Origin of the sequence: Tenacibaculum sp. SZ-18, from assembly GCF_002813915.1 — a bacterium.
Classification (GTDB): domain Bacteria; phylum Bacteroidota; class Bacteroidia; order Flavobacteriales; family Flavobacteriaceae; genus Polaribacter.
Genome location: NZ_CP019335.1, coordinates 1,623,150 through 1,680,820, shown reverse-complemented (window position 1 = coordinate 1,680,820; position 57,671 = coordinate 1,623,150). Strand labels below are relative to the sequence as shown.

The window sequence follows — 57,671 nt, the reverse complement described above, 5'->3', positions numbered from 1 at the left end:
ATCTTTATTGGAAATGGAAGTGATGAAGTTATTGATATAGCATTTCGTATTTTTTGTGAACCTGGAGTTGATAAAGCTTTAACGTTTTCTCCAACTTATGGAATGTACGATGTTTCGGCAGACATTAATAATATTGAGTTAATAAAGCAGCCATTAATTAATGATTTTCAGATTAATTTAAATCAATTACAGCCTTATTTAGACGATCCGTTGGTGAAGATGATATTTATATGTTCTCCAAATAATCCAACAGGAAATACGATTAATGAGGAAGATATTGAATATATATTATCTAATTTCGATGGTATTGTAATTATAGATGAAGCGTATATTGATTTCAGTTCTAAGAAATCATTTACAGAAAAAATTAACGATTATCCTAATTTAATAGTGAGTCAAACCTTCAGTAAAGCTTGGGGATTAGCTGGTGTTAGAGTAGGAGCAGCATATACAAACGAAGCGATTTTAGATTTGTACAACAGGGTTAAACCTCCTTATAATGTAAGTGTTTTAAATCAAGATGCTGTTTTAGAATCATTAAATAATGCATCAGACGTAAAGAAAAATATTGATATTATTTTAGAAGAAAGATGTAGGTTGAAGCAACGTTTGGCAAGCATTAAAAAAGTAAATAAGATATATCCTTCTGATGCTAACTTTTTATTGGTAAATGTAGACGATGCGAATAAAACCTATAATTATTTAATTAATGAAAAAGTTATTATTAGAAATCGAAATAAAGTAATTAATAATTGTATTAGAATTACTGTTGGAACTCCAGAAGAAAACGAACAACTAATCAACGCGCTAAAGGCATTATAATGAAGAAAAAAGTATTATTTATAGATAGAGATGGAACTTTAGTAATAGAACCACCTATAGATTATCAGTTAGATAGTTTAGAAAAGTTAGAATTTTATCCGAAAGTATTTCAATACATGGCTAAAATTGCTGAAGAATTAGATTTTGAATTGGTTATGGTTACCAATCAAGACGGTTTAGGAACCGATTCTTTTCCAGAAGATACATTTTGGCCTGCTCAAAATAAAGTTATTGATGCTTTTGCTAAAGAAGGGGTTATTTTTTCTGAGGTGCTTATAGATAGAACGTTTGCTGCGGAAAATGCACCAACTCGTAAGCCAAGAACAGGTTTGTTAACACAATATTTTTCTGAAGATTATGATCTTGAGAATTCTTTCGTTCTAGGGGATCGTATTACAGATATGGAATTAGCTAAGAATTTAGGAGCAAAAGGAATTTACTTGTCAGAAAATCCTGAATTAGGAGCTGATGAAATAGAATCATCTAAACAAGAAATAATCGATTGTATCGCTTTAACAAGCACAGATTGGAAAAAGATTTATGAGTTTTTAAAGTTAGAAGATCGTGTTGCTGAAATTACTAGAAACACTAATGAAACTAAGATTTATATCAAATTAAATTTAGATGGTTCAGGTAAAAACGATATTAGTACTGGATTAAAATTCTTTGATCACATGTTAGACCAAATTGGTCGTCATGGAGCAATGGATTTAACAATTAAAGTTGATGGTGATTTAGAAGTTGATGAACACCACACTATTGAAGATACAATGATTGCTTTAGGTGAAGTCTTTTATCAAGCAGTTGGAAATAAATTAGGTATCGAACGATATGGATTCTGTTTACCGATGGATGATTGTTTAGCACAAGTTGCCGTTGATTTTGGTGGTAGAAACTGGTTAGAATGGGATGCCGAATTTAAGAGAGAGAAAATTGGAGATATGCCTACAGAAATGTTTTTTCACTTATTCAAATCATTTACAGATGGAGCAAAATGTAACTTAAATGTTAAAGCAGAAGGTGTGAACGAACACCACAAAATAGAAGGAATATTTAAAGCATTCGCTAAAGCTATAAAAATGGCTGTAAAACGTGATGCTAATAAAATGTTTTTACCATCAACTAAAGGAGTACTTTAGTAAAACGAAAAGAAATGAAATTAGTCATTATAGATTACGGAGCTGGGAACATAAAAAGTATTCAATTTGCCTTTAAAAGATTAGGTGTTGATGCTGTTTTAACCAATAACGTAGAAGAAATTCAAAATGCTGATAAGGTGATTTTTCCCGGTGTGGGAGAAGCAAGTTCAGCAATGAATAAATTAAGAGAAAGTGGTCTGGATAAAGTTATTCCAACATTAAAGCAGCCTGTTTTAGGTATTTGTTTGGGTATGCAATTAATGTGTACTTCATCAGAAGAGGGAAATACCGAAGGATTAGGAATTTTTGATGTAGAAATTAAACGTTTCTCTAATGAGTTGAAAGTTCCTCAAATGGGTTGGAATACAATTTCAAATTTAAAGTCAGATTTATTCAAAGGAATAAAAGACGAGGAATACATGTATTTAGTTCACAGTTATTATGCTGAAGATTGTAAATATGCAATAGCAGCTACCGATTATGGAATAAAATATGCTACAGCTTTACATAAAGATAATTTTTATGGAACTCAGTTTCATCCAGAAAAAAGTGGTGTTGAAGGGGAAAAAATTCTGAAGAATTTTTTAGAACTTTAGATTAAAGTATTAAGAAAATAGCTGTGAATAATTATGAAAATTTAAAAATTTGGGAAAAAGCAATGAATTTGGTTGAAGAAGTCTATTCCGTAATCAAATTAATGCCTGAAGAAGAGAAATACGGATTAGTATCACAAATTAAAAGATGTAGTATTTCTATTCCTTCTAATATAGCTGAAGGAGCAGGAAGAAATTCAAAAAAGGAGTTCAAGCATTTTTTGAGTATCGCAAATGGTTCTACATGTGAACTTGAAACGCAGATATTATTATCTGCAAGACTAAAATTTATTAAAAATGAACAAGTAAAAAATATTTTGAACTTATGTAATGAAGTCAAAAAAATGAACTTTTCACTTCAAAGAAGCTTATAACTTAATACTTTTTACTATATACTTAAAACAAACAAAATGAGAATAATACCTGCTATTGACATTATTGAAGGAAAATGTGTTCGTTTAACTAAAGGGGATTACAACACAAAGAAAATTTACAACGAAAACCCGTTAGAGGTTGCTAAACAATTTGAAGATGCTGGTATTGAGTATTTACATGTAGTTGATTTAGATGGAGCTAAGTCTAAACATATTGTAAATCATAAGGTGTTGGAGCAAATTGCTTCGAAAACCAATTTAAAAATAGATTTTGGTGGTGGTTTAAAATCTGATGAAGACGCTAAAATCGCATTTGAAAGTGGAGCAAATCAAATTACTGGCGGAAGTATAGCTGTGAAAAATCCAGATATTTTTATTAATTGGTTGAAAAATTATGGTTCTGAGAGAATCATTTTAGGAGCGGATTCTAAAAACAGGAAAGTTGCCACGCACGGTTGGATGCAAACTTCGGTAGTTGACGTTGTTGAATTTATTATTGATTATGAGGAGATCGGTGTAGAGTATGTAATTTGTACAGATGTTGCAAAAGACGGAATGCTGGAAGGAACTTCAAATGATTTGTACAAGGAAATTTTGGAATCAACAAAAGTAAAGTTAATAGCAAGTGGTGGAGTCTCTAATTTAGACGATTTATTTAAAGTTCAAGAATTAGGGTGTGAGGGTGTTATTGTTGGTAAAGCTATTTATGAGAATAAAATTAGTTTAAAAGAATTAGAGCAATTTATTATTAAACAATAATAATGAATATTGAAGTATTAGAAGAATTTAAGAATCAAATCATTTACAGATTGGATGAAAGTACTCGAATGAATACTAAATCATTGAGTCTAATTACAGAAGATGATGTTTGGAAAAGAATCAATAATTCTTCGAATAGTATAGGAAACTTAATACTTCATTTATGTGGTAATATAACTCAGTACGCAATTGCTTCATTAGGAAACACTGATGATTTAAGAAATAGAGATCTAGAGTTTTCTATGGATAAGGGTTTTTTAAAATCTGAACTATTAGAAAAACTGAACACGACTCTTGAACAATCAAAAAAGATTATTAACAAAACTACTCTTGAAGAATATCTTAGAAAACGAGAAGTTCAAGGGTTTACCTTTTCAGGTATTGGAATTGTAATTCACGTAACTGAACATTATTCGTATCACACAGGACAAATTGCTTTTTGGGTAAAGCAATTAAAGAATAAAGATTTAGGTTTTTTCGATGGAGTAGATTTAACAACAAAAAATAAAGATTAAAATGTTAACAAAACGAATAGTTCCTTGTTTGGATATTAAAAATGGAAGAACAGTAAAAGGAGTCAATTTTGTAAACTTAATAGATGCTGGTGATCCTGTTGTTCTTGCGAAACAATATGCTGAGCTTGGAGCGGACGAACTGGTGTTTTTAGATATAGCAGCTACTCTTGAAAATAGAGGAACTACTTTAGATATGGTAGAAAAGGTTGCTGCTCAAGTAAATATTCCATTCACTGTTGGAGGGGGAATTTCTTCTATCGAACATGTAGATGCTTTATTGAAATGTGGAGCGGATAAAGTTTCGATTAATTCATCAGCTGTTAAAAGACCAGAGTTAATTAACGAATTATCTCAAAAATTTGGAAGTCAATGTGTAGTTGTAGCTATTGATGCTAAACAAGTTGACGGAGAATGGAAAGTTCATTTGGCTGGTGGAACAATTCCGACAGAATTGAATTTATTTGATTGGGCTAATGAAGTTCAACAAAGAGGAGCAGGAGAGATCTTATTTACATCAATGGATAATGATGGAACCAAAGCGGGATTTGCAAATAAAGCCTTGGCAAGGTTGTCAGATGAATTGAATATTCCAATTATTGCTTCTGGGGGAGCTGGATCTGTGCAACATTTCATTGATACATTTATAGAAGGAAAATCTGATGCTGCTTTAGCAGCAAGTGTTTTCCACTTTGGCGAAATTCCAATTCAAGAATTAAAACAAGCTTTAAAAGAACAAAATATTCCTGTTAGGATTTAAATAATCCAACGTCATTACGAAAATGGTGATTGAGCGAAGTCGAAATTAACATTTGAAGTAATCTAACTATCAATTAACAGATTATTTCTCCTGAAGCCTCAGGATCGTATTGACAAATAATAAACAAAAATGAAAAAGAAATTGTTTTTAGATGACTTAAGAACTATAGATATGGTTTATGACGCATCGCAAGAAAAAGAATTTGATATTGTAAGAACGTATGAAGCATTTGTTTCATATGTTCAAAAAAATGGTTTGCCAGATTTTATCAGTTTTGATAATGATTTAGGATTAGATAAAAATGGAGAAGTTGCTCTTGATGGTTATGCTGCTGCAAAATGGTTAGTGTATGAATCAGATTTAGATTTAAGAAGTTTACAATTCAAAGTACACTCTGCAAATCCAGTAGCTGCCGAACAAATAAAAGGATTATTAACGAATTATATTGATTTTTTAAATAAGTCATGAAAGTAGATTTTAAAAAAAGTAACGACGGTTTAGTGCCAGTTATTATTCAGAATAGCAAAACATTACAAGTATTAATGTTAGGTTATATGAACGAAGAAGCGTTTGAAAAAACACAAAAAGAACAAGTAGTAACGTTTTTTAGTAGAAGTAAAAATAGATTATGGACAAAAGGTGAATCGAGTGGAAATTTCTTATATGTAAAAGACATTAAAGTGGATTGTGATAATGACACCATTTTAATCAAAGCGGATCCTAAAGGACCAACATGTCACAAAGGAGATGTTTCATGTTTCGCAGAAGAAACACCAAAAGGTTTTGTGTATGAATTAGAGAACATTATTCACGATAGAATCGATAATAACGTAGAATCTTCATATACCAACAAATTATTTAAAAGAGGAATTAATAAAGTAGCACAAAAAGTTGGTGAAGAAGCCGTAGAAGTTGTAATAGAAGCTAAAGACAATAACGATGACTTATTCACCAATGAAGCAGCAGATTTATTATATCACTACTTAATTTTGTTAAAAGCAAAAGGATTTACGTTGAAAGATATTGAAGCTGTTTTAAAAAGTAGACACTAAAATTATATATCAATTACTTCTTCATCAACTTAAACTTGAATATTAAAAAGAGGTAATTAAAAAATACTGACCAAGCGCTTAGTTTTAATTTAGGTAATTTCCCTAAACCTAGGCGCTTTATTTGTGCCTCATACCAAATAATATTCATCATACCATCAATTCCTTTTACTCCAGTTTTATTAATATTAACTGGAAATGTCGATTGAGATTCATTTAAAATGTCATTTCCAATATTTGGGAATAAACAATATGGACGTGCAAGACCAACAACATCTAATTTCTCAGAGGCAATGGCATTTTGCATTACAGAAACAGTTCTAAATCCACCAGTTAACATTAAAGGAGTTTTGGTTATTTTTCTTGCTTTTTCGATATAATCAATAAAATAAGCTTCTCGTTCCTTTGTACTTTGTTTACGGTTACCCATCATCATTGCCGGAGCTTCGTATGTTCCTCCAGAAATTTCAATTAAATCAATTCCAGCTTTAGAAAGTAAATCAATAACCTTCATTGAATCTTCTTCACTGAATCCTCCTTTTTGAAAGTCTGCCGAGTTTAACTTAATACCAACAGGGAAATCTGGTCCAACTTGAGAACGAATTTCCTTATAAACTTCTAAAACAAACTTCGCTCTCTTTTCAAAAGTTCCTCCCCATTCATCTTCTCTAACATTAGCATAAGGTGATAAAAATTGACTTACTAAATATCCGTGAGCTCCATGAATTTGAACTCCTGTAAAACCAGCTTCTTTTAAAATTCTCGCAGTAGTTCCGAAACGTTTAATAATATCCAAAATTTCATCGTGAGTCAAGGCTTTCGGAATTTTAGTTGTAGCTTTTTTTCTACTTTTCGATTTTAAAGGAATCGCAGAAGGAGCTTTCAAAACATTATTAATCTGGTCCATAGCTTGTCTCCCAGGATGATTAATTTGTACCCAAAGATGAGTGTCTGTTCCTTTTACAGTTGCCGCCCATTCCTTTAATTGTTGAGCGTGACGATCATCTTCAATTACAACATTCATAGGTTCACCAAGAGCTTTACTATCTATCATTACATTTCCTGTAATCAATAATCCTGAACCTCCTTTTGCCCATTCTTTGTATGCATTGATCAAAATGGATGTTGGTTCATGTGTTTTATTAGATAAGTTCTCACTCATTGCTGATTTAGCAATTCTATTCGCTAATACCGTTCCGTTGGGTAAGGTAATTGGGTCTTTTAGTTTTGTCATTTTTAATATGAAAGGGTTAGATTCTTATTAAGATTCTAAAAATACTCATATCGTTGGAGTTTCTTAAGTTTAAAATGAAAAAGTTTTGCGCATAGTTCTTAATGAATACCTATTTTTGTACATCATTTTTTAGCAAATGCTGTATGGATTTTAGTGAACGAATTGTTTCAAATTACCAACCAAAGAATCTCGCTGTAAAGCTTACTACCAAAGGAGAACAGCATGTGATGAAGAATCATCCATGGGTTTTTTCCAATAGCATAGAGAAAATTAGTAAAGATCCTAAAACAGGAGATTTAGCTATTATTTTTGGTAGAAAGAATAACAAAGTAGTTGGTATAGGTTTATACGATTCAGATTCACCTATTCGTATAAAAATGATTCATACGTCTTCCGAAAAAGCGGTTGTAAATGAAATGTTTTTTCATAAAAAAATAGAAAAAGCCTATCAGAAAAGAACGAAACTTCTACAAACAAATACTAATAGTTATCGCTTAATATTCGGAGAAAATGATGGTTTTCCTTCTTACATAGCAGATGTTTACGATGCAGTTTTAGTAGTAAAGCTATATTCTGAAATTTGGTTACCTTTTTTAGAAACCATTTTAAAGAGCCTACAAGAAGTTTCTAAAGCGGAAACCATTGTAATTCGTTTAAGTAGAAATGTTCAAAAATCTACAAATCATAATTTAAAAGATGGAGATGTAGTTTATGGAGTTTTGGAAAATGAAGTAGTAGAGTTCGTAGAGCATAATGTGAAGTTTTCAGCAAATGTGATTAAAGGACATAAAACAGGATATTTCTTAGATCATAGAGCGAATAGAAAACGGGTAGGAGAGTTCAGTAAAAATAAAACTGTTTTAGATGTTTTCTCTTATGCAGGTGGATTTTCTGTTCATGCATTATATAATGAAGCTAAAGAGGTAACAAGCTTGGATATTAGTAAACAAGCACTTGAAATTGCAGTTGAAAACGGAAAGCTAAATGAGTATTCTGGTGTTCATAAAACAATTGCAGGAGATGCTTTTGAGGAACTTCGCAAATTGATTCAAAATAAAGTAACATTTGATGTCGTTGTAATTGATCCTCCAAGTTTTGCAAAACAAGCTGCAGAAATTGAGCTGGCTAAAAAGAAATATGCTCAATTAGCTAGGTTAGGAGCGAAGCTAACTTCTAGAAAAGGCTTATTAGTATTAGCCTCTTGCTCATCACGAGTTGTTGCAGATGATTTTTTCGATATCAATGAAAATGTTTTGGAAAATGGTAAACGTCGTTTCAAAACTGAATTGAAAACCTATCACGATTCTGATCACCCAATTGGTTTTCCTGAAGGCGCTTATTTAAAGTGTGGGTATTATAGGTTTTTTGAATAGAAGAAATCAATTTATAAGTTCTCATTACGATCCAAGTAAAGTAATCTTATCTAGCTAATATATTCCATTTTTTTCTTGGAAATGAAGTTCTTAGCTAAATTATATTTACCAATTAAACTGCTTAAATAAAGCCTTCCAGTTATCAGGAAAATTAGAAACTAAATGTAGTTGCTCTTTCTTAAACGGATGCACAAATTCAAGCGATTTAGCATGTAAAAATAAATTCGTCCAACCAAATTCTGCTTCATACATGGCATTATGATTTTTGTCTCCGTATTTACCATCACCAATTAAAGGGTGACTAATTTTATTCATATGAATTCGAAGTTGATGTAATCGACCAGTTTTTGGTGATAATCGAACCAAACTATACCGAGAAGTATCATATGGCTTAACAGGAATATTTTGAGTTGTAGTTTCCACGCATTCAATAAGTGTTTCTGCATCTTTATAAACATTGCTATCCTTTCCTTTGACAGGAGAATCAATAATACGAGATTCAGGTGCATGACCCCGAACAACTCCGTAATAAGTTTTCTGAATTTCATTTTCCGTAAATAGCTTTTGAAACTCTGAAACATATTTTGTTTCTTTTGTCAAAAGAATAATTCCTGAGGTTCTTCTATCCAAACGATGAACAGGATAAAATTTCTTCTTAAAGTTTTCGTCTAATAATTGTAAAAGTGATTTTTCATGAATTACATTTCGAGAATGATAGGCATGATGTACAACTACATCATTAGGTTTAGTTACACAAATACAAAACTCATCTTCGTAAATTAGATCAATATTCATCAGTACCATATTAAGACCTCAAAAGTAGAGATATGTTATAAATAAGAAAAAACTTTATTCAACTAAGTTTTTCAACTAACTTCGTATAATGAATAAATCGAAACTACTTATTATAGCCTCATTTTTTTCTATTTATGTAATTTGGGGTTCCACATATTTACTTAATAAAATTGCTGTTGAAGAAATTCCACCACTATTAATAGCTGCTGTTCGCTTTGGTTTTGCTGGAATTCTAATTTTGATAATTGCACTACTTCTGAAAAAATCTTTGAAAGTAACTAAGCGTCAGTTTTTGAATTTAATTATTGCTGCCTTTTTATTTTTAGTTTACGGAAATGGAGTTTTTGTGTGGGCCTTAAAATATGTAGATAGTGGTTTTGCTGCATTATTAGCCTCAACACAACCATTATTTGTGTTGTTTTTACTTCGTTTAATTGATGGAAAAAAAATGCAAAGAAAATCTATTATTGGGGTTTGCTTAGGAATATTTGGAATGTATTTATTAGTCAGTCAGAAAGAAATAGTTACTTCCGACGGAATGGTTATAGGGATATTTATGATTCTGTCTTGCGTTTTAAGTTGGAGTTATGGAAGTGTTTTTGTATCGAAAGCCGATTTACCAAAAAATTTCTTTGTGAGTACGGGATATCAAATGACCATAGCAAGTATATTACAGATTTTATTTAGTCAGATTTTTAACGAGAATATCCCTGTATTTAATGAGATTAGCTATAAAGTACAGGTTTCAATGATTCTTTTAATTATTTTCGGTAGTATTGTTGCTTTTACAGCTTTTAATTATTTATTGAAGGTAATTTCTCCTGAAAAGGTGTCCACTTCAGCTTATGTAAATCCAGTAATTGCACTTTTGTTAGGTTGGTATTTTTTAGATGAAAAATTAACAAATCAATCCATTATCGCTTCAATTATATTACTAACAGGAGTATATTTTATTACTTCCAGAAAAAGAGTAACGAAAAATAAAATTAGACCATCTCAAAAAACATAAAATTAATTTTTTTGCGTTACATAATTCAGATAGACGGTAGGGAATTTTTGTTCTCAATTGTTTTAATTATGTAAACCCTAAAAGTTTTATGAAGTATGAAAAATGCTAAATTGTTAGTCTACACCAAATATGTTGTTTTAACATCAGTAGTAGTAAGCGGATTATTGTATTTAATGATAAATCATTTTAAAAATATTCCTTTAATCTAATTAATTACCACCACACAAGAAAAAACTTTGAAATGACTCCGTTAGGCTTTTTTATCCAGCATAATGGAGCATTTTTTTGCTCTAATATTTCGAAAACTTTTGATGAAAATTTCTCATAGTTATACCAATTCACGTTTGCATGAGGTTTAACTAACCAATTATGTTTGGTTGGTATGTAAAACTTATAATTTTTAAATTTATCTAATTCATTTTTATAAATGTAAAAACCCTCAATACAATCATTATTTATTACATCGAATTTATTGTTCAATTCCGATACATGAGGAAATAGTTGGGCTCTAAAATAAACTTGTTGTTGTACATCTTCTAAATTTATTTGATGCTTTTTTAAAACATCAACTGTTTTTGGGTGATATAAAAGCGGTAGTTGTTTGTCTATTAGTTTGCGATATTTTTGAATAAAACTATCTTTTCTGTTTGGTCCAATCCAATGTTCAATTTCTGTTTCACCAACTGACTTATCATACAGATAAAATTTGTAAACGATCTCTAAATGAATAGGCTTTTTATCTTTACGTAAAATACAATCTAATTCACCAACAGTAATTTTTTGATCTTGAATTTGAATGTTTTCAAGAATTATATCTATTGAATTGTCAAATGAAAATTCATTAAAAACAAATTGCTCTACCAACTTTCCTAAACGTAATTTTGTGTTAACATTTACTTTAAGTGAGTTGTTGTAAATATTTTGAAAATCAAACTGTTGTAGTTTGTTATTTAAACTATTAGTCCATAGTGGTTTTGATTGACAAAATCCTTGATATTGAAGTAACAATTCCTTTTCGTTAAAATGCATGAAGTATTAAAATATTGCTAAAATAAAGATATTCTTAATTTTTGAATTAGTTTAAAATTCGAAATAGCCGTATTTTTATAGTATGATAAATGAATTCAAAAAAGGACTACGATTTGAAAAGTACACTCCTGAAGATGTTTCGCCATTTGAAAAGTTATTTGACATTTTTAAGGAGATCATAACGTACACTTCTGGTGATTTTGATGAAGCCTTTGATTGGTTGAAACAACTCGATAGAGAATATGGATTAACTACTCCAGAATATACATTAGATGATTTTTTAGAGGATTTAAAAAAGAAAGGATATATCCGAGAGGAAATAGATCCTGCTGATGCTAACGGAAGTGGAGATGGTAATATTAAAATTACAGCCAAAACTGAACAAGCTATTCGTCAAAATGCGTTAGATCAAATATTTGGAAAACTTAAAAAAAGTAGGCTAGGAAATCACAAAACTAAAGTTATTGGTCAAGGAGATGAGCACACTGGTGAATATAGAAATTTCCATTTTGGTGATGCCTTAGATCGGATTTCCATGACGGAAAGTATTAAAAATGCTCAAATTAATAATGGCTTGCAAGATTTCTCATTAACTGAACATGATTTAGTTGTTGAAGAAACCAATTTTAAAGCTCAAATGAGTACCGTTTTGATGATTGATATTAGTCATAGCATGATATTGTATGGTGAGGATAGAATAACACCAGCAAAGAAAGTGGCAATGGCATTAATAGAGCTAATTAAAACAAGATATCCAAAAGATACAATTGATATCATTGTTTTTGGAAACGATGCTTGGCCTATTTCAGTAAAAGAACTTCCGTATTTGAAAGTTGGACCTTACCATACTAATACAGTTGCTGGCTTGCAATTGGCTATGGATATTTTGAGGAGAAAAAGAAATACGAATAAGCAAATTTTTATGATCACTGATGGTAAACCAAGTTGCTTGCGTTTAGCGGATGGAACTTATTATAAAAATAGTAATGGTTTGGATAGCTACATAGTTGAAAAATGCTATAATATGGCCTCACAAGCTAGAAAATTGCATATTCCTATAACTACTTTTATGATAGCACAAGATCCATATTTAATGCAGTTTATTAGACAGTTCACACAGGCGAACCAAGGAAAGGCATTTTACACGGGTTTAAAGGGGTTAGGAGAAATGATTTTTGAAGACTATGAGCAAAATAGAAAAAAACGAATTAGAGGAAAATAGATTATGAATTATACCGATATAAAGACACTAGGAGATTTAAAAAAATCTGAATACAAATCAATTTCAATTAAAGACGAATTAAGAAAGAACTTAATTCAAAAACTTAAAAATCAAGAAACTGTTTTTGAAGGCGTTTGGGGCTATGAAAACTCTGTTATTCCTGAATTAGAAACAGCAATCTTATCAAAGCATAATATTAATTTATTAGGTTTAAGAGGTCAGGCAAAAACGCGATTAGCACGTTTAATGGTAACTTTATTAGACGAATATATTCCTATTGTGGAAGGTTCTGAAATAAATGATGATCCATTACAACCACTATCTCGCTATTCAAAAGAATTAATCAAAGAAAAAGGTGACGATACTCCAATAACATGGCTACATCGTGATGAACGTTTCTACGAAAAGTTAGCAACGCCAGATGTTACTGTTGCCGATTTAATTGGTGATGTGGATCCAATTAAGGCAATGAATTTAAAATTGAATTATGCAGATGATCGTGTCATTCATTTTGGAATGATTCCTAGAGCGAATCGATGTATTTTTGTTATCAATGAAATTCCTGATTTACAGGCAAGAATTCAGGTTTCTCTTTTCAATATTTTACAAGAAGGAGATATTCAAATTCGAGGATTTAAATTACGTTTACCGCTAGATATTCAGTTTATATTTACAGCAAATCCGGAAGATTATACGAATAGAGGTAGTATTGTAACTCCTTTAAAAGATAGAATTGGATCTCAAATTTTAACACATTATCCAAAGTCTATTGAAATTGCAGAAAAAATTACCGAACAAGAAGCGAATGCCTTACAAAGTCAAAAAGAAACTGTTTATGTTCCAAAATTAGCGAAAAGGTTGGTTGAACAAATTAGCTTTGAGGCTCGAGATAGTGAATATGTAGATGTGAAAAGTGGGGTTAGTGCTCGAATGAGTATTTCTGTTTTAGAGAATTTAATTAGTACTGCCGAGAGAAGAAGTTTCTTGACTGAAGATGATAAAACTACGGTTCGTTTACTTGATTTCTTTGGATCAATTCCTGCAATTACTGGTAAAATTGAATTAGTATACGAAGGTGAACAAGAGGGAGCGGATTTTGTAGCACAAAATTTAGTAACTAATGCCGTAAAGACAATATTTTTAGAATTATTTCCAGAGATTAAGAAACTCACGAAAGAAGACGAAGAAACACCGTATGATGAGATTACACAATGGTTTTATGCAAGTGATTCCATTGAATTGTTAGATGATATGAATGATGGGTATTTTAAGGAACAACTAGATGTTATAACACCTCTCCAAAAACTAATAGATAAGTATCACCCTAATTATTCAAAAGAGGATCTTTATTTTCTTAAAGAACTAATTCTTTGGGCTTTATCTGAATTTAAAATTTTAAGTAAGGAACGATTCACAAAAGGATTTCAATTTAATGATACCTTAACTAATTATATTCGAGGTATTTAATGAGAAGCTACTTTTGTTAAAATAACATGAATATAAGGCTCAGAGAAAACTCTGGGCTTTTTTTATTAGATTCGTTTTTTTGAAGAAATATGCATAATAAAAAATAAATTTGTTGAAGAAAATATTAGTAACTGGAGGAGCAGGATTTATAGGATCTCATTTATGTGAGCGTTTATTAAAAGAGGGAAATGAAGTGATTTGTTTAGATAATTATTTCACTGGAAGTAAAAAAAATATCGTCCATCTTTTGGATAATCCGTATTTTGAAGCTGTTCGTCATGATGTAATTGAGCCATATTTTGCAGAAGTTGATCAAATTTACAATTTGGCATGCCCAGCTTCACCTATTCACTATCAACACGATCCTATAAAAACAATAAAAACTACAGTTGTTGGAGCAATAAATATGCTAGGTTTAGCTAAAAAAGTAAATGCAAAGATTCTTCAAGCCTCTACAAGTGAAGTATATGGTGATCCAAAAATTCATCCACAACCTGAAAGTTATTGGGGAAATGTGAACCCAATTGGTTTAAGATCGTGTTACGATGAAGGAAAGCGTTGTGCTGAATCATTATTCATTAATTATCACAAACAAAATAAAGTTAGAGTAAAGATCATTAGAATCTTTAATACCTATGGAACAGGAATGAACATGAATGACGGACGTGTAATTTCTAATTTTATCGTCCAGGCTTTGAAAGGTGAAGATCTAACTGTTCATGGATCAGGGAAGCAAACAAGAAGCTTTCAATATGTTGACGATTTAATTGAAGGAATGATTCGAATGATGGAGACAAATGATAATGTTATAGGACCTGTAAATATTGGAAATCCTTCAGAAATTTCAATTTTAGATTTGGCTAATAAAATAATAACATTGACCAACTCAAACTCTAAGCTTCTTTTTGAAGAGTTACCACAAGATGATCCAATGCAAAGAAAACCTGCTATTTCATTAGCAAAAGATTTATTAAATTATTGGCAACCTCAGGTTAGTTTAGATGAAGGATTGCCGGAAGTTATACGATATTTTAAATCAATAATGTAAAAAGCCACCTTAAACCTCATAGCAAGATTTTTGGTGGCTTTTGCTCAAGTCCCTAAGCAAACTTACTCTTTCTTTTTCGCTTGTTTTTTCAATACATCAACAACTTTTTCGCTGAATGAACTTTGTTTTGATGAATTCAATTCTTTCTTTTTCGTTTTAATAAACTCTTTTCTTTTTTCTGACAATTCTTTTAATTTTCTTTCTTTTTCGGAGCGTTCCTTTTTTAATTTTTCAAGAATAACTTTTATTTCATCTTTACTTTTTCCTTTTAATTCCTTCGGTAATTCATCATCTTTAATCTGATCTATCGTTATTTTTCCATTTGCATAGTCGTTTATGATTTCTTTGTTTCCTAACCACGATTTTCTTCCTGATTTACTCATTTTATAACTAGCTCGAGCACTATTAGATGTTTTAGAGCTTTTCTCATAGACAGCCATTGATTTTTCTTTCTTACTATAGTTTACAGATTGTTCAACTTGATTTCCGTAATACATTCTTGATTGATCTATAGATTGTGAAGCTTCGTAAATGTCATTATCATAAGGTGTAGCAATAACAAAATCTGAAGCTTGTTGATCTAATTGCATAAATTCTCCATTAGTACAACTAGCCATTTCTTTAAAATGATAAATTGCACTTTTACAACTTGTTCCTAACTTAATAGTATTAATTATAATTCCATTTTTAGCTGCTATTTTACAACTTTGATTATATTTTACATCATCTTGGTAGTCCATGTGTGGAGGACAGTCACCAACAACAAAAATTGTTTTGTAGGTACTTGATTTATTTGACCATTTCATATCTGAAATAGCTTCATGTAATGCTTGATTAACACTCTCAGGAGTGTCTCCTCCACCTGCTGCATTAATCTCTAATAAATCGGAGTAAACTTCGTCTAAATCATTTGTTAATTCAATTTGTTTAGTTACAAATCCATCTCCACGGTCGCGATAGAAAACCATTCCGAGTTTCAAAGATTCAACATCGTTACTTTGTGCTAACTCAGAAACGATATCCCAAATTTTTTCTTTAGCAGTTCCTATTAACCCACTCATACTTCCTGTTGCGTCTAAACAGAAAACAATTTCAATATCTTTTGGTTTCTTTTTTTCTTTTTTAATTGAATTGCTTTTAGCAAATGTTGTGATAACAATTTCCCCGTTATTCTTTTTTATATCATTTTTACAACTTAAAGTTCCAAATGAAAACAATGCTAAGTAGATAATTTTATTCATCTTTTTTTCTTCAAAACTATGCGGATAGTTTTTTTGAAACAACTTGAAGTGAGTAAATGCTACTTTACATTGAGTTAAGTGTATAGAATACTAAGTATCGAAATATTACCTTTCTAGATAAATATCTAAGTCGGTAGATTTTAGATTTACGGAGTAATATGGTGTTTTTTGCCAAATAGTCCATCCTATATTTTTCCATACGGTTGGTAGATTAGGAGATTTTGTGTTATCGTAATCGGCAATCCAAAGAGGATATTTAGAAAATTTTTTACTAAGTAAATGAATATTTGCAAACTTATGACTGCTGTAAATCATAGGGACTCTTCCAGATAAAGTTTCTAGTTTATATAGGAAACGAAGTAATTTCGTTTGTAAATTTTTGATTTCTGATATTGATAATTTTTCATTCAAAGAACTGCCAGATTCAACATCAATAATAGGCGGGAAATCATATAAAGTCATATCTTTTATTTGTTCCCAAAAGAATTTTGCTTGTTTTATAGGGTTATCCTTAATTACATAAAAATGATAGGCACCTCGTTTAAGATTCAAATTAGAAATTTGTTTCCAATTGTCCTTAAACATTGGGTCTAAATAATTTTTGCCTTCTGTCGCTTTACAGATTACAAAATGTAAACTATCAGGTAGTTTATTTTTTAAAATAGTTCCATTCCATTTTGAAATATCTATTCCATATTTTTTAACCGGTGATTTCGTAGTCGTTGTTTTGAATGGATTGGATGTTCTTTTGACAGGTGTATTTAATTTTTTATGGAGTTTATGAATAGAGTTTTTAATTTCATTAGTATTCCTTCGGTTTGAGTTATGAATTCCAAATAAAAGAAGTACCGCAATTGAAAACAAACTAAAGGACATGAAGCTTTTTTTTTTGTAAAATGGAACCTTGATTTTTTTCGGGTTAATTTCATTGATTATTTTATTAATCTTATCAGAAATTACAATACTTCCCATTAGGTTTTTGATGACAAAGTGACTGTCATTAAACTGAATTCCTTTGTAAATTACGTCTCCCTTCGCATTTTTTAATTCTTCTGGTTTATCTGTATAAACTCCATTATCATTTAAAATAATCTTATTGTTCTCAATTTTTGGTTCATGGAAAAGATTACTCAAGAAATACATAGGTTCTTTAATGGAATGCTGTTTTCTAAATATGGAAATAATCCCACTTGAATTAAGAAAATCAAGTAACGTAAGGAGTTCACTAAATTCAAGTATCGCTTTTCTTTTTGTAATTGGATTATTATAAATTTTATTTTCAATAAAATAGATAGTATACTGTTCTCTTAGTTGTATAATTAAAGCTTTCCCTCTATCGGTGTTAAAGAATATTTTTTGCAGAAAATCTTTTAAACTAATAATTCCTTCTTTACGAAAAGAACTGATTTCTTTTAAGATGGCAATTTCAAAGTCATTATAACTTCTCATAATAGGAACCAATAATTATTAAGTTAATTAAATTTAAATATAGTAGTAAACAGTACTTAAGAGGATTTTCCTAAGTACTGTTTAAGTTGTAGTAAGTTTTAGTTAAAATTTTACTTACGAGTTAGAACCACTTGCATCCTTAGTTCCCGAATCCGAGCCCTTTGATGGAGTTGTATCATCAGCGCTTCCTGCTTGATTATATCTATTAGGGTAATATTTAGCTAACCAAGCTCTCGCAATTTCAGATTGAGTTATAGGCTTTAAATAATAATTAATTGGAACGCCTAAATTGTTACCACCTGCAATACATTTATCAACATAATCTTCCATTGCAGTCATCATTGAATTTGTGTCGATAACTTTATTCTGACCATCATCAATGTCAGAAACGCCATTTAATGTAGCTTTTATAGTTGCGTTTTTCAATGTAATCATTTGCTGTCCAGTTCTTGCGGCCGCAGCGCCTTCGGCAATAGTATTGTTTGCACTAGCAGTTGCTCCTTGTAAAGTAGCTAATTCTTCCATTGTTTTTGCTGGATCAAAATCAGAGAAACTCTGTACAGCCATTTTTACTTGATTCGACTTTATTGAAGGAATTATTCCCATAGTAATTAAAGTCGCGTGAGATGTAACATTTTGTGTACTTAATAAGTTTTTAGCACTGTCGGAGAAAGTAGAACTTACACCAAAAGAACCAGTTCCAGAAGCAAACCATCCGCCAATATCAAAGGTTTCTTGCATTGATGCGGCAATTGAATCCATTCGTTGACTAGATGATGATTCCGTAGTATTTAAAATATGGACCATTCCAACGAAAGATGAACCGTATGTTGCACCAGATAATATTGAAAATGATTTATCTTCTTTGGTGTTTGCTTTTGCTTCAATAGCAGCAATGGAGCTCACATCATTTGTTTTAATCATATTGTCTTCATTCATAGCGTTCCATGAGCGAACAGCTTTATCGACGTCTAAAACGTATGGTGCAAAAACTTGAGCGTTTTTGTGTGTACAAGATATAGTTATTACTAAAGTACCGGCAATGCTATGTCTTGAATGTTGACTATTCATTTGTTGTTGCGCAGTTGCACTTGCTTGATAAGATTGTCCTTCTCCAAAAAAACTTAATGATTCTGCAACGAAAGAAGCTACTGTTGCAGCATGACTCGCAGAAGATTGAGAGTTTTGATCGAAAGAGAAATACTGACTATTCATTTGTAAAGAGTCACTAGAAATAGGCATTTCTTTTAGTTGACTTTTATTATAATCAATCGGACTTTCTACAGATTGATTAACTGCATTCATTTTAGATTTTAAAGGTTGAATTGCCTTTTCTGAAGCAATTTTTGCTTTTCCATAAGAAACGGCTGCTTTGGTAATTTGTTTGTCTATTTGTTCTGATTCTGAGATTAATTCATCAGGACTAATTCCCATACCCATTGTTTCTTGAATGGTCATGTCTACACTTCTTTTAAGTGAGATTAAGGAGTTTAATTCACTTTCTGCAGCATCAGCTGGAGCTTGAAGTTCAGAAATTTTTACAATGTTAGCTAGTTTGTCTTTAGAAACGATATTTCCTAATACCAAGGAAGGATCGTACGGAATGGTCGATGGCATAATTTTTAATTTTATTGGTTAATTAGTCCCAAATTACACTCAATAAAATTGAAAACGAATTAAAATTACTTAAAAGCGGACTTTTTAATCATAAGCGTTAATAATGAAGATATTAGTGTTAAAACTACTTTATGAGCTTTGAAATTGTAGAAATTATTGTTGAAAGATCCTCTTTATAGTTGAACCATATAGTGTTATCGTCTCTTTTAAACCAAGTAAGTTGTCGTTTCGCAAAACGACGAGTATTTTTCTTTATTTCAGAAACTGCAAATTCTAATTCCCAATTTCCGTCAAAATATTGGAATAACTCTCTGTATCCGACTGTCTGTAGTGCGTTTAAGTCTTTATTTGGATATAATGCTTTTGCTTCTTTCAAAAGCCCGTTTTTCATCATAATATCTACACGACGATTAATCCTATCGTAGATAATTTCTCTTTCTGCTCTTAGTCCAACTTTTATTGTATTAAAATTACGTTTTCTCTTTTCTTTATTAACAAAAGAGGAATATGGAGAACCTGTACCAATACAAATTTCTAAAGCTCTAATAACTCGATGCGGATTGTCAATAGCTATTGTTTGATATGTAATAGAATCCAATTCTTTTAATTCCTTTTGTAAAAAAGGAAGTCCTTTGGAGCTTAATTCTTCAGTTAAGTTTGCTCGAATTTTAGGATCTACATCCGGGAAATAATCAAACCCTTTGACTACAGCATCAACATAAAGTCCACTTCCACCAACCATAATTTGAATAGGATTTACTTTGAACAACTCATCTAACTTTTGAAGAGCATCTTTTTCAAAGCTACCAACATTGTAATCTTCAAACATACTTCTGTTTTGAATAAAGTGATGTGTAGCAGTGGCTAATTCTTTTTTATCAGGAACAGCAGTTCCTATGTTCATTTCTTTATAAAACTGCCTCGAATCACAGGAAATAATATCCGATTTAAAATGTTGGGCTAACTGAATAGCAAGAGAAGTTTTTCCGATGGCTGTAGGTCCAACAACAGTAATTAATGTATTCATCTATTCATTTAATTTACCTCCACAGTGATGGCAATAAATAGCTCGATCAACGTGACCAGTTGTTGCACAATTAGGGCAAGATTGTGTGTTTAAACTTAGTTTATGGTTTCGAGCAATTTCAGTAGAAACAATTCCAGTAGGAATTGCAATTATGGCATAACCCAAAATCATAATAACACTAGCAATAAACTGTCCCAAAGGAGTCATAGGAGCAATGTCTCCAAAACCAACTGTAGTCAGCGTTACGATCGCCCAATAAACACTACGTGGAATACTTGTGAACCCATTATCTGCTCCTTCCACTAAATACATAATAGAGCCTAAGATAACACAAATTATCAGTACAAAAAATAAGAATACCATAATTCTAGCTCTACTAGCTTTTAAAGCTTTTGCTAAATGTTGTGATTCTTGTACAAACCTTGTTAGTTTTAGAATTCTAAAAACTCGCAGAAGACGTAGAGCGCGAAGTGCGACTAAACTATGTGTTCCTGTAAATATTATGGATAAGTATTTTGGTATGGTAGATAAAAAATCAATAAGACCGTAAAAACTAAAAATATACTTTGTTGGTTTACTGATAGAAATAATTCTAAGAATATATTCGACACTAAAAAGCACAGTTATTATCCATTCTGCGATATTAAGTTCTGTTTTGTATTTTTCACCAATGGGATTCACACTTTCTAACATAACTAAAGCAATACTAACTATAATTGCCATTAATAGTATAACATCGAAAAGTTTTCCTTCAGGAGTATCGGCTTCATAAATTACTTCATGAAGTCGTTTTCTCCAATTTAAATTTGATTGTTTGTCTTCCAAAACCTTATGTTATATAACAATATTACAAATTATTTTCTAGTTCGTAGCGTACAATTTTATCTACAGAGTTATTTAATAAAAAGTTTTTGATAATAGTTTTGGCTAGTGGTTTGTTTTCAATTTTGGTAACTAATCTTTTAAGTATCTCTAATTGATTTCTTTGATAGGAAAGATTGGTAAATGCGTATCCTATAACTTCATTTCTCTCAATAAGGATTATAAAGCTTTCTTCGGGAACTCTACCTTTTTCTATAATTAAAAAATGATCGTGATTGAAGTTTAAATGTGTTATTTTTCGTTTTCGTATAAGATTATATTTAGGTTTGATATTGTCAAGTTCTAAATAATATTTTAATCTTGTGAAAAGTTGATTCCCTGTTTCCTGATAAGTTACGATGTCGACTTTATTTTTTACTTTTTCAGCTCTTTTATTGTCTTTTAAGAATAGCTTAGTAACTTCTAATCGAATATTTTTACCTCGTCCGATGAAAATAATATTTCCATTTTCATTGTGAACATAGAAAACACCTTCTTTTTCAGGGAGATTTTCAATAATACCGTTTATTTTCAATTTATGATTTCGGTTATCTGTAAATTGAATAGTTCTTTTGAGTATTTTCTTATTATGATCCTTGTCTAATAATAACCTAAACAACTGGACAGTAGCCATGGCATCTCCAGATGCACGATGACGATCTGTAACGGGAATTCCTAAAGATCTACATAATTTCCCTAAACTATAAGACGCCTCGTCGGGAATTAGTTTCTTACTTAACTGAACAGTACATAAATTATCTCTGGTGAATTCATAACCTAATCTATTGTATTCCGTTCTAAGGATTCGATAATCAAATGAAGCATTATGAGCAATTAAAACACAGCCTTCTGTGATTTCAATTATTCTTTTAGCAACTTCATGAAATTTTGGTGCATTACGTAACATTTTGTTGTTAATACCAGTTAGTTTAACAACAAATTCCTGAATTTCTTTTTCTGGATTTACAAGTGAAATAAATTGGTCAACAACGTTATGACCATCAAACTTATAGATGGCTATTTCCGTAATTCCCTCTTCGTTAAATTTCCCCCCAGTAGTTTCAATATCAACTATAGCATACATTCAACCCCTCCTTATTTTAATTAGTAGCTACACTGTGGCAAATATAAGAAAATCAATGAGCTAATAAACAAAACCTAAGAAAAGTAGTTTCTCACTCCAAAAATAGAACTACCAATTCTTACCATGTTACTGCCACAATTAATGGCTAGTTGGTAGTCTCCACTCATTCCCATTGACAGAGTCTTTAAATCAAAATTCTCACTCTGGTATGATTTTTTTGAGTTAAAATAGTTTAATAAGGAGGTAAATTCCTCTCTAATTTGATCTTCATTATCTGTAAAAGTAGCCATTCCCATTAAACCAACTATTTTAATGTTATGTAAATCTTTTAATTCATCTGATTCAATAATTTCATTCATTTCGTTAAAACTAAATCCGAATTTGGTGTTTTCTTGTGCAATATGAGCTTGTAACAAACAATTAATAACTCGTTTATGTTTTTTTGCTTGTTTATCAATTTCTTTTAAGGTTTTAAAACTATCTACTCCATGAATTAAATCAACAAAATGAGCCATGTACTTTACTTTGTTTCGTTGTAAATGGCCAATCATATGCCACTGAATATCTTTCGGCAACTCATTGTATTTAGTTACCATTTCTTGCACCTTATTTTCACCAAAAATACGTTGACCAGCATTATAAGCTGCTTGTATATCAGCTATCGGTTTTGTCTTTGAAACAGCCACTAGTGTAACATGTTCAGGAAGTGTATCATTTATTTCAGTTAAATTTTCTTTTATCATTATCGTATTTCGTAAATAGTTAAAGCACTGCGTAATTTTGGTTCTATGTATGTTGTTTTTGGAGGCATAACCAAGCCTTTATCAACCATTGTTTCAATTTCGTTAATGGTTGCAGGTAACATCCCGAATGAGACTTTAAAATCACCTTTATCTACTTTGGTTTTTAACTCTAATCCGTCTGATTTATCCTGTGAATAGATAATTTTAGAGTCGTCTCGTATATCGTCAATTCCCAAAATAGGTTTCAACACTGTTCTAAATAAAATTTCTGCATCCAATCTACTTAGTTCATCTGTAAATTCATACGCCGATTTTCTTAAGTACAATGCATAGAATTCATCTTTTAGATACATACTGAAATGATGTTTTTCTTTCGGGCGATATAATTCTTGACCTCTATTTTCAATTCTAAAATAAGTGTCAAGTTCAATTAAAAATTCATCAGGAGTTAATCCGTTTAAATCTTTAATAAATCTATTGAATTCATAAATACTTAATTGATTATCAGAAAGCAAGTAGCTCATAAAGAAATTGTAATCTTCTTCGCCTGTATGATTCGGATTTTCATCAGCCAAATTTTTAGCGAGAATACAAGATGAAGTTGTTCTATGATGACCGTCAGCAATGTAAAGTGTATCTATCTTACTAAAAGCATCAATTAATACATCAATATCTTCTTGATTATCAATTATCCAAAGTAAATGCAAATCCTTATCCATACTGGTAAATTCATATTCAGCACGTTGAGATTTGTATTTTTTTATGATGTCATTTACCACATTGTTTTCCCGATAGGTGAGTAGTACAGGTTCAGCATTGAAACCAGTGTTCTTTAAATAATTTTCAAAAAGTAATTCTCGTTTTTTTAAAGTTCTTTCGTGAATTTTAATAACATCATTATGATAATCTTCAGTTGAAGTTGCAGCTATAACCCCAGAGAATGAATGCGTAGCAGAAACTTTTTGATAAACATATAATGAAGGTGTTCTTTCTTCGGTAAATATCTCATTTTCTTTAAATTCTAAATATCTGTTATGAACCAGTTTAAAACGTTTTTCTCCAGTTACATCTTGTTTATGATATTTATAACCAGGGTTTACAACATGTAAAAAAGTAAAGGGATTAAATGCTAATTTTGCATTTAATTCACCTTCAGGATATGTTTCATATGATTTTGATGAAACTAGTGCAACTTTATCTCTCGTGGGTCGAACTGCTTTAAATGGTTTTATTTTTGCCATATATTATGAAAGTAATGCTGTAATTTGATTTGCTAATTCGATGCTAACTTTTTGTTGAGCTTCATTTGTAGCACTACCAATTTTAGGTGATAAAGAAAGATTAGGATTCATTAATAATTGAATCTCAGGATTAGGTTCGTTTTCAAAACTATCTAATGCTGCATATTTTACTGGTCCTTTTTCCATTGCTTTTACTAAAGCTAATTCATCAATAAGTCCACCTTTTACACAATTTATAATCCCAACTCCATCTTTCATTTTATTGAATTCTGATTCTCCTAATTTGAAATCATGATTATGTAAATGCACTGAGATAAAATCAGATTCTATAATTACTTCCTCAAAAGGAATAGAATTTAAATCAAATTGAACGGTTTGTCCGTCGAAAAATTCTAATTCTATTGAAGCTTCAGTCTCTTCAGGATCAGTCATTAAAACTTTCATTCCTAATCCAATTGCAATCTTTGCTGTTGCAATACTTGTTGCATTGATACCTATTAACCCTAGCGTTTTACCTTTTAATTCTGTACCTCCATATAATTTTTGAAGACCTTTAAAGTTCATGTCCCCTTCAAGAGGCATTTCACGATTTGCTTGATGTAAATTGCGGACCATTCCTAAAAGGTGGGCAAATATTAACTCCGCAATTGCGTTAGCACTTCCTTCTTCGCTGTGTACAATTTGTAATCCTTGATCAATGGCATATTGAACATCAACATTATCCATTGATGTACTTCCAGATGCGATTAATTTTAAACTTGGACACGCATCAATTAATTCTTGTTGAATTTGTGTTTTATTCTTAATTAAGATAGCATCAATATTATTATCATTAATAAAGTTTTCTAATTGTTCTTGTGCAACTTTTGTAATTACTACTTCAAACCCTTTTTCTTCTAATATTACTACACCTTCTTGAGTAATTCCTTCGTTTATTAATATTTTCATTTTATAATTTAATATGTCATTGCTGAACAAATCAAGCAATCTATCTTGTATTAAACCAAATTTAAGATTCAGTTATAAGATTCCTTAACTCTGTTCGTGATGACGATTTATGCAATTCTTTCTAATTCTTTCATTACATCAACTAATGCTTGAACACTGTATAGTGGTAAGGCATTATACATACTAGCTCTATAACCTCCAACAGAACGATGTCCACCTAAACCATTTATACGAGCTTCTTTCCACATTGCATCAAATTTTGCTGTTAATTGTTCATTTTCTAGAACAAATGTAGCATTCATATTACTTCGATCTTCATTTTCAACTAATCCTCGAAATAATGGATTACGATCAATTTCAGCATATAGTAAATCAGCCTTTTGTTGATTTACACCTTCAATAAAATCAATTCCTCCTAAATCTTTTAACCACTCTAATGTTAACATAGAAACATATACAGAAAACACAGGAGGAGTATTAAACATACTGTCTTTTTCTGAATGGGTTTTATAATTTAACATTGAAGGAACTTCACGACAGATTTTATTTAAAAACTCATCTTTAATTACAACCAAAGTTGCACCCGCTGGTCCCATGTTTTTTTGAGCTCCAGCATAGATTAAATCGAATTCTGAAAAATCAAGTTGACGAGAGAAGATATCTGAACTCATATCACAAATTACAGGTACAGAAGTATCAGGGAAACTCATCATTTGAGTTCCAAAGATTGTATTGTTACTTGTACAGTGAAAATAATCAACATCATTTGGGATGGTGTATTCCTTAGGAATGTAGTTAAAGTTTTTATCTTTTGAAGATGCTACTTCAATTAAATCACCAAATAATTTAGCCTCCTTAATTGCTTTAGTGCTCCATGTTCCTGTATTTAAATAAGCAGCCTTTTTATTTAAAAAATTATACGCTGTCATTAAAAACTGAGAACTCGCTCCACCTTGTAAAAAAAGAGCTGTATATCCTTTATCTTGAAGATTTAAATGTTCAAGAGCTAAACTTCTAGCTTTTTCTATAACCTCAACGAAAGGTTCGCTTCTATGTGAAATTTCAATTAGAGATAAATCGTCATTATTAAAATTTACTACAGCTTTTGAAGCTTTTTGAAGTACACTTTCTGGCAAAATGCATGGACCTGCACTAAAATTATGTTTTTTCATTATGACCTTATTAAAGGGTTGATAAGAATTTTAAAGTATTAACTCCGTCTGCATAATCCCATAAATTTGGATGTTGAGTTTGTCCAAACTTAATTTCATTTTTAATAAAATCTTTTGCTACAATACATTGTATTTTTTCACGATCTTCATGTAATTTGATTTTTAAATCGTCGGAGTTATCGTAATACTCATAAAAAACAGAAGCAATAGGAGAGGCGTAACTTTCATCCTCTTTAATCATTAAGAATCCATTTTCTAAAATATCAAACTCGCTCATTAAATATACAGCCTTATTGTAATCGTAGTTATTTGCGTATTTGGTGTTATTAATAATATCTTGTTTTTGAAACATTCCTTTGAAAAATGCATCAAAATTAAACTCTCTCGGAACGAACAATTTAGAAACAGAACGACAGCCTAAACCGAAATATCTGAAAACATCTTCACTTAAGGCATTGAAGTCTGATTCATTTTCATTACCAGTGATTACGGCTACAGAATTTCTGTTTTTTCTAATAATGTTTGGTTTGTCTTTAAAGTAATATTCAAAATATCTAGATGTGTTATCGCTTCCAGTAGCAATAACTGCATCAAAATTCTCAAGCTTTTCACTTGTAAATTCAATCTTACCTTTAAAATCTTCATTCGTAAATTCTAGATACTTTGCTAAAAAAGGAAGGAGATGTTTATCGTTACTTGATAATTTTGCCAAAACCGAATGTCCGGAAAGTAGTACAGAAAGGAAATCATGAAATCCAACTAATGGAATATTTCCAGCCATTATAATAGCTACTTTCTTACTGGAAGTATTATTTATATTTTCCTCGGAAATCCATTTTTGAATATTTGATAAGCTTAATGCTTCAGACCAATTTTCGCATGAAAAAAGTAAGTTTTCTTTAGTAAACCAAGAATTTGATTCTTCTGCAAGTTTTAATTGATGTTTAAAACCATCAAAAAACATTTCATTTAAAGAAACAGTATCATTCTTATCAATTCCTTGTCTAGAAAACTGACTTAAAAATTGTCCTAATTTAACAAACGAATCTATTCGCTTTTCGATTTTATCCATTTAAATTGTTTCTAAATTAAATTGGCTTTATTTTTGTGATTGCAAAGTTACAAAACAGAAATAGATTAGCTATGGCGATTATTATAACAGATGAATGTATAAATTGTGGTGCTTGTGAACCTGAGTGCCCAAACACAGCGATATACGAAGGAGCAGAGGAGTGGAAATATGCAGATGGTACAGATTTAGAAGGAAATATAGTTTTACCTAACGGAAATAATGCAAATGCAGATGAGGATATGGAACCAATTTCTGATGAAATCTATTATATTGTTGCCGATAAATGTACGGAATGTAAAGGTTTCCATGAAGAACCTCAATGCGCAGCAGTCTGTCCTGTCGATTGTTGTGTTCCTGATGAGGATAATGTAGAAACTGATGATGAGTTATTAGCAAAACAACGTTTTATGCATAACGATTAATGTATTTTTAAAATTTTATAAATAAAAAATCCTGAGTATTTACTCAGGATTTTTGTTTTTGGGGATTTTCGAGTGATTAAAACTTATAATTAATTGATAAATTAAACAATGTACCTAATTGGCTAAAGTGATAACCATCATACGTCATTTGGGAATAACGTTGATTAAATGTAATTAAGTTTGATTGTTGCTTTACCTGAGCAGGATCTGCTAAAATAGCATCTCCGGCCGCATTTTGAGAAACAAAATTCCACTCTGGTAACACATTAAAAATATTATTAATGTTAGCTGCAATAGTAATATTTTTAGTCGCATTATAATTGATTCCTAAATCTGTAACTACATTAGGAGTAAATTCAGTTCCGATATTGAAATTTCCGTTTGCATCGGTACTTAATCCTTGTTGGAAGAATTCAGTTTTTCCGAAATAAGTGTTGTTTAAAGAGAAACTAAACTTATCAATATCGTAGGTAGTTCCTAAAATCCACTTTGTTCTTGGTCTTGAAGTAAAGAATAAAGCTTCTTGTGTTTGGTTAACTACTGATTGTCCGGCATTTGCAACGATAGCAGGATTTTTAACAGCACCGTCTCTCTCATTTTGAATAGTGTAGTTTCCAGAAAGGTTAAATCCTAATTTACCAGTTCCTAAACCTAGATTTTTATACCCTAAAACTACATCAATACCAGAAGTTCTTGTGTCAATTGCATTTACAAAGAAACTTAAATCACTTAAGTTATTGGCATCTAAAACTTGATCTAAAGTAGTATTACCAGCAGCTGTTCTCCCTATTTCTGTACTTAACACAATTCTATCTTCAACTTTGATATTATAGTAATCTACAGTGAATGAAAAATTATCAAATGGTTTCCCACCTATTCCTACTGTAAAGTTCGTAGATTCTTCAGCTTTTAGTTTTGGAATACCTAGAAAACTAGCTTGTGGAGATACATTGTTGACCAAACCACCAACTTGAATACCTTGACCAGGAATAAAACTGTATTGTGCTTTTTGGGTATAAATTTGATGTAAAGTAGGAGCTCTAAAACCAGTTGATACAGATGCTCTTAATGTGTACTTGTCTTCCATGAATTTATAACGAGAACTGGCTTTCCATACAAAAGTACTTCCAAAGTCTGAGAAATTTTCAGCTCTTACAGTTCCATTTAAAAGAAAATCTTCTGTAACATCCCAAGCAATATCGAAATATCCTCCTAAATTATATCTGTTGAAACTTCCACTGTTTTCAGGTCTGTTACCTGCAAATGAATCTGCACCACCACCATCGTAAGATGCTAATCCACCTTCGATTACTTCAAAATTTTCAGTTCTAAACTCTGCACCAATACCAATAGCAACTTGATCTGACAGAACTTTAGAAATATCAATATTTCCTACAATATGATTAAAAGAAGTTCCTCCTGGATCAAAAGTTAATGGACTATTTTCACGATATAATTGAGAACTTTCTGTCATTTCTCCTGGATCAATTATTCCATTATTATTAGCATCTACCCAAGTAGCAGGAGACAAAACCACATTTCTGTTATGAGAATTATTAACCGTATATGTTTGTTTATTTCCCCCGAAAGTAGCACTCGCATCCACATTCCATCCGTTAATCTTTGATTTAAAACCAAGTGTCGCGTTAAAATCATTTAAATCACCTTCAAAAGTAGGAACATATCCATCATATCCTCCTGGATTTGTTGGGTTATTTCCAGGGAAGAAATTTTCTAGATATGGAAAATCTTGAATATCTCTCCAATACGGAGTTCTATAATTCGCAAAACTGTTAACTTTTTTGTAAACATAAGCTGCATTGAAGTACATATCACTATTTTCGCTGACATCGTAGCTACCATTAATTAAGAATTTTGCTGCAGTAGTTTCAGGGGAACCATTAATATTTCCTGCGTCTGGTCTCCTTGATAAAAATTCTTGAATATCTGCTAAAGTTTCACCAGGTCTAGGTCCTCCAAAGTCAGCAAATTCGCCTTCAGCATCAACAGTTCCTGGTCGGTTCGCTAAAGCTGTTTTTGAAAAATCTATTGTGTAGTTTATAAAACCTTTTTCACCAAATCTGCTGCCATTATTTACACTCACTCCGATCATTTCACCGTCACCTTCACCTGTCATACCAGCTCTAAAAGTTGCAGATCCATCCTTGTAGCTATCTTTTAATATAATGTTCATTACACCTGCAATAGCATCAGAACCATATTGTGCAGAAGCTCCGTCTCTTAAAATTTGAATTGTTTTAATTGCATCTGTTGGGATTCCTGAAATATCAGCTCCTGTTTCACCACGTCCAGGTGAAGTTTGAGTATATAGTAACGCACTTAAATTCTTTCTTTTTCCATTAATTAGAATTAATGTTCTACTTGGCCCCATATTCCTAATTTCATAAGGATCTAATAAAGAAGTTGCGTCATTTACAGGTGTGTTTACCGTGTTAAAAGAAGGAATTTTATACTGTAAGGCTTTATCAAAAGTAGTTTGTCCAGTCGCTTGTAATTCCTTTACACCTACAATATCAACAGGTAATGGACTTGATGTATTACTTCTAGCAGGAGTCCTTGATCCCGTGACAATTACTTCCTCCAGTTGTTGTCCTTCACTTAAAACAATAGTTAAGTTAGTTTGACTATTTACCTTGATTTCTTTAGTTTCGTAACCAGTGAAAGTTACAACTAATATGGCTCCATCGGATACGTTAATTTCGAACAATCCGTCAAAATTTGTAGATGTTCCATTTGTTGTTCCTTTTTCCACAATATTAGCTCCTGGTAGTGGCTCGTTGTTAATATCAACAACTTTACCAGAAATTTTTGTTTGTGCAAACATGATCCCACATACAAAGGTGAGTAAAATGCATAATTTCGTTTTTAGCATAGTTAAAATGAATTAGGTTATTTTAAGGTTTATATTGCTAATTATTCATCTAATTAACAAACGTGTTATACTATACTTAAGAAAGAAGTTGTATTTAAATACTCTTTATTTTAAGAAAATTTTAAAACTTTATTGAAAATTTACTGTAGTAGAAGCATCCATTACTTCCCATTTGAACGGCATCCCATAAACCTCCACTATCAGTATTTTCGCCTTGAACAGTGGGATAGGAGTTAAATAAATTGTTAGCTCCAATTTGGAATGAATAATTTTTATTGATTTTGTAGGAAATATGTGTATCTAAAGTAATTCTGGGTTGATAATAATCTAAGGCAGCATTAAATTTTTCAATCTCTGAGTTGTTGAATTCACCTATTGGATTATTAATTTGCCAATCGATTAATTCCAAGCTACTAAATCGAGTTAAAGTGTTTGATATTGTTAGTTTTTTTGTTGATATTATCGAGTTCAAAATTACTTTATGATTTGGTGCAGATGCTTTTAAAAAATACTGTTCACGCACACCAAAAAAAGTATCTAAATCTAAATTTCTATTATTTATTCTGTCAATATCCATTTTATTAATATTGCCAGTTAAATTAATAGCTAGAGAAGAATTATTCCATTTTTTTAACCACATAAATTTAAAATCAACACCAAACGTACTAGTGTCAACTCCATTTGTGAAAAATTGTACATTCTTAGCATCAGTGTTTATTAAGGTTGCATCAAAATTGCCACTCAGAATGATTCGATCTCGTATAAAAATATGATAGGAATCAATTGAAAATGAGAAGTTATTTGAAATTCTATTGGTATAACCTAAACTGTAATTTACAGCGTTTTCCTCTTTTAATTTTTTTATTCCAAATAGTCGAGTAATGGGGTCATTGTTTGCTATTAAGAAAGATTCCATTGGAACATTATCAATATAATTTGTGAATTTCAAATTGTAATAAATTTGAGCTAATGACGGCGCTCTAAATCCCGTACTAAAAGAGAATCTTATATTTGATTTTGGGTTAATCTTAAAATTTGATGCCAGTTTTGTGTTGAAGGAATTACCAAAATCGCTGTAGTTTTCATATCTCACTGCCGCTGCAAAAATTAGTCTTTCTGTAATATCTAGTTCTGAGTCCAAATAAAAACTGAAACTAGTTCTAGTTCTGTCAATTTCATTTAACGGAGCATAACCTGGGAAGCCCTGTGAACCGCCAGGTCTAATAACCCCATTATATGTTGGGATTTGATCAGATGGGGTAGAATCATTTACTGGATTACCATTTATGTCGTAAGATAGATAGGATGCTTCTTCTCCAGAAAAAATCTTATAATTTTCTATTTTATTTTCAAGTCCTAAAGCTAAATTTAGTCCGTGAAAAACCTCTTTAAATTGTTTCGTTAAATCAACATTGGTTGTATTCAAGCTTAAATTATGTCCTCCAGCATCAAATTCAGTTGGAGAGTTTTCTAATAATGTTGCGTTTAAAGTTTCTTTAATGTAGTAATGGAAATAATTTGATCCGAAAGTATTACTAAAATCAATATTCCACCCATTTGATTTTCCTTTGAGACCAAGAGTAAAAGACTTGTCTGAAATGTTAGATGTTATTAAAGGATTAAAACCATTAGGATATATAGATTGAACATTTCGTTCGCTATTAAATGGTCGAGTAAAGGCAAAGGCATTGGTGTTTTTGAAATTATATCCACCGTTGGCATATATTTTTAATCGGTTTGAAATAGGAATTTCTGAGTTGAGGAAAAAGCTACTACTTGTAACAGCGGCATCACCATAATTTTCTCTGATCTTGGTTCCTTGTCTAAATGTGTAATCCTTCGATAAAAATTCTGCAGTTACATTAATAAACCCTTTCTCATTAATACGAGCTCCGTAGTTAATATCTGTCTTGAATGTTAAACCATCAATACCTTTTCTTGATGTATCTTGATTGTTATTAGCATTATAAAAACCTACAGTAGAATTGACGTTGGTAATATTTGGTTCATCTTTTAATACGATATTTATAACTCCAGCAATTGCATCAGAACCATATTGTGCTGAAGCTCCATCTTTTAACACATCAATTCTTTTAATTGCAGAAGTTGGAATTGTGTTTAAGTCAGTTCCAGAGTTTCCTCGACCTCTAGTTCCGTAAAGATTAATTAAAGAGCTCTGATGTCTTCTTTTACCGTTTATTAAAACTAAAGTTTGATCGGGACCCAAACCTCTGTATGTTGCCGGTATAATGTGATCAGCACCGTCGGAACCAGACTGCTTAGTAGCATTGAAAGAAGGAATTTCTGTTTGAATTAATTGATTAACTTGAAGGACATCACTTTTATTAGTTACCGATTGAACATCGATGCTTTCAGTTGAAACAGGTGAATCTATTTTTTTTCTGTTCACATTTCTTGAACCCACTATAAATACTTCATCTAATTGTAAGCCAGATTTTAAAATAACTTTTATATAATCTGAACTAGGAGAGAGATTTTTGGCAGAATAACCGACATGAGAAATTACTATTTCATTATTGTTTTCTAATTCTAATTCAAAACTACCATCATGTCTAGTAATAGTGCCATTATTTGTGTTTTTTTCTACAACATTCGCTTTGGAAATTGGTTGATAGTAAGAATTTAAAACAACACCTCTAATAACTGTTCTAACATTTTTATTGGAAACGTTTAAACTATCAGATCTAGGAAAATTCGAATTTTTTATACGATCCTTTTTTTGTTTTGTCTTTTTATTCTTTTTGGGGATAAAAACTACATAGTAATTATTACCTAAATATTCTATTTCATATTTAGGTAACTTTTTAATAATTGATATTGATTTTTCTAGAGAAATACCTTGAAAAGGAATAATGTCAATCTCTTCATTATTTAGTAATATGGGATTATAAGTAAAATGTACATTGTGATGTAAGCTGATATAGTCTAAAGCTTCTGCAAAAGGAACATTTTTTTTTGTTTGACCGTAAAAATCAATAGATAAGATGAGTAGAAACACGATTACGAAAGAACACTGACGATGGATGTTTCTATTATTCATTAGTAGTTTTGGGGGTTAATTCTTATAAACTACTAGTATACCATTTTCTTTTTGAATAGTAACATTTGTAGACTTTTTTATTGCATTTAAGCAAATTTCTAAATCTGTTGTAGGTACTTTTCCAGTAATTAAAATATCTTTAGTTTCAGAGTTGTTGTATGAAAAGTTAACTCCGTAAGTTTCCGATACTCTATTGAGCGCTTCATTTAAACTTGTATTGCTAAAAATAAGATTTCCTGATTTCCATGAAGCATAGTTGTTGTTAAATGAATCTTCTTTATTTACGATGATCTTTCTTTTCTTCGAAGAATACTCAATGTAATTACCCGGACTCATTTGTTGATTTTTTCCGTTGTTCAAATTCAATAAAATATTTCCTTCTTCAAGATACACGTCCGTTTTATCAGATGATGTTTTTATATTGAATTGAGTTCCATAAACTTCAACTGTTAAATTCTCAGTCCTAACACTGAATTTAGAATTTTCAGATACATCTTTTTTAACATTAAAGAATGCCTCTCCCGTTAATTCGATTTCTCTAGGGTAATAATTTGAGTAAGAAATTGATGAGTTTACATTTAACGTTACTATAGAACCATCTTCAAGAATGACATTGAGCATTTCTCCATAATTGGTCTTGTGTGTTACTTTAGAGAATAAAGAATAAGTGAAAATACCTAAGGAAATTAGTAATAACAATGATGCAGCAATAGAAATAAATTTTATTCTAATAAAACTACTTTGATTCTGTAAATCCTTCTCTAGTTTTTCTACTTCTAAAGATTGAATTCTACTTGATAATTTATCCCATTCCAATGAAATTTTATCGTCATTAACAGTTTCTTTCTTAAAATTAATTCCAATAATTATATCTCTAGCTTCATCAGCCAATAATTTATTTTTCGGATTTTCTTGTAGCCAATTATCCCATTCGCGTGAGTCCTCATTACTTTTATTTAGAATCCAACTGTTAAAAGAGGCGTCTTCTAAAAAATCTTGAATCGTATTATAATTTTTATTTTTTTTCACAACGGTTGTAGGGTACTTTTAAGTATTCATTTATATAAAGAGTATATTTTATAAATTATACTCTTTAACTAATGCAAATTTATGAATTTAATAATTTAAGGATTTCTTCCTCATTTCTGAGGTTTTTAATAGCCTTATGCAAAGTATTAATTACGCTTTGATAATTAATGTCCATAGTTTCTGCAATTTCATTTGCTTTGAAGTTACAATTGAACTTTAAATAAATAACTTCTTTTTGTCTTTTAGGCAGTTGGTTTATTAGGTTGGCGAGGTTCTTATTTCGAAAAGTTAATGATTCTTGCTTAGTAATAAATTCTTCGGGGGTAAAGCTGATATCAACAATGTTAGCATCTACAGAATGTACGAAAGTAATTTTTTTAGCATTATTAATTCTTTTAATTATAAATCTTCTAAAAGAAGCGAAAAGATAGGGAGCAATTGAGTTCAAATCACTTAAATTTTCTTTATGCTCATAGATATAAATGAAAAAATCCTGGAGTGCATCCTCTGTTAATATTTCATTTTTAGAGATTTTTAATCCATAACTATGAAGTGATGGGTAAAACTTTTTAAAAAGGATCGAGAACGATTTTAAGTCTCCCTTTTTAATTGATTTCCATAAAATCTCATCTGATAAATTACTCATTAATTAGATTTTCTAACAGCTCTAAAATAACAAAAAGACTTAATTAAAGAAAAATAGCACTAGCTTTTTCTGTTGAAAGATATGTAAACTGAAGTAATGTGCTATATTTGCAAACGCAAAAAAATATCAATTTATATTAAATGAAAGCTGGAATTGTAGGATTACCAAATGTTGGAAAATCAACTTTATTCAATTGTTTATCGAATGCAAAAGCACAAAGTGCAAACTTTCCGTTTTGTACTATTGAACCAAATTTAGGTGTTGTAAATGTACCAGATCCTAGATTAGAAAAACTAGAAGAATTGGTAAATCCTGAAAAAGTAATTCCTGCAACTGTAGAAATTGTTGATATTGCTGGATTAGTAAGAGGAGCAAGTAAAGGAGAAGGATTAGGAAATCAGTTTTTAGCTAATATTAGGGAGACAGATGCAATTTTACATGTGTTACGTTGTTTTGATAATGATAATATTGTTCATGTTGATGGTTCAGTTGATCCAATTAGAGATAAAGAAACAATTGATATTGAATTACAGTTAAAAGATTTAGAAGCTGTAGAAAAGCGATTAGAAAAAGTAAAAAGAGCAGCAAAAACTGGAAACAAAGAAGCTCAAGCTGAACTAGCACTTTTAGAGAAAATTCAGGAAGTTTTAATGGAAGGTAAATCAGTTAGAATTATTGATTTTACTGAGAAAGAAGAGGATCTAGTTAAGTCTATGCAATTTATTACAGCTAAGCCAGTAATGTATGTTTGTAATGTTGATGAATCTTCAGCAAAAGATGGAAATACTTATGTTGATAGGGTTAAGGAAGCTGTTAAAGATGAAGATGCTGAAATTATTGTTTTAGCGGTTGCCACAGAAGCAGATATTGCAGAATTAGATGATTACGAAGAGCGTCAGATGTTTTTAAGTGATATAGGCCTAGAGGAACCAGGAGTATCAAGATTAATCCGATCAGCTTATAAATTATTAGATCTTCAAACTTACTTCACAGCAGGTGAAAAGGAAGTTAGAGCTTGGACTATTCCTGTTGGAGTTACTGCACCTCAAGCAGCTGGAGTTATTCATACAGATTTTGAAAAAGGTTTCATTAGAGCGGAAACGATAAGTTATAACGACTATGAGACGTATGGAAGTGAGGCGAAAGTGAAAGAAGCTGGTAAAGTTAGAGTGGAAGGGAAGGAATATGTTGTTGCTGATGGTGATGTAATGCACTTTAGATTTAACGTTTAAGAAAATAAATTTCTTTCAAATATTAACAAGCTCAAAATCGTAATATTTTGAGCTTTTTTGTATTTTGTATTCCGTAAATATAGAACCATGCAAATAGAAAAATCAACCTTTGATTTCTTACATAGACTTTCGGAAAATAATAATAGAGATTGGTTTGCTGAAAACAAAAAAGACTTTGATGCTGTTCAAAATGAAGTAAAACAATTTTATAAAACCATACAGGAAAATTTAGAAGTACACGATGAAATTGAAAAGCATAAATTTTTCAGGATTTATCGTGACGTTCGTTTTTCTAAAGATAAAACACCATACAAAACTCATTTCGCAGGATCTTTTTCGAGAAGTGGAGCACATTTACGAGGTGGATATTATTTAAGAATAAAACCAGGCGAGAGTTTTCTAGCTGGAGGGTTTTGGGAACCGAACAAAGAAGATTTGTATAGAATCAGAAAAGAAATTGAAATCGATGCTTCTGAGTTCAGGGAAATTTTAGCTGATAAAACGTTTAATAAATATTTCGGTGATAAATTTGAAGGAGACGAATTAAAGACTGCTCCAAAAGGTTTTGATAAGACTCATCCAGATATTGATTTACTTCGTAAAAAAGGATATTTGGCAGTTCGTAATTTTACTGATGAAGAAGTATTATCGAAGAAATTTTTAAATGAAATTGATAATTCATATTTGGTAATGAGACCATTTTTTGATTTAATGAGTTCTGTGCTTACCACCAATCTTAATGGAGAATCAATACTTTAGAATGAATCCCAAAGTTTTGATATTTAAATATTTATATAAACTTTACTTAAAAATGCATTTACTTCAATATTAAAGTTACTTATGTAATTAGTGCGTTAATAAGGTAAAATAAAGTAGTGAAACTTCCTCAAATTATCCGTATCATCCTAATGGAACACATCTTATAAAATTAGTACTAATTTCCTACACAACTTCACAGAATATTTTTTGTAGAAAAAAGGAGTTTTAATTACATATGTTCTGAATGAGTTTACTTAAATTCTACTTTTTTTAATCCAGATTCTGATAATCTTGACTAGTTCATAAAGTCCCTTTATTATCAGAATTAATACTAAATCTTTCAAGTCGTTTTTGATGAAAAATATAATTTGTAAACAAGATTGTACTAATATCATTCAAATTCGTTTGTGTTTTTTAACTAATGTTAATTCTTTCCAATTCTAGTACAATACTTTGATATGATGGACATCTGTATTTTCATTATTAAAAAAATAGGATCTCATTAAGGATTTATGAATGACTTTCAACAATTAAAGTAACTACTGCTATTCAATAAATTAATAACTATTAATTTTTTAATAATGAAACTTCCTTACGCACATAAAAGAAAGTAACAACAGTAGCTAAAAGATCAGAAATTGGAAAAGAGAACCATATCCCATTAAGTCCGAAAAACATCGGTAATACAATTATAAAAGGAATTAAGAAAATTGATTGTCTCAATAAAGTTAGAATTAAGGCTGGCTTAGCTTTACCAACTGCTTGAAAATAAGAGGCTCCAACCAATTGAAATGCAATAAACGGAGTTGCCAAAAGAGTAGTTAAAATTGCATTAGGTGTTTGTTCTAATAATTCAGCATCGTTGGTGAAAATTGCTGTCATCTCATAGTTAAATAAATAAACCGAAATAAATATAAAGATGCAAATAAGGGTTCCGTATTTATTTGCTGTATTTAATACATCTTTAACACGCTCATATAATTTTGCACCATAGTTATAACCAGCAATTGGTAAAAAACCCTGTACAATTCCGAAAACAGGAAAGAATATAAACATCATTAGTCTATTTATGATCCCAAAAACCGCAACAGATGTCTCATTACCATATTTATACAATGAATAGTTTAAAATAATTGTAAGAATACTTACAGTTCCTTGTCTTACTAGAGTGATACTTCCTAAAGAACTAATTTCAGAAATAATGCTTTTTTCAAGTTTTAAATAGTTAAAACCTATTTTTAAATTACTCTTTTTTGAAAGTAAAAACCCTACAATAAAAAGTCCACAAACTGCATAAGAAATTGAAGTTGCTAAACCTGCACCGAACATTCCCCAATCTAAAACTTTAATAAATATAATATCTAAAATGATGTTAGCTATGGCGGGTAAAATTAATGCAATCATTGCATAGGTTGGTTTTCCTAAGGCTCTAATAATCGGATTTCCCATCATAGCATAGGCTAAAAAAGGTACACCAATAATTATTATTCTAAAATAAGGCAATGCCGGATCCAAAATATTACCATTTGCACCAAATAATTTTAGCACAGATTCTTCAAAGAGTAAACAAGTAGTAACAAGAATAATAGATGAAAGTGTGGTTAAGCTAATTTGATTTCCAAATACTTTTTTAGCTTTTTCTACTTTATCAGCTCCTAATGCCAATGAAATAACTGAACTTCCTCCAATACCAATGGCCATTCCAATAGAAGAAATTAAAAATCCAATAGGTAGAACAACTGTAATTGCCGCAATTGCAAGCACACCAATCCATTGTCCTACAAAAATTGTGTCAACAATCATATTTATTGACATTACTAATATTCCAATTGATGCAGGAACGGACTGCTTTAACAATAAAGTACTTACTTTCTCTGTAGAAAGTTCATTGGCAATTTGGTTCATGACGGCAAAGTATGGTAGAAAATTAGTAAACAAAGTAACGAAATTATACGCTTAGTTATGTAATTTTGTTGATATGAATTCAAACAAAATTTATAGTACTTCAAGAACTGTTGTTTCAAAAGAAATAGATGAATTAAATCATGTTAATAATGTTGTCTATGTCCAATGGGTGCAAGATGTCGCAAAAATGCATTGGGAAGAATTAACAAAATACGTTTCTGGTAATAATTATATCTGGGTGGTTTTAAAACATGAAATTGATTATAAAAATCAGGCAGCTTTAGGTGATGTCGTTACTTTAAAGACTTGGGTTGGTGAGACTGCAGGTGTTAAATCTGTTCGACATGTTGATATATATAAAGATGATATTTTATTGGTTACAGCAAAAACAACTTGGTGTTTATTAAATAGCAAAACTTTTAAACCAACAAGAATTACTGAAAACATAACGAATTTGCTGTTACAGCAGTAAATAAAGCTATCTTTGCGGTTTAAATAAAAACAGATGTCAACATTTTTAGATTTAGGTATTCGTAAGGATTTTATAAAAGGTTTAAAAGAATTGGGCATTAAAACGCCGACAGAAATTCAAGAGAAAGCAATTCCTACTTTATTAGCTGAAAGAGCTGACTATATAGGTTTAGCTCAAACAGGAACCGGAAAAACGGCAGCTTTCGGATTACCTATTCTACATCAAATTGACCATGAATCAGAGGTAATTCAAGCATTAATATTATCACCTACGAGAGAATTAGTTCAACAAATAAAAAAACAACTTTTTAAGTTTACTAAGTATGTTGATTATAAGATTTTCGTTGAAGGTGTATATGGAGGAGAGAAGATTGAAAGACAAATAAAAAACTTACAAAGAACTACTCATGTAGTTGTAGCGACTCCAGGTAGATTAATAGATTTAATTGAAAGAGGAGAAATAGATCTTAAGAATGTTAAAACACTTGTTTTAGATGAAGCTGATGAAATGTTGAGTATGGGCTTCAAACAAGAGCTAAATAGAATTTTAAAATATACTTCTGGAAAAAGAAATACTTGGTTGTTTTCAGCAACGATGCCTGATGAAATTCGTCGTATTGTAAAAAGTTATATGAATATTAATGCGAAACGAGTAGAAATAAATCCAGCTTCTGTAGTCAATGAGAATATTACACATTATTATAAAGTAGTAACCTTAGCTGAAAAAACTGCAGAAATTATTTCTTTTTTAGAAGGTAGACAAGATGAAAGAGGAATTATATTCGTCAGAACAAAAGCAGGAGCTCGAAAATTAACGGAGGAATTAACTAAGGATGGTTTTACCATTGGTGTTTTGGAAGGAGACATGAAACAAATTGAAAGAGATAAGGTAATGCGAGCTTTTAAAAATCAAAGTTTACAATACTTGGTTTCAACTGATGTTGCAGCACGTGGTATAGATGTACAAAACTTAAATTTTGTTGTACATCATCAGCTACCAGAACAGCTAGAGTATTATACACACAGAAGTGGACGAACTGCTAGAGGTGGAAATAGAGGAATATCTCAGGCTTTTGTTTTATCTAATGAAATTGAGAATATTCATCAAATCCAAAAAAGATTAAATATCAAGTTTATTAACAAATAAAACTTTATCCCCTATGGATATAATATATGTTATTGATATTCTAGGAACCTTCTCTTTCGCTATTAGTGGTGCTTTAGTTGCTTCTAAAAAGGAATTTGATTTATTTGGAGTAATAATTCTCGCATTTGTTACCGCTGTAGGAGGAGGAATGCTGAGGGATATTTTAATTAATTCTCATCCGATTAATTGGATCGGCGATCTTAATTATATCTATACCATTTTTATAGCTGTAGTTTGTACATTTTTATTTAAAAGTAAAATCGCTCCATTGAGAAAAACTTTCTTTTTATTTGATACTATAGGAATTAGCGTATTTACCTTGTTAGGCTTACAAAAAGGTTTAAGTTTAAACTTACCAGCTATTGTAGCGATTATTATGGGAATGGTTTCCGCTGTTTTCGGTGGTGTTATTCGTGATGTATTGTCCAGAGAGATACCACTAATTTTTAAAAAGGAAATTTATGCATCAGCTTGTTTATCAGGTGGATTGATGTATTTGTTTTTGAGAAACCTCCAAATTTCAGATGATGTAAATTTTATATTTTCTGCTGTTATAATAATTATCATTCGAACAGTTTCTGTAGTTTATCATTTAGAGCTTCCTAAAATTAAGGATGATATTTTTGGTAAGAAAAATTAACTTAGGTTAAGAATTTTTGCAAGAACATGTGTAGTTTACTGATTTATCAAAAAAAGAGCTAAAAAATAATATATCCTTGTTATTGCGGTTGTTTTTTTATGGATTTGTTAAAAGTAAAAATTCCATTCATCGAAGAATATAAACCGTTCACCGTAACTTCTATGCTGAAATAGTATTACATTCGATTGATCTTGTATTAGTTACTTAATTTTAGAACATTAATACAAAGACCCTTAGAATTTATGTTTAAACAATTAATACTTACAATAGCACTTGTGTGTGCATTACAAGTATGTGCACAAACGACGAAGACTTGTGATAAACAAGAGGAAACTGTTCTAGATCTTAATAGTATTACTAAATGTTCAATAGAGAAGACTGATAAAAATTTGAAAAATTCTAAGGTCGCAGTTCAAGTAACCTCAAGAAGAAGAGTTGTAAGAAAAAGGGACGAAGCTACTGGTGTTATGACTAATAGCTATTCTCATAAACTTGCAAAAATTAAAAAGAAGACTGAAATAGTAAATAGTATAACCGTGGATAAAAACACAGGTATGAAAGTCATTCCTTTTAACTATGTAGATGAAATTCCATTATTTAAGAATTGTGAAAGTGTTGCTGTTTATAAACAAGAAAAATGTTTCAAATCAGAATTAGCGACCCATATTAAAAAATATCTTAGGTATCCAGAAAATTCATACGACAAAGGTATACAAGGAAGAGTTTTTGTACACTTCATTATTGATCGTGAAGGAAATGTGGATAAAATGAAAATAGTTCCTCCGTATAAAGGAGAGGAGTTGGGAAAAGAAGCTGAAAGAATTATGAAAAAGCTTCCGAAGTTTAAGCCAGGAAAACAATCAGGAACTCCAGTTACTGTTAAATATGGCTTGCCAATTACATTTAGAATACCTGGTGTAAAGCCATCAAATATTAGAAAAGCAACTAGAAAGGAAGTTGTAGCAACAGTATATGATTTTAGTGATGTAGATAAAATACCACAATTTAACGTTTGCGATTCAGCTCAAGACAGATCATTAGATTGTTTTAACAAAAGTTTGGTAAATCATATCCAAGACAATTTTGCTTATCCTACAGAAGCCATTAATAAAAATGTAGAAGGAAAAGTGTTCGTAAAATTTGTTGTGAATACCAACGGTGAAGTAGTAAACATTGAAGCTAAAGGTCCAGCCAACGGGTTAGATTTAGAAAAAGCGGCGAAAGAATTAGTCGAAAAATTACCACCGTTTAAAGCAGCTGAAAAAGCAGGTAAAAAAGTGAACATAAGATATTCTTTTCCCGTAGTGTTTAAATTAAATTAAAAAAGCAATACATATTACATCTTATAACATAACTGTCCTGAAACTTTCAAATTTTAGGACAGTTGTTTTTATTAGTTCACAAATTGATTATTCACCATTTGGTATAATGAAGCTTTAGCCCCAAAATACTTATTAAAATTATCGATAGCTTTTAGCTGAGTTTCAATTAGTTTTACTTCTCGGTAATTAATTCTAAATAAAGATCCTTCACCAAGTAAAAACATGCGTTCTTCCGCTTTAACTAAAATCTTGTATTCATTGACTAAATCATCTAAAACTTTATTTTGTTCTAAATATGATAAGATTTCATTTTGAATGGCATTAATTTTATTTGAAAGATTAGCTTTGTTTGATGAAATTACGAAATCAATATCCTGTAATTTTAAACGTGCTAATTTTAGGTCAGAGCGTTCTTTTCTTAAAAATAAAGGAATACTAACGTTTAAACCAGTTTTATAATTATCAATATCAAAATTTGATAGATCGCCAAATTTTGAACTAATAAAATTATATTCGATGTCTACTTTTGGTAATAAATCATTCAATCGTAATCTTTTGTCGATAAGTAAATTTGCTTTCTTATACTCTAAAGATCTAATTTTAACATGATTGTTTACAATATTTTGGTTATTATTGAATGTGTTAGTGTTTAAAGTGGAATCGATGTTTTCCAACATGTCGGTATCAGGTACAATTCCAACCTCTAATTCCAAAGGCAAGTTTTTATCTAGCCATAAAAAGTTTGCCAGTTTTAATTTTGATTTAATGTATTTAAGCTTAGCTTTTTCCAAATCCAGAACTCTATTTTTTAAATTTATGGAAGCTTCTAAAGTATCCACAGCTGGTTTATCACCTTCTTCAAAACTTCGCTTAACATTATAAAAACGATTTTTAGCATTGTTTAAAAAAATGACATATGTATTACGTTTTTCATATTCTTTTAACCAGTCTAAATAAGTTAATATGGATTTGTATAATATTTCGTTTACTAACATTTGCTGATCTGCTTTTGCTTGAGATCTATATATCTTGGCTTTTTTTAATGTTGCCATTCTTTCGTTTGTTAATAATCCTTTTGCTAATGAAGCAGAAACACCTGCACTGAATAATCCATCATCGGGCACTCTTAATTCAGGATTTAAGAAATTTCCGGAATTCTTTTCGTAATTTCCTTTGAATTCAATTCCGTACCATGTGGGAATTTTAAAAGTAGTATTTAGTTTATCAAAATAGTTGGTGTTTTTGAATTTCTTTTTATCATAATCTACTTCTAATTTAGGATCAAAAGCACCACGTGCTTTCATTAGTTTAATTTCTCCTTCTGAGGTTTTAAGTTCTGCTTGTTTCACTATAGGGTGAAACTTTTTCACGTATCCAATGTACTCACTTAACGTAAGAATCGAGTCTATTTTGTTTTGAGAGAACACAAAACAAGTTGATATAAGTAGAAAAAAACTTAAAATTTTCTTCATTATTTTTCCTTTTTAGTGCTGTTATCCTTTTTTCCTTTTGGTTGATAAAAGTTAGGAGGGAAGCTGTTAATTTGTCTCCATAACTCAAACCAAATTGGAACATTTTCTAAAAGAGCAATTGTTTTTGCTCCAGAACCTACACGTATTGCTGTAGGCCATGGATGATCATCGGGATTAGGAGCAATTAAAACTCGATACATACCGTTTTCACTAATGAAATTTTCAATCGCGACAACTTTAGCTCCATAAGTACCGTAGGATACATTTGGCCATCCACTAAATACAATTGCAGGCCAACCATCGAATTGTACTCGAACGTCTTCATCAATATGAACCAATGGTAAATCAATCGGTCTAACGAACATTTCAACAGCTAATTCATAATTTGCTGGCATGATACCTACTAACTGATCTCCTTCTTTAAATGTTTCTCCAATTCCAGATTTAATAGCTTTATTAATAAAACCGTCTTGTGGAGCTGTTATGTAAAGCAAACTATTTCTTCTTGCATAATTAGCAACGTTAATTTCTAATTTTGAAACTTGAGCTTTTGTATCTAAAGCAGCTGATTTTGCCGTGAATAAATCACTATTTGCTTTAGCAATTTTGTCATCGTAATTTGCTGTGATTGTCGACAATTCAATTTTTGCATTAATGACTTTATTTTGAGATGCTAAGTATTTATTTTCTTGTGAAATCAATTTAGCTGCGGCTTCTTGAAGTTTAGCACGTTTCTCTTCAACATCTTTAACTGCTTTTAGACCTTCTTTTTGAAGATTGATAACACGATCAAACTGTGTTTGTGCAATTGTATTCTTAATTTTAGCTGCTTTAAAGTCAATACTATCACTCTTAACTTGTAAACGAGATTGTAGTAACTTGTTGTTTGCTTGTTTTAGTTTTAAAGTTTTCTCTCGTTTTAATGCATTAACTTGCCTATTAAGAGCATTTACTTTGTTGTTGTAAGCATCAACTGATTGCGATTTTACATTTAATTGTTCTTGTGTTCTTTCAGTTAAGCGAGTATCGAAGTAATCACTTTTTATCTCAGAGATTCTTAAAATAGTATCACCTTTCTTTACAAAATCACCTTCACGAACAAACCACTCCTCAATTCTTCCAGGAATTTGAGATTGTAAAGTTTGTGGTCTTTGATTTGGTTGTAAGGTTGTTACATTTCCTTTACTTGAAATGTTTTGCGTCCATGGTAAAAAGAGTATGATTAACATAATTATGGATGCTGCGAGTAAAAATTTTCTAAAGGTTTTATAGTATTCTTTTGTGAATATATTTTTACCTGATTTGAAACTAGTCAAATCAATATTTTTTGATATAGAATTGTTAGAGATATTTAGCATCTTTTTTATTTTTTAATTTGACCTTTTTCCAAAACTATGTGCTTGTTACATTGTTTCTTCCAATTATTATTGCTACTCACTACAATTAAACTCCAAGGTTGATCTGGGTTAGCCAAGTAATTAATAATTTTCTTAGTCTCTTCCTGTTGGAACTGATCTAAAGGATCCTCAAGAATCAAAAGTTCAGGTTTAATTACAATAGCTCTTGCAAGAATAATTTTCTTAGCGATGGTGTAAGCCATTTGTTTCCCTTCTGGTTTCATGATTGAATTTAGCCCGTTAGGTTGAATTTTCAAGAATTCTGTTAATCCAACCACGTCTAATACATGATAAATTTCATCATCTTTGATCTCTGTATTACCGAATGTTATATTTTCCCTTAATGTCCCTTCAAACGGTGTTTCCTCAGATAATGATAAACCTAATTTTGAGCGATATGAGTTAATGTGTAAACTTTGAATGGAAAGATTATTAACATTAATAAATCCTGCGGTAGGCTCATTTACAGCAGCAACAAGTTGAAGTAAACTAGATTTACCTGATCCACTTTCACCTTGCACTAATATTCGATCTCCTCTTTCAATTTTAAGATTTATATTACTTAGAATAGGTAATATTCTATTTGATACCTTATAAGAAACATCCTCTAAATGAATAGGTAAAACTTTTGTTAATGATTCTCCGAACTGTGTTTCGATGGGTTTGTCAGCTACCTGCCCAAGTTTTTCAATAGAAGTTAACACATCATAAAAAGATTCTAATCCTAAAATTAATTTTTCAACTGAATTTATTACTAACAATACAATGATTTCAGCAGCTACAAACTGTCCGATATTCATTTTTTGATCCAAGACTAAAAATCCTCCAATTAAGAGTAATCCTGCCGTTACAAGTACTTTAAAACTTATCATTTGAATAAACTGAATTACCAAGATTTTAAAGTGGCTTTCTCTTGAATGAAGATAATTATGTACAAGATTATCATTTTTTTGAAGTGCTAAACTTGTTTTACCAGAAAGTTTAAAACTAACCACGGAGCGAGCAACTTCTTGTAACCAGTGAGCAACTTTATATTTGTTTTTAGACTCATCTAGACTAGTTTCGATTCCTCGTTGTGCTGTTAATTTAAATACGCCGTAGATTAGTAAAACCAATAATAATCCGAATAGGATAAAAAATGGATGATAGAATGAAAGTAATAATAAAGCAAAAATAATCTGTAAAAATGCAGAAGGAACGTCTATTAAGATTTTTGATAATCCTTTCTGGATTGTCAGAGTATCAAAAAACCTGTTGGCTAGTTCAGGAAGATAATAATTTCTTAATTCTTTCATTTTAATTTTAGGAAATCGATAACTTAATTCAAACGATGCTCTCGTAAAAATTCTTTGCTGAATGGTTTCAATAATTCTTAACTGCATTAATTTTAAAACACCAGAAAATATCACTCCAATCGTTACTAGAACTACAAGTACAATCCAAGAAGCAGAAACTTGAGCTCCTTGGATAAGGTTTATAATTGCTTGAATTCCTAGTGGAAGCGATAATGAAACTAATCCCTCAAAAATTGCATAGTAAGCAATTTGAAAGATATCTTTACGCTCTATCTTTAATAAACCTAAAAATCTCTTCCAAGGTGTTAAGGTGTTGTTAGTCATTAGATAATATTTTTAGAATTAAGTCTGTATAAAATTTAGTGGGTGAAATGTTGTTATTGCAATTGGTAATTGTTTTAAAATGTAATTTCAAAAACTGTTGATGTAAAGCTCCTTCTGTAATAGAACTGGCTAATGATGTAGGAAATTCATAGGTTTTATTATGATCCGAAACAATAGAGGCTAATCTCTTAACTACTCGTTTATACGATGAAAAGTAGCCTTCTTTGTTCTCAGAATCTACTCGTTTCGTTAAATATGATTTTGAGTTTTCATTAATGATAATTTTATTTAATATGACTTCATTAATGTGTGAGAAATTTTTGTCTTCTTCTGTAGTTCTTGTCACTACTTCTATGGCTTGAATTAATTTTTCTGTGCTATCCTTTATGCTAAAGGTTTCAATGACTAATTGGTATTCAATCCAACGCCAATACCATGAGCTTAAATAAATAAGCAACATGTGCTTACTTTCAAAATACCTGTAAATTGAACTTTCATTAGACCCTATAAGTTGGCCTAACTTTTTGAAAGTAAAATCTTCAAAACCAATTTCATCAATAAGTATGATGCTATGTTCTACAATTTTTTTTCCTAATTCAGAAGATTCAGGATTTTTAATATAGATTCCCTCAGGGACTTCTATTTTAATATTTGAAAGTAATTCATCCATTACTGATTGCTTTTTCTGCAAATATAATAGTATTACTATTAAAACAAAGTTAAAATTTCTCTTTGTTTACTTTATTAGTTTATTTCTTAAACAAAATTTGTATATTTGATTAAGCAAAATGTACTTCAATGGCGAAAAAAAAGAACATCACAAAAGACGAAATAATTAGTAAGTATATGGATTATGTATTGACACATAACGAAGAACCGAAGTCTGTCTACTTATTTAGTAAAGAGCACAATTTTGATGAACAATTATTTTACACTCATTTTTCATCATTTAAAACAATTGAAGGAGCAGTGTTTGAGGCTTTTCATTCTAGTACTTTAAATCTTCTTACTAAAAGTGAAGATTATAATTCTTATGATGCTAAAAGTAAATTATTAAGCTATTACTACACGCTTTTTGAAAACTTCAATGCGAATAGAAGTTATGTTGTCTACGTCTTGCAACATAAGAAGGATATGTTGAAGAAGGTTAAAAGTTTAAATCACTTAAAAAATCATTTCAAAATATTTATTGAAAGTTTAGAGATTGAAAAATTGGATTTAAAGCAAGAACGTTTGGAAAAAATACAGGATCGTGCCATAACAGATAGTGCATGGCTCCAACTAATTATTACTTTAAAGTTTTGGTTAGAAGATACATCACCATCGTTTGAAAAGACAGATATATTTATTGAAAAGTCTGTAAATACAAGTTTTGAATTAATAAATATTGCACCAGTTAAAAGTGTTATCGATTTAGGTAAATTTATATATAAAGAAGTAGTGAGAAAATGAAGACGATAGATAATATCCCCACTTCCAAAATTCAACGAGCGTCAAAATTAGTTCAAACAGGAGCTAAGGTTGGAGTTAATTTCATAAAGTACTATGGAAATAAGCTTGTAAATGGAGAAGAAGAAGCAAAAGAACAATTAAATAAAGATAATGCTGAAGATATTTATAATGGACTAAAGCAATTGAAAGGAAGTGCTTTAAAGGTGGCGCAAATGTTAAGTATGGAAAAAGGGATTCTCCCACAAGCTTATGTAGAGCAATTTTCACTTTCACAATTTTCTGTACCTCCCTTGTCTGCTCCACTTGTAAAAAAAACTTTTAAAAAATATTTCGGTAAATACCCGAATGAGTTGTTCGATAAGTTTGATTTAGAAGCGGTAAGTGGTGCTAGTATTGGACAAGTCCATTTAGCTGAAAAGGATGGAAAGAAGTACGCTGTTAAAATTCAATATCCTGGTGTGGCAGAAAGTATTTCAACTGATTTGGCGCTAGTGAAACCCATTGCTATCAAAATGTTTAATATTCGTGGAAAGGATAGTGATAAATATTTTAAAGAAGTTGAAGATAAGTTAATAGAAGAAACCAATTATATACTTGAAGTTTCTCAAAGTCAGTCGATTGTTGAGTCATGTAAGCATGTAAAGAATTTAAAATTCCCAAACTATTATACCGAATTTTCTTCTGACCGAATTATTACAATGGATTGGATGGAAGGTGTTCATCTTTCTGAGTTTACTTCAAGGAACAACGACACAAAAGTTTCTACCAAATTGGGGCAAGCATTATGGGATTTTTACATGTATCAAATGCATAAGCTAAGAAAGGTACATGCTGATCCTCATCCAGGGAATTTCTTAATTTCTAAGAATAATGAATTAGTTGTTCTAGATTTTGGTTGTATGAAGGAAGTTCCAGAAGAGTTTTACGTTCCTTATTTCGAATTGGCAAAACAAGAAAATATTTCTAATCCAGAATTTTTTGTTAAAAAGTTATACGAGTTAGAAATTTTAAGAGAAGATGATACGAAAGAAGAATTAGCTTTTTTTCAAGATATGTTTCATGAAATGTTGAGCCTTTTTACACAACCATTTCATCAAGATATTTTTGATTTTTCTAATGCTGAGTTTTTTGGTAAGATTACAGAATTAGGAACCAAGTATGCCAAGAGTACTGAATTAAGAAATATGAATGGAAACAGAGGCTCAAAGCATTTCATTTATATCAATAGAACTTTCTTTGGTTTATATAATTTAATGCATGATTTGAAAGCAACAAATGTTAAAATCAACAATTTTACCAAATATTAATGAAGTATTTCGACAAAAATAGCATCGCTAATTTTGATAAAATTCATCGAATCAATTTGATGAATAGTTTATCGGGTTACAAGTCTGCAAATTTATTAGGAACCGTTTCAAATGAAGGCTTTGAAAACGTCGCAGTTTTTAGTTCAATTGTTCACTTAGGATCAAATCCTCCCGTTTTAGGTTTTATTTTAAGGCCAACAACAGTACCTAGAAATACTTATGAGAACATTATAAATACGGGATACTATACTGTAAATCATATAACTGAAAAATTCACACACCAAGCGCATCATACGTCAGCTAAATATAATAAACTAATATCTGAATTTGATATGACTGGTTTAACACCAGAGTATAAAAAGGATTTTCATGCTCCTTTTGTTAAGGAGTCTCCAGTTCAAATTGGTTTGAAATTTCTTGAAGAATATCACATTAAAGCGAACGATACCTTGTTAGTTGTTGGAGAAATTCAGTGTTTCTATGTGAACGAAGTAATGTATGATGATAGAGACGGATTTTTAGATTTATCCAAAGGAAATGTTGCAACTATTAATGGACTTGATGCTTATGCAATTCCAAAAAATAATACGAGATATGAATATCAAAGACCAAAAAAAATAGAAGAAAAAGCATGAAAATATTAATCACAGGTACAACAGGCTATATAGCCAAAAGATTAGTTCTAAAGTTGTTGGAAGACAACCATGAACTAGTTTGTTGTGTCCGTGATTTAAACAGAATACCAGATGAAATCGAATACAAAGAGAATATAGAATTTCTAAAAATTGATTTTTTGGAAGATGATACTCCAGATTTTCCTGAAGATATTGATGCAGCGTATTATCTAATTCATTCAATGTCTACTAGTTCAGCAAATTTCGAAACATTAGAGAAGAAATGTGCTTCAAAATTTAAGGAACTAATTGAGAAAACATCATGCAAACAGGTACTTTATTTAAGCGGAATTGTAAATGACAATTCATTGTCAAAACATTTAAAATCTCGTTTACAAGTAGAAGAAATTCTGCATTCATCAGAATATTCGTTAACAACTTTTAGAGCAGGAATTATAGTAGGAAGTGGAAGTGCTTCTTTCGAAATTATACGCGATATTGTTGAGAAGTTACCAGTAATGATAACACCGAAATGGTTAAATACCAAAACTCAACCGATAGCAATTAGAGATGTTTTGAACTTTTTAGTTAAAGCATTAGGTAATGAGAAAGTGCTAAATAAGTCATTTGATATTTGCGGCCCAGAAGTATTAACGTACAAAGAAATGCTACTGGAGTTTGGCAAAGTTAGAGGGTTGAAAAGGTATATATTGACTTTGCCCGTTTTAACACCTAAACTATCTTCATATTGGTTATATTTTGTGACATCTACATCATTTAATTTAGCAAAGGCTTTGGTTGATAGTATGAAAGTTGAAATAGTAGCAAAGCCAAATAATATTAATGAAATTTTAGATGTTAAGCCAATTAAATACTCTGAAGCAGTTTCATTAGCATTTCAAAAAATCGAACAAAACGCGGTAATTTCTAGTTGGAAAGACGCTATAAGTAGTGGAGTCTTTAAAGACCAACTCAGTAAGCATGTTAGAATGCCACATTTTGGTTGTTTCAAGGATATTCGATCGAGAAAAATATTAGATGAAGATGTGACATTATCAAAAATATGGTCGATCGGTGGAGAAAATGGGTGGTATAGTTACACTTGGTTATGGAAAATTAGAGGATATACAGATAAGTTAGTTGGAGGAGTTGGTTTAAGACGAGGAAGAACTCACAGTACTTATTTAGAGCCAGGCGATCCTTTAGATTTTTGGAGAGTTCTTTTAGCTGATAAAAATGAAAAGCGATTATTATTATTTGCTGAAATGAAATTACCTGGTGAAGCTTGGTTAGAGTTTAAAATTGTAAAAAATCAATTATATCAACGTGCAGTTTTTCGACCAAAAGGTATTTGGGGAAGAATTTACTGGTATGCAGTATTACCATTCCATGCATTTGTTTTTAATGGAATGATAAATGCTTTAGTAGCAGAAAAATGAGAGGAGTTAAAAAACAACATTTGCCAACAAAAATATGTTTGGTTTGCGAAAGGCCATTTAAATGGAGGAAAAAATGGGAGAGAGATTGGGATAATGTAAAATACTGTAGTAAAAAATGCAAAAGTCAAAAACAGCAATAGTTTGGTTTACAAACAACCTAAGAGTTAATGATAACAAAGCACTTTACGAAGCTTGCGACAAGTATGAGCGAGTGATAGGTGTGTTTTGTTTTAACCCTAGGTTATATGAAAACACCCAATTTGGTTTCAAAAAAACAGAAAAATATAGAGCTAAATTCACATTAGAATCAACAGAAGAATTACGTGTAAATTTAAAAGCATTAAACATTTCTCTCTTCTTATGTTATGAGCATCCGCAACTTTTTTTGCCTAAATTTTGTCTGAAGCATAACGCGGATGCTCTTTTTTTTCAACAAGAATTTACATACGAAGAAACAGAGGAGATTAATGATATAAAGAAATTAATTCCAGAGAATATTGAGGTGTTTGAATTTTATGATCAGCTTTTATATGACCCATCTGATCTTTCCTTTAAAATTCAGCAAACACCTCAAGTTTTCACAGATTTTAGAAAAAAGGTTCAGAAATACTCAAAAGTAAAGAACGTTGTTTACCCTAATAAAAAGTGTAAAGAGAACTTATTAAATGAGCAAAATGAAAGAATAACTCTTGAGACATTAGGATTTACGAATTACAATATTACCACTCAAACTGCCTTTCCATTTCAAGGTGGAGAGCATTCAGCTTTAAAGAGGTTACAAGAGTATTTTTTCGAAACTGAAAACCTTTCATTTTATAAGAAAACAAGAAATGGGCTTTTAGGTACAGAATATAGTTCCAAGTTTTCGCCGTGGTTGGCTAATGGTTGTATTTCGCCAAAAACTATTTATTGGAAGGTTAAAGAGTACGAAAAAACTGTCGAAAAAAATGATTCTACGTATTGGTTGATTTTTGAACTTATTTGGAGAGATTACTTCAAATTTATTTCTATGAAACACGGAAATGATTTGTTCAAATTAGAAGGGATTCGTCAAATAAATTATGAATGGAAAACATCTAAAACCTTAGTTCAAAAATGGATTAATGGTGAAACAAGTGAACCTTTTGTAAATGCTAATATGATTGAATTAAGAGAGACAGGATGGATGAGTAATCGAGGTAGACAAAATGTAGCATCGTATTTCGCAAAAGAATTATTACTCGATTGGAGAATTGGTGCTGCATATTTTGAAAGTATGTTATTAGATTACGATGTGCATAGCAATTATGGCAATTGGCAATATGTTGCAGGTGTTGGAAATGATCCGAGAGATAGAAAGTTTAATATTAAACTACAGGCTGAAAGATATGATTCGAACGGAAAGTTTCAGCGCACGTGGCTACAACCTATATTATTTTAAATGAACAAAAGCATAATCATATTTCCCCATCAGTTGGTTCAAAATCTTAAAGATTTTGTTTCTAGTGATACAACAGTATTTCTAGTGGAAGAGACATTATTTTTTAACCAATATAATTTTCATAAACAAAAACTTGTTTTTCATAGGTCATCTATGAAATTTTATGAGGATTATTTATCGAATATTGGTTTTAAAGTAAATTATATAGATGCTAAAAATGAACTTAGTGATACTCGAAATTTACTTTCATATATATTAAGAAAAGGGATAGAAGAAGTAACTATTTTCGATCCAACTGATAATTGGTTGGAAAAAAGAATATCTGAAGTAAAAGAGAATCTAAGGATTAATTGGTTAGAAAATCCTCTCTTTCTCAATACCAAAGATGATTTATCTAGTTTTTTCAAAGAAACTAAAAAGAAGTTTTTTCAGACCTCGTTTTATAAAGAACAACGATTAAAGCGAAATGTTCTGGTAACTAATGGAGAACCTGTAGGAGGAAAATGGACTTATGATGTGGATAATCGTAAAAAATATCCAAAGAATAAAATTACACCTGTCGTAATATTTCCTGATACAAATGAATTTTTTAAGAAAGCTGTTTCTTATGTGAATTCAGAGTTTAAAGATAATGTCGGAGAACTTCATGATTTTCAAATTTATCCGTCTACTTATAAAGAAGCTGAAGATTGGTTAAGAGATTTTTACGAAGTTAGGTTTCATGAGTTTGGAGATTACGAGGACGCTATTTTACAGGATAGAAATTTTTTACATCATAGTATTTTATCTCCTTTAATCAATGTCGGATTGCTTTCACCAAAATATGTAATAGAGTCTTCTATCGATTATGCAACTAAAAATGATATTCCAATCAATTCTTTAGAAGGTTTTGTGCGTCAAATTTTAGGGTGGCGAGAATTTATAAGGGGAGTTTATATGGTAAAAGGTTCAGAAGAAAGAACGAAAAACTTTTGGAAACATTCAAGAAAAATACCTGATTCATTTTATGACGGTACCACAGGAATCTTACCAATCGATAAAACAATTAAAAGAGTTATTAAAACTTCATATACACATCATATTGAAAGATTGATGATACTTGGAAATTTTATGTTGCTATGTGAATTTGATCCTGATGAAGTATATAGATGGTTTATGGAGTTATTTATTGATGCTTATGATTGGGTAATGGTTCCAAATGTATATGGTATGAGTCTTTTTGCTGATGGTGGACTAATGTCTACAAAACCGTACATAAGTAGTAGTAATTATGTAAAGAAAATGAGTGATTATCCTAATGGTGATTGGCAACTTATTTGGGATGGATTATTCTGGAGATTTATGGATAAGAACAGAGAATTCTTATCAAAGAATCCAAGATTACGAATGTTGATTTCTAATTTGGATAAAATGAGTGATGAAAAGAGAACTACTTTATTCGAAAAAGCAGAAGGATTTCTAGAAACTTTAGAAAATAATCATGACGAAAGAGAAGTGAATTTTAGTTTAAAATTTAATGAAGAATAAGGAAAATATAGCAATTGTTTGGTTAAAGAGAGATTTACGTTTACATGATAATGAAGCATTACATAAAGCGATAAATTCAAATAAACGCGTACTTATCTTATATGTTTTTGAAAATTTATTATTAAACGATCCTCATTACAGTGATCGTCATTGGAATTTTATCAAACAATCTCTCTCCGATATAAATAAAACTTTATCAGAGTACAATACTAAAGTACTGAGTGTTACAGGAGATATATTTGCTGTATTTAATCAACTTCAAACTAAGTATGTTATAACAGATGTTTATTCTCATCAAGAAACGGGTTTACTTATTACTTTTAACAGAGATAAAGAGTTCGCTCGATATTGCAGAAATAATTCTATTGAATGGACTGAAACCATAAATAACGGAGTTTTAAGAGGATTATTAAACAGAGATGATTGGTTTGAGAGATGGGAAGATTATATGTATCAGCCTCAAATTGAATTTAATGGTTCTGAGGAATGTTTTATATCCTTATCAGAAATTCATACACTTTCAGAGTATTTTAGAACAACTAATTTAAAAACAAAAGATAACAGCAATTTTCAGTACGGCGGAACTAAAACTGCTTGGAAATATGCCAATTCATTTTTTGATGGTAGGTATGAGAATTATATGTTTCATATTTCAAAACCAGAAGCATCAAGAACAAGTTGTAGTCGATTATCTCCTTATATCGCTTGGGGAAATGTATCAATTAGGGAAATATTTCAGAAAGCGAAGAAATTAAAAGAAAGCTCTTCAGAAAAGAGACATTTAGGAGCATTTATCTCAAGATTGAGATGGCAAGCACATTTTATACAAAAGTTTGAAATGGAATGTACCATGGAAAACGCAAGTATTAATAAAGGATACCATAAGCTAAAAAAATCGATTTCTGAAACATATATAAAAGCCTGGGAAACAGGACAAACTGGTTTTCCTCTAGTGGATGCTTCTATGCGATGTTTAAATGAAACTGGATTTATAAATTTTAGAATGCGTGCAATGTTAGTTTCTTTTTTTACACATATTTTGTGGCAACCATGGCAGCAAGCAACGCATCATTTATCTAAGAATTTTTTAGATTTTGAACCGGGAATTCACTTTCCACAACTCCAAATGCAAGCAGGTGAAACAGGAATAAATAATTTAAGAATTTATAATCCAGTGAAAAATAGTCACGACCACGATCCAGATGCTGTATTTATTAAAAAATGGGTACCTGAATTAGCAAATTTACCAGTACCATTTATTCATGAGCCATATTTAATGACACCATTAGATCAACAGTTTAATAACTGTATTATTGGTAAAGATTACCCTAGTCCTATTGTTGATATAAAAGAAAATAGGAAAAGAGCGAGCGAAATACTTTGGAATATGAAAAAAGACAAAGATGTACTCCGTGAGAGTTTAAGGATATTGAAGAAACATACGATTAATAATAGAAGTAGAATGCTAAGAGACGAATGATTTTTAATACAACATACAACAACGAAGATTTTAAAGTTCATAGTAAAGAACTATTAGGAAATCCATACACTTTAATTCAAAAAATTAGAATGAACGGAATAGGTTCAGGAAGGTTAATTATAAAAGAATTAAGTGAGAAGTTATATCCTAGCCAAAAACAATTTTCTGAATTAAATTATGGAAATATTGAGTTACGACCGAATGGGATTTTAGTTCACTTTACCAATAGATTGGAGCGTTATTCTTGGTGTATCCCTTATTACAAACTTGTGATTTATAATTCAAGTTTCTTTAGTATTCATGCAAATGGAAACTTTATAAAATTCGTAAAAAATAAGAATTATATTGAAAATAAAAAGTTTATAAATCGTATGATTGACTTAAAGAATGAGTTCTTAAAATTAGATTATTATGACGGATAGACAGATTGATAGAATTATTGAAATGGCTTGGGAAGATCGTACAACGTTCGATGCTATTAAATTTCAATTTGGTTTAAAAGAGCAGGAAGTAATTAACCTAATGAGAAGAGAAATGAAGCCTGCCAGTTTCAGAATGTGGAGAAAAAGAGTTTCTGGTCGTGCTACGAAACACCAAGCAAAAAGAGATTTTCCGAAAGGAAGATTTAAATGTACAAGGCAAAGAAATATATCAAATAATAAAATCTCAAAAAGATAAACATCATGAAAACTATTTTAGTAGTAGGTGGGAGCAGGGGAATTGGAAAAGCAGTTATTGAAAATTTAAAGGAAAATCACAGAATTATAAATTTTAGTC

Annotated in this window: 55 protein-coding genes (2 of these 55 cut by a window edge); 32 read left to right on the top strand and 23 right to left on the bottom strand. The window is 30.6% G+C overall.

Features of this window, described 5'->3' with window-relative positions; all coding sequences use genetic code 11:
* The 9 genes from hisC to hisIE form a co-directional block, all read left to right on the top strand.
* On the top strand, window positions 1-822 hold the 3' portion of the coding sequence (gene hisC / locus BTO06_RS07645; protein ID WP_100924734.1) for a histidinol-phosphate transaminase. It extends 204 nt beyond the left edge of the window; the window shows 822 of its 1,026 coding nt (coding positions 205-1,026); its start codon lies off the left edge, out of view; the stop codon is at window positions 820-822.
* Window positions 822-1,961, top strand: coding sequence for a bifunctional histidinol-phosphatase/imidazoleglycerol-phosphate dehydratase HisB (gene hisB, locus BTO06_RS07640; RefSeq protein WP_100924733.1), 1,140 nt, complete (start codon window positions 822-824; stop codon window positions 1,959-1,961). The genes hisC and hisB overlap by 1 nt, the downstream gene beginning before the upstream one ends.
* A 14-nt stretch (window positions 1,962-1,975) precedes the next feature.
* Window positions 1,976-2,557, top strand: coding sequence for an imidazole glycerol phosphate synthase subunit HisH (gene hisH, locus BTO06_RS07635; protein ID WP_100924732.1), 582 nt, complete (start codon window positions 1,976-1,978; stop codon window positions 2,555-2,557).
* A gap of 23 nt (window positions 2,558-2,580) precedes the next feature.
* Entirely contained in the window at window positions 2,581-2,928 is a 348-nt protein-coding gene (locus BTO06_RS07630) for a four helix bundle protein (RefSeq protein ID WP_100924731.1), read from the top strand.
* A gap of 36 nt (window positions 2,929-2,964) precedes the next feature.
* Window positions 2,965-3,687 carry a 1-(5-phosphoribosyl)-5-[(5-phosphoribosylamino)methylideneamino]imidazole-4-carboxamide isomerase gene (gene hisA, locus BTO06_RS07625; RefSeq protein ID WP_100924730.1) on the top strand — a complete coding sequence of 241 codons (723 nt, stop codon included), beginning with the start codon at window positions 2,965-2,967 and terminating at the stop codon, window positions 3,685-3,687.
* Between the two features lie 2 nt (window positions 3,688-3,689).
* Entirely contained in the window at window positions 3,690-4,202 is a 513-nt protein-coding gene (locus BTO06_RS07620; RefSeq protein WP_100924729.1) for a DinB family protein, read from the top strand.
* Window position 4,203: 1 nt separating this feature from the next.
* Window positions 4,204-4,959: an imidazole glycerol phosphate synthase subunit HisF gene (hisF, locus tag BTO06_RS07615; protein ID WP_100924728.1), complete on the top strand. Its 756-nt coding sequence runs from the start codon at window positions 4,204-4,206 to the stop codon at window positions 4,957-4,959.
* 129 nt (window positions 4,960-5,088) lie between these two features.
* Window positions 5,089-5,427, top strand: a complete 339-nt coding sequence (locus tag BTO06_RS07610) for a cyclic-phosphate processing receiver domain-containing protein (RefSeq protein WP_100924727.1) — start codon at window positions 5,089-5,091, stop codon at window positions 5,425-5,427.
* Window positions 5,424-6,011 (top strand): bifunctional phosphoribosyl-AMP cyclohydrolase/phosphoribosyl-ATP diphosphatase HisIE, encoded by a 588-nt coding sequence (hisIE, locus tag BTO06_RS07605; protein ID WP_100924726.1) that lies wholly within the window; start codon window positions 5,424-5,426, stop codon window positions 6,009-6,011. The genes BTO06_RS07610 and hisIE overlap by 4 nt, the downstream gene beginning before the upstream one ends.
* 13 nt (window positions 6,012-6,024) lie before the next feature.
* On the opposite strand, the gene BTO06_RS07600 is transcribed toward hisIE, so the two are convergent.
* On the bottom strand, window positions 6,025-7,242 hold the full coding sequence (locus BTO06_RS07600; RefSeq protein WP_100924725.1) for an NADH:flavin oxidoreductase/NADH oxidase family protein: 1,218 nt from the start codon (window positions 7,240-7,242) through the stop codon (window positions 6,025-6,027).
* A gap of 143 nt (window positions 7,243-7,385) precedes the next feature.
* Between BTO06_RS07600 and BTO06_RS07595 the strand changes: the two genes are divergently transcribed.
* Window positions 7,386-8,615, top strand: a complete 1,230-nt coding sequence (locus BTO06_RS07595; RefSeq protein WP_100924724.1) for a class I SAM-dependent rRNA methyltransferase — start codon at window positions 7,386-7,388, stop codon at window positions 8,613-8,615.
* A 105-nt stretch (window positions 8,616-8,720) separates the two neighbouring features.
* Here BTO06_RS07595 and BTO06_RS07590 read toward each other — a convergent pair whose 3' ends face one another.
* Window positions 8,721-9,410: a pseudouridine synthase gene (locus tag BTO06_RS07590; RefSeq protein WP_100924723.1), complete on the bottom strand. Its 690-nt coding sequence runs from the start codon at window positions 9,408-9,410 to the stop codon at window positions 8,721-8,723.
* Window positions 9,411-9,498: 88 nt separating this feature from the next.
* Between BTO06_RS07590 and BTO06_RS07585 the strand changes: the two genes are divergently transcribed.
* Window positions 9,499-10,419: an EamA family transporter gene (locus BTO06_RS07585; protein ID WP_100924722.1), complete on the top strand. Its 921-nt coding sequence runs from the start codon at window positions 9,499-9,501 to the stop codon at window positions 10,417-10,419.
* 213 nt (window positions 10,420-10,632) lie between these two features.
* Here BTO06_RS07585 and BTO06_RS07580 read toward each other — a convergent pair whose 3' ends face one another.
* Window positions 10,633-11,448, bottom strand: a complete 816-nt coding sequence (locus BTO06_RS07580) for a DUF1853 family protein (protein WP_100924721.1) — start codon at window positions 11,446-11,448, stop codon at window positions 10,633-10,635.
* Window positions 11,449-11,530: 82 nt separating this feature from the next.
* Between BTO06_RS07580 and BTO06_RS07575 the strand changes: the two genes are divergently transcribed.
* The 3 genes from BTO06_RS07575 (at window position 11,531) to BTO06_RS07565 (ending at window position 15,185) form a co-directional block, all read left to right on the top strand.
* Window positions 11,531-12,670, top strand: coding sequence for a vWA domain-containing protein (locus BTO06_RS07575; protein WP_100924720.1), 1,140 nt, complete (start codon window positions 11,531-11,533; stop codon window positions 12,668-12,670).
* Window positions 12,671-12,673: 3 nt separating this feature from the next.
* Window positions 12,674-14,137, top strand: a complete 1,464-nt coding sequence (locus BTO06_RS07570; RefSeq protein WP_100924719.1) for a sigma 54-interacting transcriptional regulator — start codon at window positions 12,674-12,676, stop codon at window positions 14,135-14,137.
* Window positions 14,138-14,249: 112 nt separating this feature from the next.
* Window positions 14,250-15,185, top strand: coding sequence for a UDP-glucuronic acid decarboxylase family protein (locus BTO06_RS07565; RefSeq protein ID WP_100924718.1), 936 nt, complete (start codon window positions 14,250-14,252; stop codon window positions 15,183-15,185).
* Window positions 15,186-15,247: 62 nt separating this feature from the next.
* Here BTO06_RS07565 and BTO06_RS07560 read toward each other — a convergent pair whose 3' ends face one another.
* From BTO06_RS07560 to BTO06_RS07510, 11 genes are all read right to left on the bottom strand, one after another.
* Window positions 15,248-16,426, bottom strand: a complete 1,179-nt coding sequence (locus BTO06_RS07560; protein WP_157811767.1) for a vWA domain-containing protein — start codon at window positions 16,424-16,426, stop codon at window positions 15,248-15,250.
* Between the two features lie 105 nt (window positions 16,427-16,531).
* Window positions 16,532-17,875 carry a glycoside hydrolase family 25 protein gene (locus BTO06_RS07555; RefSeq protein WP_100924716.1) on the bottom strand — a complete coding sequence of 448 codons (1,344 nt, stop codon included), beginning with the start codon at window positions 17,873-17,875 and terminating at the stop codon, window positions 16,532-16,534.
* Window positions 17,876-17,989: 114 nt separating this feature from the next.
* Window positions 17,990-19,492, bottom strand: a complete 1,503-nt coding sequence (locus BTO06_RS07550) for a hypothetical protein (RefSeq protein WP_100924715.1) — start codon at window positions 19,490-19,492, stop codon at window positions 17,990-17,992.
* 124 nt (window positions 19,493-19,616) lie between these two features.
* Window positions 19,617-20,519: a tRNA (adenosine(37)-N6)-dimethylallyltransferase MiaA gene (gene miaA / locus BTO06_RS07545; RefSeq protein WP_100924714.1), complete on the bottom strand. Its 903-nt coding sequence runs from the start codon at window positions 20,517-20,519 to the stop codon at window positions 19,617-19,619.
* The gene (locus BTO06_RS07540) at window positions 20,520-21,344 is read right to left on the bottom strand and encodes an ion transporter (RefSeq protein ID WP_198517144.1); all 825 of its coding nucleotides are present in this window, start codon (window positions 21,342-21,344) and stop codon (window positions 20,520-20,522) included.
* Between the two features lie 22 nt (window positions 21,345-21,366).
* Entirely contained in the window at window positions 21,367-22,464 is a 1,098-nt protein-coding gene (locus tag BTO06_RS07535; RefSeq protein WP_100924713.1) for an exonuclease domain-containing protein, read from the bottom strand.
* A 74-nt stretch (window positions 22,465-22,538) separates the two neighbouring features.
* Window positions 22,539-23,210: a YggS family pyridoxal phosphate-dependent enzyme gene (locus tag BTO06_RS07530; protein WP_100924712.1), complete on the bottom strand. Its 672-nt coding sequence runs from the start codon at window positions 23,208-23,210 to the stop codon at window positions 22,539-22,541.
* Complete coding sequence (locus tag BTO06_RS07525) at window positions 23,207-24,448, bottom strand: DUF1015 domain-containing protein (RefSeq protein ID WP_100924711.1); 1,242 nt, start codon at window positions 24,446-24,448, stop codon at window positions 23,207-23,209. Before BTO06_RS07525 ends, BTO06_RS07530 begins: the two co-directional genes overlap by 4 nt.
* Window positions 24,449-24,451: 3 nt before the next feature.
* The gene (locus BTO06_RS07520; protein ID WP_100924710.1) at window positions 24,452-25,396 is read right to left on the bottom strand and encodes an NAD(P)-dependent oxidoreductase; all 945 of its coding nucleotides are present in this window, start codon (window positions 25,394-25,396) and stop codon (window positions 24,452-24,454) included.
* A 107-nt stretch (window positions 25,397-25,503) separates the two neighbouring features.
* The gene (gene serC, locus BTO06_RS07515) at window positions 25,504-26,568 is read right to left on the bottom strand and encodes a 3-phosphoserine/phosphohydroxythreonine transaminase (protein WP_100924709.1); all 1,065 of its coding nucleotides are present in this window, start codon (window positions 26,566-26,568) and stop codon (window positions 25,504-25,506) included.
* 10 nt (window positions 26,569-26,578) lie between these two features.
* Window positions 26,579-27,640 carry an acyl-CoA reductase gene (locus BTO06_RS07510; protein WP_100924708.1) on the bottom strand — a complete coding sequence of 354 codons (1,062 nt, stop codon included), beginning with the start codon at window positions 27,638-27,640 and terminating at the stop codon, window positions 26,579-26,581.
* A 71-nt stretch (window positions 27,641-27,711) separates the two neighbouring features.
* Between BTO06_RS07510 and BTO06_RS07505 the strand changes: the two genes are divergently transcribed.
* On the top strand, window positions 27,712-28,062 hold the full coding sequence (locus BTO06_RS07505; RefSeq protein WP_100926742.1) for a 4Fe-4S dicluster domain-containing protein: 351 nt from the start codon (window positions 27,712-27,714) through the stop codon (window positions 28,060-28,062).
* 76 nt (window positions 28,063-28,138) lie between these two features.
* Here the strand turns inward: BTO06_RS07505 and BTO06_RS07500 are convergent, their stop codons facing one another.
* The 4 genes from BTO06_RS07500 to BTO06_RS07485 all read right to left on the bottom strand — a co-directional run bounded on the left by BTO06_RS07500 (window position 28,139) and on the right by BTO06_RS07485 (window position 35,691).
* On the bottom strand, window positions 28,139-30,955 hold the full coding sequence (locus BTO06_RS07500; protein WP_100924707.1) for a TonB-dependent receptor: 2,817 nt from the start codon (window positions 30,953-30,955) through the stop codon (window positions 28,139-28,141).
* A gap of 121 nt (window positions 30,956-31,076) precedes the next feature.
* Window positions 31,077-34,016: a TonB-dependent receptor gene (locus BTO06_RS07495; protein WP_100924706.1), complete on the bottom strand. Its 2,940-nt coding sequence runs from the start codon at window positions 34,014-34,016 to the stop codon at window positions 31,077-31,079.
* A gap of 15 nt (window positions 34,017-34,031) precedes the next feature.
* A complete protein-coding gene (locus BTO06_RS07490; protein WP_100924705.1) occupies window positions 34,032-35,045 on the bottom strand; it encodes a FecR family protein in 1,014 nt (337 codons plus the stop codon).
* Between the two features lie 79 nt (window positions 35,046-35,124).
* Window positions 35,125-35,691, bottom strand: coding sequence for an RNA polymerase sigma factor (locus BTO06_RS07485; RefSeq protein WP_100924704.1), 567 nt, complete (start codon window positions 35,689-35,691; stop codon window positions 35,125-35,127).
* Between the two features lie 140 nt (window positions 35,692-35,831).
* Here BTO06_RS07485 and ychF point away from each other — a divergent pair, with 140 nt between their 5' ends.
* A complete protein-coding gene (gene ychF / locus BTO06_RS07480; protein WP_100924703.1) occupies window positions 35,832-36,923 on the top strand; it encodes a redox-regulated ATPase YchF in 1,092 nt (363 codons plus the stop codon).
* Between the two features lie 87 nt (window positions 36,924-37,010).
* Window positions 37,011-37,682 carry a DUF2461 domain-containing protein gene (locus BTO06_RS07475; RefSeq protein WP_100924702.1) on the top strand — a complete coding sequence of 224 codons (672 nt, stop codon included), beginning with the start codon at window positions 37,011-37,013 and terminating at the stop codon, window positions 37,680-37,682.
* A 567-nt stretch (window positions 37,683-38,249) separates the two neighbouring features.
* Here the strand turns inward: BTO06_RS07475 and BTO06_RS07470 are convergent.
* Entirely contained in the window at window positions 38,250-39,587 is a 1,338-nt protein-coding gene (locus BTO06_RS07470; RefSeq protein WP_100924701.1) for an MATE family efflux transporter, read from the bottom strand.
* A gap of 73 nt (window positions 39,588-39,660) precedes the next feature.
* Between BTO06_RS07470 and BTO06_RS07465 the strand changes: the two genes are divergently transcribed.
* From BTO06_RS07465 to BTO06_RS07450, 4 genes are all read left to right on the top strand, one after another.
* A complete protein-coding gene (locus BTO06_RS07465) occupies window positions 39,661-40,059 on the top strand; it encodes an acyl-CoA thioesterase (RefSeq protein ID WP_100924700.1) in 399 nt (132 codons plus the stop codon).
* Between the two features lie 33 nt (window positions 40,060-40,092).
* Window positions 40,093-41,205 carry a DEAD/DEAH box helicase gene (locus tag BTO06_RS07460; protein ID WP_100924699.1) on the top strand — a complete coding sequence of 371 codons (1,113 nt, stop codon included), beginning with the start codon at window positions 40,093-40,095 and terminating at the stop codon, window positions 41,203-41,205.
* Window positions 41,206-41,218: 13 nt separating this feature from the next.
* Window positions 41,219-41,845, top strand: a complete 627-nt coding sequence (locus tag BTO06_RS07455) for a trimeric intracellular cation channel family protein (RefSeq protein WP_100924698.1) — start codon at window positions 41,219-41,221, stop codon at window positions 41,843-41,845.
* A gap of 242 nt (window positions 41,846-42,087) precedes the next feature.
* On the top strand, window positions 42,088-43,167 hold the full coding sequence (locus BTO06_RS07450; protein WP_100924697.1) for an energy transducer TonB: 1,080 nt from the start codon (window positions 42,088-42,090) through the stop codon (window positions 43,165-43,167).
* 71 nt (window positions 43,168-43,238) lie between these two features.
* Here BTO06_RS07450 and BTO06_RS07445 read toward each other — a convergent pair whose 3' ends face one another.
* The 4 genes from BTO06_RS07445 to BTO06_RS07430 are packed head-to-tail and all read right to left on the bottom strand — an operon-like array spanning window position 43,239 to window position 48,325.
* Window positions 43,239-44,639, bottom strand: coding sequence for a TolC family protein (locus BTO06_RS07445; RefSeq protein ID WP_198517143.1), 1,401 nt, complete (start codon window positions 44,637-44,639; stop codon window positions 43,239-43,241).
* Window positions 44,639-45,997, bottom strand: coding sequence for an HlyD family secretion protein (locus tag BTO06_RS07440; protein ID WP_100924696.1), 1,359 nt, complete (start codon window positions 45,995-45,997; stop codon window positions 44,639-44,641). Before BTO06_RS07440 ends, BTO06_RS07445 begins: the two co-directional genes overlap by 1 nt.
* A 5-nt stretch (window positions 45,998-46,002) precedes the next feature.
* Window positions 46,003-47,655 carry a peptidase domain-containing ABC transporter gene (locus BTO06_RS07435; RefSeq protein ID WP_100924695.1) on the bottom strand — a complete coding sequence of 551 codons (1,653 nt, stop codon included), beginning with the start codon at window positions 47,653-47,655 and terminating at the stop codon, window positions 46,003-46,005.
* Window positions 47,648-48,325, bottom strand: a complete 678-nt coding sequence (locus BTO06_RS07430) for a TetR/AcrR family transcriptional regulator (RefSeq protein ID WP_100926740.1) — start codon at window positions 48,323-48,325, stop codon at window positions 47,648-47,650. Before BTO06_RS07430 ends, BTO06_RS07435 begins: the two co-directional genes overlap by 8 nt.
* A 128-nt stretch (window positions 48,326-48,453) precedes the next feature.
* Here BTO06_RS07430 and BTO06_RS07425 point away from each other — a divergent pair, with 128 nt between their 5' ends.
* The 11 genes in view from BTO06_RS07425 to BTO06_RS07375 are tightly spaced (at most 5 nt apart) and all read left to right on the top strand, a layout consistent with a single transcriptional unit that may run on beyond the window.
* Window positions 48,454-49,107 (top strand): TetR family transcriptional regulator C-terminal domain-containing protein, encoded by a 654-nt coding sequence (locus tag BTO06_RS07425; protein ID WP_100924694.1) that lies wholly within the window; start codon window positions 48,454-48,456, stop codon window positions 49,105-49,107.
* Window positions 49,104-50,414 carry an ABC1 kinase family protein gene (locus BTO06_RS07420; protein WP_100924693.1) on the top strand — a complete coding sequence of 437 codons (1,311 nt, stop codon included), beginning with the start codon at window positions 49,104-49,106 and terminating at the stop codon, window positions 50,412-50,414. The genes BTO06_RS07425 and BTO06_RS07420 overlap by 4 nt, the downstream gene beginning before the upstream one ends.
* On the top strand, window positions 50,414-51,049 hold the full coding sequence (locus tag BTO06_RS07415; protein ID WP_100924692.1) for a flavin reductase family protein: 636 nt from the start codon (window positions 50,414-50,416) through the stop codon (window positions 51,047-51,049). The genes BTO06_RS07420 and BTO06_RS07415 overlap by 1 nt, the downstream gene beginning before the upstream one ends.
* Window positions 51,046-52,467 (top strand): SDR family oxidoreductase, encoded by a 1,422-nt coding sequence (locus BTO06_RS07410; RefSeq protein ID WP_100924691.1) that lies wholly within the window; start codon window positions 51,046-51,048, stop codon window positions 52,465-52,467. Before BTO06_RS07415 ends, BTO06_RS07410 begins: the two co-directional genes overlap by 4 nt.
* Window positions 52,464-52,607: a DUF2256 domain-containing protein gene (locus BTO06_RS07405; protein WP_100924690.1), complete on the top strand. Its 144-nt coding sequence runs from the start codon at window positions 52,464-52,466 to the stop codon at window positions 52,605-52,607. Before BTO06_RS07410 ends, BTO06_RS07405 begins: the two co-directional genes overlap by 4 nt.
* Window positions 52,583-53,887 (top strand): DASH family cryptochrome, encoded by a 1,305-nt coding sequence (locus BTO06_RS07400; RefSeq protein WP_100924689.1) that lies wholly within the window; start codon window positions 52,583-52,585, stop codon window positions 53,885-53,887. Before BTO06_RS07405 ends, BTO06_RS07400 begins: the two co-directional genes overlap by 25 nt.
* Window positions 53,888-55,414 carry a cryptochrome/photolyase family protein gene (locus BTO06_RS07395; protein WP_100924688.1) on the top strand — a complete coding sequence of 509 codons (1,527 nt, stop codon included), beginning with the start codon at window positions 53,888-53,890 and terminating at the stop codon, window positions 55,412-55,414.
* The gene (locus BTO06_RS07390) at window positions 55,404-56,894 is read left to right on the top strand and encodes a cryptochrome/deoxyribodipyrimidine photo-lyase family protein (RefSeq protein WP_100924687.1); all 1,491 of its coding nucleotides are present in this window, start codon (window positions 55,404-55,406) and stop codon (window positions 56,892-56,894) included. The genes BTO06_RS07395 and BTO06_RS07390 overlap by 11 nt, the downstream gene beginning before the upstream one ends.
* Window positions 56,891-57,316 (top strand): hypothetical protein, encoded by a 426-nt coding sequence (locus BTO06_RS07385; protein WP_100924686.1) that lies wholly within the window; start codon window positions 56,891-56,893, stop codon window positions 57,314-57,316. Before BTO06_RS07390 ends, BTO06_RS07385 begins: the two co-directional genes overlap by 4 nt.
* Window positions 57,306-57,572: a TIGR03643 family protein gene (locus BTO06_RS07380; protein ID WP_100924685.1), complete on the top strand. Its 267-nt coding sequence runs from the start codon at window positions 57,306-57,308 to the stop codon at window positions 57,570-57,572. Before BTO06_RS07385 ends, BTO06_RS07380 begins: the two co-directional genes overlap by 11 nt.
* A 5-nt stretch (window positions 57,573-57,577) precedes the next feature.
* A protein-coding gene (locus BTO06_RS07375) for an SDR family NAD(P)-dependent oxidoreductase (RefSeq protein WP_100924684.1) crosses the window boundary here: on the top strand, window positions 57,578-57,671 show its 5' portion. It continues 587 nt past the right edge of the window; the window shows 94 of its 681 coding nt (coding positions 1-94); it begins with the start codon at window positions 57,578-57,580; its stop codon lies beyond the right edge, outside the window.

What these genes read in the sequence shown, in the direction of transcription:
- hisB (WP_100924733.1), top strand. Translation starts at nt 822, where the DNA reads ATGAAGAAAAAAGTATTATTTATAGATAGAGATGGAACTTTAGTAATA.
- hisH (WP_100924732.1), top strand. Translation starts at nt 1,976, where the DNA reads ATGAAATTAGTCATTATAGATTACGGAGCTGGGAACATAAAAAGTATT.
- hisA (WP_100924730.1), top strand. Translation starts at nt 2,965, where the DNA reads ATGAGAATAATACCTGCTATTGACATTATTGAAGGAAAATGTGTTCGT.
- BTO06_RS07620 (WP_100924729.1), top strand. Translation starts at nt 3,690, where the DNA reads ATGAATATTGAAGTATTAGAAGAATTTAAGAATCAAATCATTTACAGA.
- hisF (WP_100924728.1), top strand. Translation starts at nt 4,204, where the DNA reads ATGTTAACAAAACGAATAGTTCCTTGTTTGGATATTAAAAATGGAAGA.
- BTO06_RS07610 (WP_100924727.1), top strand. Translation starts at nt 5,089, where the DNA reads ATGAAAAAGAAATTGTTTTTAGATGACTTAAGAACTATAGATATGGTT.
- hisIE (WP_100924726.1), top strand. Translation starts at nt 5,424, where the DNA reads ATGAAAGTAGATTTTAAAAAAAGTAACGACGGTTTAGTGCCAGTTATT.
- BTO06_RS07600 (WP_100924725.1), bottom strand. Translation starts at nt 7,242, where the DNA reads ATGACAAAACTAAAAGACCCAATTACCTTACCCAACGGAACGGTATTA.
- BTO06_RS07595 (WP_100924724.1), top strand. Translation starts at nt 7,386, where the DNA reads ATGGATTTTAGTGAACGAATTGTTTCAAATTACCAACCAAAGAATCTC.
- BTO06_RS07590 (WP_100924723.1), bottom strand. Translation starts at nt 9,410, where the DNA reads ATGAATATTGATCTAATTTACGAAGATGAGTTTTGTATTTGTGTAACT.
- BTO06_RS07585 (WP_100924722.1), top strand. Translation starts at nt 9,499, where the DNA reads ATGAATAAATCGAAACTACTTATTATAGCCTCATTTTTTTCTATTTAT.
- BTO06_RS07580 (WP_100924721.1), bottom strand. Translation starts at nt 11,448, where the DNA reads ATGCATTTTAACGAAAAGGAATTGTTACTTCAATATCAAGGATTTTGT.
- BTO06_RS07575 (WP_100924720.1), top strand. Translation starts at nt 11,531, where the DNA reads ATGATAAATGAATTCAAAAAAGGACTACGATTTGAAAAGTACACTCCT.
- BTO06_RS07570 (WP_100924719.1), top strand. Translation starts at nt 12,674, where the DNA reads ATGAATTATACCGATATAAAGACACTAGGAGATTTAAAAAAATCTGAA.
- BTO06_RS07560 (WP_157811767.1), bottom strand. Translation starts at nt 16,426, where the DNA reads ATGAATAAAATTATCTACTTAGCATTGTTTTCATTTGGAACTTTAAGT.
- BTO06_RS07555 (WP_100924716.1), bottom strand. Translation starts at nt 17,875, where the DNA reads ATGAGAAGTTATAATGACTTTGAAATTGCCATCTTAAAAGAAATCAGT.
- BTO06_RS07550 (WP_100924715.1), bottom strand. Translation starts at nt 19,492, where the DNA reads ATGCCATCGACCATTCCGTACGATCCTTCCTTGGTATTAGGAAATATC.
- miaA (WP_100924714.1), bottom strand. Translation starts at nt 20,519, where the DNA reads ATGAATACATTAATTACTGTTGTTGGACCTACAGCCATCGGAAAAACT.
- BTO06_RS07535 (WP_100924713.1), bottom strand. Translation starts at nt 22,464, where the DNA reads ATGTATGCTATAGTTGATATTGAAACTACTGGGGGGAAATTTAACGAA.
- BTO06_RS07525 (WP_100924711.1), bottom strand. Translation starts at nt 24,448, where the DNA reads ATGGCAAAAATAAAACCATTTAAAGCAGTTCGACCCACGAGAGATAAA.
- BTO06_RS07520 (WP_100924710.1), bottom strand. Translation starts at nt 25,396, where the DNA reads ATGAAAATATTAATAAACGAAGGAATTACTCAAGAAGGTGTAGTAATA.
- serC (WP_100924709.1), bottom strand. Translation starts at nt 26,568, where the DNA reads ATGAAAAAACATAATTTTAGTGCAGGTCCATGCATTTTGCCAGAAAGT.
- BTO06_RS07510 (WP_100924708.1), bottom strand. Translation starts at nt 27,640, where the DNA reads ATGGATAAAATCGAAAAGCGAATAGATTCGTTTGTTAAATTAGGACAA.
- BTO06_RS07505 (WP_100926742.1), top strand. Translation starts at nt 27,712, where the DNA reads ATGGCGATTATTATAACAGATGAATGTATAAATTGTGGTGCTTGTGAA.
- BTO06_RS07500 (WP_100924707.1), bottom strand. Translation starts at nt 30,955, where the DNA reads ATGCTAAAAACGAAATTATGCATTTTACTCACCTTTGTATGTGGGATC.
- BTO06_RS07495 (WP_100924706.1), bottom strand. Translation starts at nt 34,016, where the DNA reads ATGAATAATAGAAACATCCATCGTCAGTGTTCTTTCGTAATCGTGTTT.
- BTO06_RS07485 (WP_100924704.1), bottom strand. Translation starts at nt 35,691, where the DNA reads ATGAGTAATTTATCAGATGAGATTTTATGGAAATCAATTAAAAAGGGA.
- ychF (WP_100924703.1), top strand. Translation starts at nt 35,832, where the DNA reads ATGAAAGCTGGAATTGTAGGATTACCAAATGTTGGAAAATCAACTTTA.
- BTO06_RS07475 (WP_100924702.1), top strand. Translation starts at nt 37,011, where the DNA reads ATGCAAATAGAAAAATCAACCTTTGATTTCTTACATAGACTTTCGGAA.
- BTO06_RS07470 (WP_100924701.1), bottom strand. Translation starts at nt 39,587, where the DNA reads ATGAACCAAATTGCCAATGAACTTTCTACAGAGAAAGTAAGTACTTTA.
- BTO06_RS07465 (WP_100924700.1), top strand. Translation starts at nt 39,661, where the DNA reads ATGAATTCAAACAAAATTTATAGTACTTCAAGAACTGTTGTTTCAAAA.
- BTO06_RS07460 (WP_100924699.1), top strand. Translation starts at nt 40,093, where the DNA reads ATGTCAACATTTTTAGATTTAGGTATTCGTAAGGATTTTATAAAAGGT.
- BTO06_RS07455 (WP_100924698.1), top strand. Translation starts at nt 41,219, where the DNA reads ATGGATATAATATATGTTATTGATATTCTAGGAACCTTCTCTTTCGCT.
- BTO06_RS07450 (WP_100924697.1), top strand. Translation starts at nt 42,088, where the DNA reads ATGTTTAAACAATTAATACTTACAATAGCACTTGTGTGTGCATTACAA.
- BTO06_RS07445 (WP_198517143.1), bottom strand. Translation starts at nt 44,639, where the DNA reads ATGAAGAAAATTTTAAGTTTTTTTCTACTTATATCAACTTGTTTTGTG.
- BTO06_RS07440 (WP_100924696.1), bottom strand. Translation starts at nt 45,997, where the DNA reads ATGCTAAATATCTCTAACAATTCTATATCAAAAAATATTGATTTGACT.
- BTO06_RS07435 (WP_100924695.1), bottom strand. Translation starts at nt 47,655, where the DNA reads ATGACTAACAACACCTTAACACCTTGGAAGAGATTTTTAGGTTTATTA.
- BTO06_RS07430 (WP_100926740.1), bottom strand. Translation starts at nt 48,325, where the DNA reads ATGGATGAATTACTTTCAAATATTAAAATAGAAGTCCCTGAGGGAATC.
- BTO06_RS07425 (WP_100924694.1), top strand. Translation starts at nt 48,454, where the DNA reads ATGGCGAAAAAAAAGAACATCACAAAAGACGAAATAATTAGTAAGTAT.
- BTO06_RS07420 (WP_100924693.1), top strand. Translation starts at nt 49,104, where the DNA reads ATGAAGACGATAGATAATATCCCCACTTCCAAAATTCAACGAGCGTCA.
- BTO06_RS07415 (WP_100924692.1), top strand. Translation starts at nt 50,414, where the DNA reads ATGAAGTATTTCGACAAAAATAGCATCGCTAATTTTGATAAAATTCAT.
- BTO06_RS07410 (WP_100924691.1), top strand. Translation starts at nt 51,046, where the DNA reads ATGAAAATATTAATCACAGGTACAACAGGCTATATAGCCAAAAGATTA.
- BTO06_RS07405 (WP_100924690.1), top strand. Translation starts at nt 52,464, where the DNA reads ATGAGAGGAGTTAAAAAACAACATTTGCCAACAAAAATATGTTTGGTT.
- BTO06_RS07400 (WP_100924689.1), top strand. Translation starts at nt 52,583, where the DNA reads ATGCAAAAGTCAAAAACAGCAATAGTTTGGTTTACAAACAACCTAAGA.
- BTO06_RS07395 (WP_100924688.1), top strand. Translation starts at nt 53,888, where the DNA reads ATGAACAAAAGCATAATCATATTTCCCCATCAGTTGGTTCAAAATCTT.
- BTO06_RS07390 (WP_100924687.1), top strand. Translation starts at nt 55,404, where the DNA reads ATGAAGAATAAGGAAAATATAGCAATTGTTTGGTTAAAGAGAGATTTA.
- BTO06_RS07385 (WP_100924686.1), top strand. Translation starts at nt 56,891, where the DNA reads ATGATTTTTAATACAACATACAACAACGAAGATTTTAAAGTTCATAGT.
- BTO06_RS07380 (WP_100924685.1), top strand. Translation starts at nt 57,306, where the DNA reads ATGACGGATAGACAGATTGATAGAATTATTGAAATGGCTTGGGAAGAT.